45 protein-coding genes and 5 pseudogenes are annotated in these 56232 nt (G+C 70.6%); 25 read left to right on the top strand and 25 right to left on the bottom strand.

Annotated features, from left to right (window positions below; translation table 11 throughout):
• The coding region (locus M878_RS52550) for a type I polyketide synthase (RefSeq protein WP_023544493.1) at window positions 1-5621 on the top strand (5621 nt) is incomplete at its 5' end.
• A gap of 123 nt (window positions 5622-5744) precedes the next feature.
• On the opposite strand, the gene M878_RS52545 is transcribed toward M878_RS52550, so the two are convergent.
• From M878_RS52545 to M878_RS52535, 3 genes are all read right to left on the bottom strand, one after another.
• Entirely contained in the window at window positions 5745-8528 is a 2784-nt protein-coding gene (locus M878_RS52545) for an AAA family ATPase (RefSeq protein ID WP_023544492.1), read from the bottom strand.
• Window positions 8529-9704: 1176 nt separating this feature from the next.
• A complete protein-coding gene (locus tag M878_RS52540; RefSeq protein ID WP_023544491.1) occupies window positions 9705-10094 on the bottom strand; it encodes a CocE/NonD family hydrolase in 390 nt (129 codons plus the stop codon).
• Window positions 10095-10886: 792 nt separating this feature from the next.
• On the bottom strand, window positions 10887-12308 hold the full coding sequence (locus M878_RS52535; RefSeq protein WP_023544489.1) for an NAD(P)/FAD-dependent oxidoreductase: 1422 nt from the start codon (window positions 12306-12308) through the stop codon (window positions 10887-10889).
• Window positions 12309-12383: 75 nt separating this feature from the next.
• On the opposite strand from M878_RS52535, the gene M878_RS52530 reads away from it, so the two are divergent.
• Both M878_RS52530 and M878_RS52525 read left to right on the top strand, forming a co-directional pair.
• Entirely contained in the window at window positions 12384-13559 is a 1176-nt protein-coding gene (locus tag M878_RS52530) for a carboxylate-amine ligase (protein ID WP_078630163.1), read from the top strand.
• A 605-nt stretch (window positions 13560-14164) separates the two neighbouring features.
• Complete coding sequence (locus tag M878_RS52525) at window positions 14165-14833, top strand: HalD/BesD family halogenase (RefSeq protein WP_023544487.1); 669 nt, start codon at window positions 14165-14167, stop codon at window positions 14831-14833.
• A 299-nt stretch (window positions 14834-15132) separates the two neighbouring features.
• Here M878_RS52525 and M878_RS52520 read toward each other — a convergent pair whose 3' ends face one another.
• Window positions 15133-15411 carry an acyl-CoA-binding protein gene (locus M878_RS52520; protein WP_023544486.1) on the bottom strand — a complete coding sequence of 93 codons (279 nt, stop codon included), beginning with the start codon at window positions 15409-15411 and terminating at the stop codon, window positions 15133-15135.
• 340 nt (window positions 15412-15751) lie between these two features.
• Entirely contained in the window at window positions 15752-16174 is a 423-nt protein-coding gene (locus tag M878_RS52515; RefSeq protein WP_023544485.1) for a DUF3052 domain-containing protein, read from the bottom strand.
• Window positions 16175-16844: 670 nt separating this feature from the next.
• Between M878_RS52515 and M878_RS97255 the strand changes: the two genes are divergently transcribed.
• From M878_RS97255 to M878_RS96010, 3 genes and pseudogenes are all read left to right on the top strand, one after another.
• Complete coding sequence (locus tag M878_RS97255; protein ID WP_158692624.1) at window positions 16845-16991, top strand: hypothetical protein; 147 nt, start codon at window positions 16845-16847, stop codon at window positions 16989-16991.
• A 426-nt stretch (window positions 16992-17417) separates the two neighbouring features.
• A complete protein-coding gene (locus tag M878_RS52510) occupies window positions 17418-17600 on the top strand; it encodes a hypothetical protein (protein ID WP_023544483.1) in 183 nt (60 codons plus the stop codon).
• 108 nt (window positions 17601-17708) lie between these two features.
• Window positions 17709-17894: pseudogene (locus M878_RS96010) on the top strand (hypothetical protein); the annotation flags it as partial.
• A 264-nt stretch (window positions 17895-18158) separates the two neighbouring features.
• On the opposite strand, the gene M878_RS46730 reads toward M878_RS96010, so the two are convergent.
• Window positions 18159-18620 carry a pyridoxamine 5'-phosphate oxidase family protein gene (locus M878_RS46730; RefSeq protein WP_031223744.1) on the bottom strand — a complete coding sequence of 154 codons (462 nt, stop codon included), beginning with the start codon at window positions 18618-18620 and terminating at the stop codon, window positions 18159-18161.
• A gap of 218 nt (window positions 18621-18838) precedes the next feature.
• Between M878_RS46730 and M878_RS98205 the strand changes: the two genes are divergently transcribed.
• The 3 genes from M878_RS98205 (at window position 18839) to M878_RS52495 (ending at window position 20307) form a co-directional block, all read left to right on the top strand.
• Entirely contained in the window at window positions 18839-18982 is a 144-nt protein-coding gene (locus tag M878_RS98205; protein ID WP_167345791.1) for a hypothetical protein, read from the top strand.
• Between the two features lie 129 nt (window positions 18983-19111).
• A complete protein-coding gene (locus tag M878_RS52500) occupies window positions 19112-19708 on the top strand; it encodes a hypothetical protein (protein WP_023544478.1) in 597 nt (198 codons plus the stop codon).
• 170 nt (window positions 19709-19878) lie between these two features.
• Window positions 19879-20307: a hypothetical protein gene (locus tag M878_RS52495; protein ID WP_023544477.1), complete on the top strand. Its 429-nt coding sequence runs from the start codon at window positions 19879-19881 to the stop codon at window positions 20305-20307.
• A 145-nt stretch (window positions 20308-20452) separates the two neighbouring features.
• Here M878_RS52495 and M878_RS52490 read toward each other — a convergent pair whose 3' ends face one another.
• A complete protein-coding gene (locus M878_RS52490) occupies window positions 20453-22150 on the bottom strand; it encodes a DUF885 domain-containing protein (protein WP_023544476.1) in 1698 nt (565 codons plus the stop codon).
• A gap of 299 nt (window positions 22151-22449) precedes the next feature.
• Entirely contained in the window at window positions 22450-23883 is a 1434-nt protein-coding gene (locus M878_RS92070) for a lipase/acyltransferase domain-containing protein (protein ID WP_023544475.1), read from the bottom strand.
• An 87-nt stretch (window positions 23884-23970) separates the two neighbouring features.
• Here M878_RS92070 and M878_RS52485 point away from each other — a divergent pair, with 87 nt between their 5' ends.
• From M878_RS52485 to M878_RS52475, 3 genes are all read left to right on the top strand, one after another.
• The gene (locus M878_RS52485) at window positions 23971-28434 is read left to right on the top strand and encodes a hypothetical protein (RefSeq protein WP_023544474.1); all 4464 of its coding nucleotides are present in this window, start codon (window positions 23971-23973) and stop codon (window positions 28432-28434) included.
• Complete coding sequence (locus tag M878_RS52480; RefSeq protein WP_023544473.1) at window positions 28431-28862, top strand: DUF4231 domain-containing protein; 432 nt, start codon at window positions 28431-28433, stop codon at window positions 28860-28862. Before M878_RS52485 ends, M878_RS52480 begins: the two co-directional genes overlap by 4 nt.
• Before the next feature lie 246 nt (window positions 28863-29108).
• On the top strand, window positions 29109-30224 hold the full coding sequence (locus tag M878_RS52475; protein ID WP_023544472.1) for a Gfo/Idh/MocA family protein: 1116 nt from the start codon (window positions 29109-29111) through the stop codon (window positions 30222-30224).
• A 17-nt stretch (window positions 30225-30241) separates the two neighbouring features.
• Here M878_RS52475 and M878_RS98775 read toward each other — a convergent pair whose 3' ends face one another.
• Together M878_RS98775 and M878_RS000000101695 are read right to left on the bottom strand one after the other, a co-directional pair.
• Window positions 30242-30742 carry an IS110 family transposase gene (locus M878_RS98775; protein WP_023544471.1) on the bottom strand — a complete coding sequence of 167 codons (501 nt, stop codon included), beginning with the start codon at window positions 30740-30742 and terminating at the stop codon, window positions 30242-30244.
• Between the two features lie 133 nt (window positions 30743-30875).
• Window positions 30876-31124 (bottom strand): annotated as a pseudogene (locus tag M878_RS000000101695) (IS110 family transposase); the annotation flags it as partial.
• A gap of 239 nt (window positions 31125-31363) precedes the next feature.
• Here M878_RS000000101695 and M878_RS52470 point away from each other — a divergent pair.
• From M878_RS52470 to M878_RS98765, 3 genes are all read left to right on the top strand, one after another.
• Window positions 31364-32296, top strand: a complete 933-nt coding sequence (locus M878_RS52470; protein ID WP_023544470.1) for a DUF6807 domain-containing protein — start codon at window positions 31364-31366, stop codon at window positions 32294-32296.
• Complete coding sequence (locus M878_RS52465) at window positions 32290-33060, top strand: cupin domain-containing protein (RefSeq protein WP_023544469.1); 771 nt, start codon at window positions 32290-32292, stop codon at window positions 33058-33060. The genes M878_RS52470 and M878_RS52465 overlap by 7 nt, the downstream gene beginning before the upstream one ends.
• A 422-nt stretch (window positions 33061-33482) precedes the next feature.
• A complete protein-coding gene (locus tag M878_RS98765; protein WP_023544468.1) occupies window positions 33483-33959 on the top strand; it encodes a hypothetical protein in 477 nt (158 codons plus the stop codon).
• 142 nt (window positions 33960-34101) lie between these two features.
• On the opposite strand, the gene M878_RS52460 is transcribed toward M878_RS98765, so the two are convergent.
• Both M878_RS52460 and M878_RS52455 read right to left on the bottom strand, forming a co-directional pair.
• Complete coding sequence (locus M878_RS52460; RefSeq protein ID WP_023544467.1) at window positions 34102-34323, bottom strand: ferredoxin; 222 nt, start codon at window positions 34321-34323, stop codon at window positions 34102-34104.
• A gap of 8 nt (window positions 34324-34331) precedes the next feature.
• On the bottom strand, window positions 34332-35522 hold the full coding sequence (locus M878_RS52455) for a cytochrome P450 (protein ID WP_023544466.1): 1191 nt from the start codon (window positions 35520-35522) through the stop codon (window positions 34332-34334).
• 137 nt (window positions 35523-35659) lie between these two features.
• On the opposite strand from M878_RS52455, the gene M878_RS46710 reads away from it, so the two are divergent.
• Window positions 35660-36382 carry a TetR/AcrR family transcriptional regulator gene (locus M878_RS46710; protein ID WP_023544465.1) on the top strand — a complete coding sequence of 241 codons (723 nt, stop codon included), beginning with the start codon at window positions 35660-35662 and terminating at the stop codon, window positions 36380-36382.
• Between the two features lie 332 nt (window positions 36383-36714).
• Here M878_RS46710 and M878_RS52450 read toward each other — a convergent pair whose 3' ends face one another.
• The 5 genes from M878_RS52450 to M878_RS52430 all read right to left on the bottom strand — a co-directional run bounded on the left by M878_RS52450 (window position 36715) and on the right by M878_RS52430 (window position 43336).
• Complete coding sequence (locus M878_RS52450) at window positions 36715-37239, bottom strand: MFS transporter (protein ID WP_023544463.1); 525 nt, start codon at window positions 37237-37239, stop codon at window positions 36715-36717.
• Window positions 37240-37416: 177 nt separating this feature from the next.
• Complete coding sequence (locus tag M878_RS52445) at window positions 37417-38769, bottom strand: MFS transporter (RefSeq protein WP_023544462.1); 1353 nt, start codon at window positions 38767-38769, stop codon at window positions 37417-37419.
• Window positions 38766-39992, bottom strand: a complete 1227-nt coding sequence (locus tag M878_RS52440; protein ID WP_023544461.1) for a type III PLP-dependent enzyme — start codon at window positions 39990-39992, stop codon at window positions 38766-38768. The genes M878_RS52445 and M878_RS52440 overlap by 4 nt, the downstream gene beginning before the upstream one ends.
• The gene (locus tag M878_RS52435; protein WP_023544460.1) at window positions 39989-41680 is read right to left on the bottom strand and encodes an IucA/IucC family protein; all 1692 of its coding nucleotides are present in this window, start codon (window positions 41678-41680) and stop codon (window positions 39989-39991) included. The genes M878_RS52440 and M878_RS52435 overlap by 4 nt, the downstream gene beginning before the upstream one ends.
• Before the next feature lie 60 nt (window positions 41681-41740).
• Window positions 41741-43336: an IucA/IucC family protein gene (locus M878_RS52430; protein ID WP_023544459.1), complete on the bottom strand. Its 1596-nt coding sequence runs from the start codon at window positions 43334-43336 to the stop codon at window positions 41741-41743.
• Window positions 43337-43700: 364 nt separating this feature from the next.
• Here M878_RS52430 and M878_RS52425 point away from each other — a divergent pair, with 364 nt between their 5' ends.
• The 3 genes from M878_RS52425 to M878_RS52415 all read left to right on the top strand — a co-directional run bounded on the left by M878_RS52425 (window position 43701) and on the right by M878_RS52415 (window position 47514).
• A complete protein-coding gene (locus M878_RS52425; protein ID WP_023544458.1) occupies window positions 43701-44447 on the top strand; it encodes a response regulator transcription factor in 747 nt (248 codons plus the stop codon).
• Window positions 44444-45946, top strand: coding sequence for a sensor histidine kinase (locus M878_RS52420; protein ID WP_051430182.1), 1503 nt, complete (start codon window positions 44444-44446; stop codon window positions 45944-45946). The genes M878_RS52425 and M878_RS52420 overlap by 4 nt, the downstream gene beginning before the upstream one ends.
• 392 nt (window positions 45947-46338) lie before the next feature.
• On the top strand, window positions 46339-47514 hold the full coding sequence (locus M878_RS52415; RefSeq protein WP_023544456.1) for a permease: 1176 nt from the start codon (window positions 46339-46341) through the stop codon (window positions 47512-47514).
• 220 nt (window positions 47515-47734) lie between these two features.
• Here M878_RS52415 and M878_RS52410 read toward each other — a convergent pair whose 3' ends face one another.
• Window positions 47735-47932, bottom strand: coding sequence for a hypothetical protein (locus M878_RS52410; RefSeq protein WP_023544455.1), 198 nt, complete (start codon window positions 47930-47932; stop codon window positions 47735-47737).
• 204 nt (window positions 47933-48136) lie between these two features.
• Between M878_RS52410 and M878_RS000000100980 the strand changes: the two genes are divergently transcribed.
• Entirely contained in the window at window positions 48137-48262 is a 126-nt protein-coding gene (locus M878_RS000000100980; RefSeq protein WP_023544454.1) for a hypothetical protein, read from the top strand.
• 89 nt (window positions 48263-48351) lie between these two features.
• Here M878_RS000000100980 and M878_RS000000101690 read toward each other — a convergent pair.
• A pseudogene (locus M878_RS000000101690) lies at window positions 48352-48540 on the bottom strand (amidase family protein); the annotation flags it as partial.
• Between the two features lie 287 nt (window positions 48541-48827).
• Here M878_RS000000101690 and M878_RS98760 point away from each other — a divergent pair.
• Both M878_RS98760 and M878_RS98755 read left to right on the top strand, forming a co-directional pair.
• Complete coding sequence (locus M878_RS98760; protein WP_023544452.1) at window positions 48828-49187, top strand: hypothetical protein; 360 nt, start codon at window positions 48828-48830, stop codon at window positions 49185-49187.
• A 109-nt stretch (window positions 49188-49296) separates the two neighbouring features.
• Complete coding sequence (locus tag M878_RS98755) at window positions 49297-50262, top strand: hypothetical protein (RefSeq protein WP_209445487.1); 966 nt, start codon at window positions 49297-49299, stop codon at window positions 50260-50262.
• A 236-nt stretch (window positions 50263-50498) separates the two neighbouring features.
• Here M878_RS98755 and M878_RS52395 read toward each other — a convergent pair whose 3' ends face one another.
• Complete coding sequence (locus M878_RS52395) at window positions 50499-50783, bottom strand: hypothetical protein (RefSeq protein ID WP_031223725.1); 285 nt, start codon at window positions 50781-50783, stop codon at window positions 50499-50501.
• A gap of 56 nt (window positions 50784-50839) precedes the next feature.
• A pseudogene (locus M878_RS93470) lies at window positions 50840-51356 on the bottom strand (LuxR C-terminal-related transcriptional regulator); the annotation flags it as partial.
• Between M878_RS93470 and M878_RS93465 the strand changes: the two are divergent.
• A complete protein-coding gene (locus M878_RS93465; protein WP_023544448.1) occupies window positions 51353-51538 on the top strand; it encodes a hypothetical protein in 186 nt (61 codons plus the stop codon). The pseudogene M878_RS93470 and the gene M878_RS93465 sit on opposite strands and share 4 nt — an antisense overlap.
• Entirely contained in the window at window positions 51531-52673 is a 1143-nt protein-coding gene (locus M878_RS93460) for an FAD-dependent oxidoreductase (protein ID WP_023544447.1), read from the top strand. The genes M878_RS93465 and M878_RS93460 overlap by 8 nt, the downstream gene beginning before the upstream one ends.
• A 327-nt stretch (window positions 52674-53000) precedes the next feature.
• Here the strand turns inward: M878_RS93460 and M878_RS93455 are convergent, their stop codons facing one another.
• Complete coding sequence (locus tag M878_RS93455) at window positions 53001-53510, bottom strand: alcohol dehydrogenase catalytic domain-containing protein (protein ID WP_023544446.1); 510 nt, start codon at window positions 53508-53510, stop codon at window positions 53001-53003.
• Entirely contained in the window at window positions 53503-53943 is a 441-nt protein-coding gene (locus M878_RS52370) for a tautomerase family protein (RefSeq protein WP_023544445.1), read from the bottom strand. Before M878_RS52370 ends, M878_RS93455 begins: the two co-directional genes overlap by 8 nt.
• 123 nt (window positions 53944-54066) lie before the next feature.
• Here M878_RS52370 and M878_RS52365 point away from each other — a divergent pair, with 123 nt between their 5' ends.
• Window positions 54067-54657 carry a TetR/AcrR family transcriptional regulator gene (locus tag M878_RS52365; protein ID WP_023544444.1) on the top strand — a complete coding sequence of 197 codons (591 nt, stop codon included), beginning with the start codon at window positions 54067-54069 and terminating at the stop codon, window positions 54655-54657.
• Window positions 54658-54791: 134 nt separating this feature from the next.
• Here the strand turns inward: M878_RS52365 and M878_RS93450 are convergent.
• A pseudogene (locus M878_RS93450) lies at window positions 54792-55288 on the bottom strand (YceI family protein); the annotation flags it as partial.
• Window positions 55289-55469: 181 nt separating this feature from the next.
• Window positions 55470-56232: maleylacetate reductase (locus M878_RS52360; RefSeq protein WP_023544443.1), on the bottom strand; the 763-nt coding region annotated here is incomplete at its 5' end.

Genomic DNA, 56232 nt, shown 5'->3' with positions numbered 1-56232 from the left:
GGCTGGCCGCCCTCGGGCCCGCCGAACGCGACGCGGCTCTCCTGGAGTTGGTCCGCACCCACGTGGCCGCCGTGCTCGGGCACGGCAGCGACATGACGCTCGATATGCGCCGCTCGTTCCGCGAGTCCGGCTTCGACTCGCTGACCGCGGTGGAACTGCGCAACCGCCTCGGCGACGCCGTCGGCCTGCGGCTGCCCGCCACGCTCGTCTTCGACTACCCCGACGCGGGCGCGCTCGTGGGCCACCTGAGGACGGAACTCTTCGGCGCACAGGTCGAGGCCGTCACCGAGGCGGCTGTGCGGGAAGCGGACGAGCCGGTCGCCATCGTCGCCATGGCCTGCCGCTACCCCGGCGGCGTCAGCACACCCGAGGACCTGTGGCGACTGCTCGCCGACGGCGGCGACGGCATCGGCGCCTTCCCCGCCGACCGCGGCTGGGACCTGGACGGCCTGTACGACCCCGAGCCCGGCAAGGCCGGCCACTGCAGCACCCGGGCGGGCGGATTCCTGTACGACGCCGCCGACTTCGACCCCGACTTCTTCGGCATCGGCCCGCGTGAGGCCCTGGCCATGGACCCGCAGCAGCGGCTGCTGCTGGAGACCTCCTGGGAGGCGCTGGAGCGGGCCGGTATCGACCCGCACTCCCTGCGCGGCAGCCGTACCGGTGTCTTCGCGGGCGTCATGTACCACGACTACGGCAGCCGACTGCGGCACGTCCCCGAGTCCGTGCGCGACTACCTGGGCAACGGCAGCCTCGGCAGCGTGGCCTCCGGCCGGGTCGCCTACGCCCTCGGTCTGGAGGGCCCGACGCTCACCGTCGACACCGCGTGCTCGTCGTCCCTGGTGGCGGTGCACCTGGCCGCACAGGCGCTGCGGCAGGGCGAGTGCGGCCTGGCGCTGGCCGGCGGTGTGTCCGTGATGTCGACCGTCGACACGTTCGTGGACTTCAGCAGGCAGCGCAACCTCGCCGCCGACGGCCACGCCAAATCCTTCGCCGACGGCGCGGACGGCACCGCCCTGTCCGAGGGCGCCGGCCTGCTCGTCCTGGAGCGGTTGTCGGACGCGCGGGCCAACGGACACCCGGTGCTGGCCGTGGTCCGCGGCTCCGCCGTCAACCAGGACGGTGCCTCCAACGGGCTCACGGCGCCCAACGGTCCCGCACAGCAGCGGGTGATCCGGCAGGCGCTGGCGGCGGCACGCCTGGAGGCCGCCGACGTGGACGCGGTGGAGGCGCACGGGACGGGTACGACGCTGGGTGACCCGATCGAGGCGCAGGCGCTGCTGGCCACCTACGGCCAAGAGCGCTCCGCGGACACCCCGTTGTGGCTGGGCTCGATCAAGTCCAACATCGGGCACACCCAGGCCGCCGCCGGTGTCGCCGGCGTCATCAAGATGGTCATGGCGATGCGCAACGGCGTCCTGCCGAAGACCCTCCACGTCGACGCGCCGTCCACGAAGGTCGACTGGGACGCCGGAAGCGTGCGCCTGCTGACCGAAGACCGGGACTGGCCGGCGACGGACCGCCCGCGCCGCGCCGGTGTGTCGTCCTTCGGGATCAGCGGTACCAACGTGCACACGATCATCGAGGAGGCACCGGCCGACGAGACCGTCACCGACACGGAACCGGCCCCGGCCCCGATCCTGCCGCTCGTGCTCTCCGGCGCCACCCCCGAGGCACTGGCCGCCCAGGCCGCACGGCTGCGTCAGGTGGCCGACCAGGCCCTGCCCGACCTCGCCCGCTCCCTGGCCACCGGCCGCGCCGCCCTCACTCACCGGGGCGCGGTGCTGGCCCGCGACCGGGACGAACTCCTCGCCGCACTCACCGCGTTGGCCGACGGTACCGCCTCCGACACCGTGGTCCGGGGCCGCCCCGCCGACGGCAAGACCGCCTTCCTCTTCACAGGCCAGGGCGCCCAGCGTGCGGGCATGGGCCGCGCTCTGTGCGCCGCTCACCCCGCCTTCCGCACGGCGCTGGACGAGGTCTGCCAGGCGCTCGACGCCCACCTCGACCGCCCGCTGCGGGACGTGATGTGGGCCGAGCCCGGCACCGGGGAAGCCGCCCTCCTCGACCACACCGTGTATACCCAGAGCGCCCTGTTCGCCGTGGAGACGGCCCTGTACCGGCTGCTGGAGTCCCACGGCGTCCGCCCGGACTGGCTGGCCGGGCACTCCATCGGGGAACTGACCGCCGCGCATGTCGCCGGCGTCTGGGACCTGGCGGACGCCGCCCGGCTGGTCGCCGCGCGCGGTCGGCTGATGCAGGCGCTGCCCGCCGGGGGCGCGATGCTGGCCGTCGACGCCACCGAGGACGAGGTGCTTCCCTACCTCGGTCCTGAGGTGTCCGTCGCCGCCGTCAACGGGCCCCGTGCCGTCGTCGTCTCCGGCACCGAGGCCGCCGTAGAGGCTGTGGCCGAGGCCTTCTCAGGCCGGCGCACCAAGCGGCTGCGGGTCAGTCACGCCTTCCACTCCCCGCTGATGGACCCGATGCTGGCGCAGTTCGAGAAGACCGCCCGCGAACTGCGGTACGCACCACCCGCGATCCCGGTCGTGTCCAACGTGACCGGAGCGCGCGCCGGCGAGGACGAGCTGTGCGACCCCGGGTACTGGGTACGGCACGTCCGCGAGGCGGTCCGCTTCGGCGACGGTGTCCGCACGCTGGAGGCCGACGGAGTACGCACCTTCCTCGAACTCGGCCCCGGCGCCGTCCTGTCGGCCATGGGCGCCCACGCAGTCGCAGACGCCGAGCGGTCGGCGTTCGTCCCGGCCCTCCGTCGCGACCGCGACGAGGAACAGACCTTCGCGGCCCTCCTCGGCACCGCCCACGTGCGCGGTCTGACCGTCGACTGGGAGCGGGTTTTCGCCGCTACGGGTGCCCGCCGCACCGACCTGCCGACCTACGCCTTCCAGCGGCAGCGGCTGTGGCTGGACGACGCGCCCGGCGCGGCCACCGACGCGGGCGGGCTGGGCCAGGTGCCGGCCGGGCACCCGATGCTCGGCGCCGCGATCGAGCTGGCCGGCGACGACCGGGTGGCCCTGACCGGCCGTCTGTCCCTGGACACCCACCCCTGGCTCGCCGACCACGCCGTGGCGGGCGTCGTCCTCGTCCCGGGCAGTGCCTTCGTCGAGCTGGCCGTCCAGGCCGGCGACCGCACCCACTGCCCGCAGGTGGCGGAACTCACCCTGGAACGGCCCCTGGTCCTGCCCGAGCACGGCGCCGTCCACCTCCAGGTGGCCGCCGCGGCCCCCGACGCCGACGGCCGCCGGGAACTGACCGTGCACGCCCGCCCGGAGGGCACGGACGGCGAGTGGACCCGGCACGCCACCGGTGTCCTCGCCCCGCGCACCACACCGGAACCGGCCGCCGAGACCGCCTGGCCGCCCGCGGGGGCTGTACCGGTGGACGTCACCGGCACCTACGCCCACCTGGCCGAACAGGGCTACCGCTACGGCCCGTTGTTCCGCTGCCTGCGCGGCGCCTGGCGGCACGGCGAGGAGGTCTGCGCCGAACTCGCCCTGCCCGACGCCGACGCGGCCGACGGCTTCGGACTGCACCCGGCGCTGCTCGACTCCACGCTGCACGCCATCGACCTGCTCGACGGCCAGGACCCGACCGTGATGACCCTGCCCTTCTCCTGGGAAGGAGTCACCCTTTACGCGACCGGCGCCACGGCGGTCCGGCTGCGGCTCACCCCGCACGGCACCGACCACATGACCCTGCGCCTGTACGACGGCACGGGGGCGCCCGTGGCCGAGGTGACCTCGCTGCGGATCCGCCAGGTGACCGCCGGGCAGCTGAACGCGGACACGCCCGCCCCCGGCGACCTGTTCCGCGTGCGGTGGACGCCGCTGCCGGTGAGTGCCGACGGCCCCGCGCCCCGCACCCTCGCCGTGACCGCCGACGGTGGCTCCGGCGCCGATCTGCCGACGCTGGCCCGCGAGACCGCCGTACAGGCACTGGCCTCCCTGCGGCGGCACCTCTCCGACACACCGACCGAGCCGCTGGTGGTCCTGACCCGGTCGGCCGTCGCCGTCGCCGCCGACGGTGCGCCCGACCCGGCGCAGGCCGTGATCTGGGGCATGGTCCGGGCTGCCGCCGTCGAGCACCCCGGCCGGTTCGTGCTCGTCGACACCGACGACGACCCCGCCTCGGCCGCCGCCCTCCCGGCAGCCGTCGCCACCGGCGCACCCGAACTCGCCCTGCGCACCGGCACGGTGTACCTGCCCGAACTGGCCAGGACCGGCGAGGAGACGCCGGCCGGTGCGCCCGCCCTGGACCCGCAGGGCACCGTCCTCGTCACCGGCGGCACCGGCAGCCTCGGCCGGCTGCTCGCCCGGCACCTGGTGACCCGGCACGGCGTACGCCATCTGCTGCTGGCCGGGCGCACCGGGCGGCTGCCCGAGCCCGGTGCCCTGGACGACCTGGCCGCCCTGGGCGCGACCGTGACCGTGGCCGCCTGTGACGTCACCGACCGGGCCGCGCTCGCCGCACTGCTCGCGTCCGTGCCCGCTGAGCACCCGCTGACCGCCGTGGTGCACGCCGCGGGTGTCCTGGACGACGGGCTGCTCACCGACCTCACCCCCGAGCGGCTGACGGCGGTCATGCGGCCCAAGACCGACGCCGCCTGGCATCTGCACGAGCTGACACGCGACCTCGGCCTCGCCGCGTTCGTCCTGTTCTCCTCCGCCGCCGGCACCCTGGGCGCGGCGGGCCAGGCCAACTACGCCGCCGGGAACGCCTTCCTGGACGCCCTGGCCGCGCGGCGCCGTACCGAGGGGCTCCCGGCCCTCTCGCTCGGCTGGGGACTGTGGGACACGGGCGAGGGCATGGCGGCCGGGCTCGGCGAGACCGGGCTGCGCCGGCTGGCCCGCGACGGCATCCTGCCGCTGCCCGCCGACCGGGCCCTGGCCCTGTTCGACCGGGCGCTCACGGCCGACGACACCCCGGCCGCGGACCGGGCCCTGCTCCTACCGCTCCGTGTCCAGGCCACCGACGACGCCCCCGCCCTCGTACGAGGCCTCGCCCCGACGGCCGTACGACGCACCGCACTGGCGGCCACCGAGGCGCCGGCGTCCGCCGAGGCGCTGCCGCGGCGGCTGGCCCGGCTGAGCGGCGCCGACGCGCAGAAGCTGCTGGTGGAGACGGTGTGCGGGCATGTCGCCGACGTCCTCGGCCATGGCTCCGGCAGCGCCGTCGACCCCGAGCGCTCCCTCGGCGACCTCGGCGTGGACTCGATGGCGGCGCTGGAACTGCGCAACCGGCTCAGCGCCGACACCGGCCTGCGGCTGTCCACGACCCTCACCTTCGACTACCCGACCTCCGAGGCCCTCGCCCGGCACCTCTTCGAGGAACTGGGCGGAGACACTTCCGGAGAACTGGTCGACGTCGAGGCCGAAGTGGTCCGCCTGGAGGCCGTGTTGGGCGAAGCGCTGGACTCGGCCGTGTGCGACGAGGAGCAGCGGGCTCGGGTGGCCGCACGGCTGCGTGCCCTCAGCGCACGCTGGGACGGCACGGGGCAGTGGCAGGACAACGGCACCGTGAGCAAGGGCGACAAGGGGCTGGAGACGGCCACGGCCGACGAACTCTTCGGCATCCTCGACGGCGAACTCGGCAGTCTCAGCTGAGATCTGCGCCCGCGGACGACGGAACGCGGCCCCACCGGACGGACTCACCGGTGGGGCCGCGCTGCGCTTCGTGCACGAAGAGAGGGAGCGCTCTCAAGACGGGCACGAAGAAAGGCGGCGTTGTCAGCCCGTGGACGAGTGGGTGCTGGCCCAGCGGTCCGAGAGCTTCGGTATGCGGTGCTCCAGCATCTTCGACGGCAGCTCCGAACGGCTGGCCACCTGCAGCTTGCGGTAGACCCGGGTGAGGTGCTGCTCCACCGTGCTGATGGTGACGTGGAGACGGCCGCTGATCTCGCGGTTGGTGTACCCGAGCGCGGCCAGCCCGGCGACCCGGCACTCCGCGTCGCTGAGGATGGCGGGACCGTCCTCGGACTCGGCACTCTCGGGCCGTACCGGATCCTCCAGCAGATGTGCGTCGACCGGCGACTCGATGCGGCAGGCCTCGGCCTCCTGCGCCGCCTTACGCGCCACCAGCCTGGCCCGGGCGTACTCGCCCAGCTCGTAGTGCGCGGCGGACAGGTCGGCGTAGGCCTGCGCCAGCGCGTACCGGTCCCCGCAGGTCTTGAGCAGGTCGATCGACTCGCGCAGCAGCGAGGCCCGGCGGTGCGGCTTGCAGGTCGCGGCCAGCAGGCGCAGCGCCATGGCCCGGGCCCGGGAGCTGTGGCCGCCGGGCAGCCGCAGCTGCTCCTCGGCCCACTCCCGAGCCGTACGGGCCTTGCCGATCCGCAGGTTGGCCAGGGCCAGGTCGGACCGCCAGGGGATGCCCTTCTGGAGACTGGGGTTGCCCTCGCGCAGGAGCCGTCCGCAGGTCTCGAAGTCGTTGAGCGCGGCGAAGGGCCGGTCGGTGGCGAGGTAGTGGTGCCCGCGGGCGCGCAGGTACTGGATGCCGAACACGGTGCGGAACATCGGCTCGGGCACATCGTGGCCGAGCAGTTCCTCGGCCTCGGCGTAGCAGCCCATGGCCGTGTACGCGGCGATCGCCGTCGACAGCGGGAGGCCGATGAGCACCCCCCAGCTCTGGGCGCTCAGGATGCCGAGAGCGGTGAGCGCGCCCTGCGACGCGGCGGTCACGTCCCCCTGGAGCAGGGCGATTTCCGCCCGGATGCTGCCGAGCAGGGCCTGCCACGTGGTCGCGCGGCGGTCCACGGCACACTCCAGCAGCGCGTCACAGGCCTCGGCGGCGAGCGCCGGCCGGTCCGCGTGGGCGATCGCCAGTAGCGACATCGCGACCAACTCCAGGTTGAGATGGTCCAGTTGGTGCCCCTGGAGAGCCTGGGCGACGGCCGCCGCCGAATCGTCGGTCGCCTCGCCGCCGATGAGCGCGGCGACCCGGGCGCCCAGTCCGCTGGTGTCCGCGTACACATGGCGGCGGCGAGAGTCGAGGCCGGCGACCGGGGCGCCCTTGCCGGGGAGCGCCACGCCGTAGAACCACTGCCGTACGAACTCCACCTCGGCGACGATCTGGGCGTCGGTGGGCGACTGCGCGTGGACGAGGCTGGCGACGGCCTGGGCGGCCAGCTCGGTGTCGCCCCGCCACAGCATGTAGCGCAGGACGGTGGCGGTGTCCCGCATGCTCAGGCCGCCGTCCAGCGCGTCCTTGCGCAGCGGTTCCAGATGCGGACCGGCGGCCGCCGGGTTGGTGCGCCATTCCGCGCGGGCCAGTGCCACCGACAGGGCGTGGCGCTCGCGGTCGTCGGCGCAGTCGCGCAGGACCAGACCGAGGTAGTCGGTGCAGCGCTCCACATCGTCCGCGGCGAGCGCCTGTTCCGCGGCGGCGCGCAGGATTCCCGCACCCCAGCCCTCCGGGACGAGATCCGCGGCGTGGAGGTGCCGCGCCACCTGTACGGCGGGTACGCCGGAGCGGTACAGCAGGTGGGCGATCCGGCCGTGCAGCTCGGTGCGCTCGGCGGCGGCCATGTCCTCCAGGACGGCCGCCGCGGCGGTCGGGTGCCGGAAGGTGTGAGAGTCCAGCAGCCCCGAGGAGTTGAGGGCGTCGACGGCCTCCTGGGTGCCGGCCGCGGTGGTGCCGGTCAGCTCTCCGACGGCGACGGTCCCCGCCAGGCTGCCGAGCGCGGCCAGGACGCGGGCCACTCGGACATGGCTCGCTTCACCGCGGTGCAGCAGCGACAGCACGGCCTGGCGGTAGGCGGCGCCGGCGACGGGCCGGCCGATCTCGGGTCCGAAGCGCGTACTGTCGTCCAACAGGGCGTGCACCAGCAGGGGGTTGCCCGCGGTGGCCCGGTGGTAGGCGCCGCGGAGGGTGCCCGGCAGGGCGTGTCCGGCCTGGGCGGCGAGCAGTTCGCCGACGCTCGCCTCCGACAGCGGCGCCAGCCGTACCCGTCGGTGCGGCTGGCGCAGAAGTTCCGTGTGCGCGGGCGAGCGTATGTCGCTGAAGTGGCCCGACGTGGCGCACACCACGAGCAGGTGCCGGGAGCGGCTGCGGCGCAGCAGGCGGACGATCGTCTGGAACGAGGCCCGGTCCATGGCGTGGGCGTCGTCCACGGCGATGACCAGAGGGCGCTCGTCGGCCAGGCGCAGAAGGGCATCGGCCGCCCGTTCTCCGGCGGGCGCGTGCCCGAGACGGTGCCCGGACGGCCAGGAACGGTGGCTTTCCGCCGGGGAGTTCATTACGGGCGGGGCCTGCTGGGGTACTCCGCACTCCGCCTCGGCGTTGCGCAGTAATTGCCCGACGAGGCTCATCGGACGATCCTGCTCCGCCGAGCATGTCGTACCGGTCAGTATGCGTGCATCGGTGCTGTTCAGCGTGGTGAGGAATTCATGCACCAGGTGGGTCTTGCCCGATCCGGGGCCGCCTGTGACGATCACGAGTCGGCCGTGCCCCCGCGCGCTGTCGGTGAACGCCTCGCCCAGGACCTGTAGTTCCCTCGAACGACCGAAGAGTTGCATCGTGAGTCCCCCCTAGATTGTTTTTCCGAGTGACGTCATGCCCCGTTTCCCACGTCACGAGGCGGCGGCGCGCGGCGGTCCGTGGGAAAGTCTGTGAGGGCGGCGGCACTGCCACAAAGGCGGCTCGCCGGACTTTTCCCGGGCCTGGCGAGCGGCATCTGACAGAATGGGAAACGGAAGCGGAACCGGCTGGTCAGGCCCGTCCGGGCGTGCCTCGGGTGAGGATGTGTCACCACACCGCCACGTCGACGCCCACGACGATCTCCGTGTGTCTGCCGGTGTTCCCCACCGCACCGTGAAAGACGCGTCGCATCCTGTGGTCCCCTGTTTTGTCAGTACCTGCGGACGGTCGCAATGCCCGTCCGCATTGCCGTGCGATGCTGCCGACGCTCACCGTCGATACAACCGTGGACGGTTGGAAATCCATGGACCGAATGGTTTCGGTCAAATTCTGGCTGGCTTTGTCTCGGTCGCCCACGGCTTCGCTGGTCGAGTGCCAAATCAAGATTTAGATGCTCATAGCAGAATGAGACGCTATCTGTCTAGGCCAACGTTGTCAACTGCCGTCTTGTGCTGCCTCTTGCCTACGCTTCGCATGGTCCGGCGGGACGTCCTTTTACAGTCTGTTGATTTACCGGATGGTTAAGGAAAGGAACCGGGCATGACCAATCGTGACTTCGGTCACGGGAAAGCGCTTCCGCTGCCCGTTCGGGCAACGCGCATTGCCCTGGGGGCCTCTGACTCTCAGCGCCCCGTCAGGAATGCCGTCACCGACGCCCACTGACGTGAGTCGCAGCTGTGGGCGCCATGAACCACGCCATGTTCGGCCCGCCTGACCTGCCTGAAGCCGGTGCTCGGCCGCCGGTGGTTCGTCGAACGCGGCGGCGCGGCATGCCGACACACGAATTTTTCCCATCGCGGGGGAACTGAAGTGGAACCGCACGACACTTGGCGCCGCGCGCCACGGTTCGGCATGACGGATCCACGCATCAAGTGACCGCCAGGCTGGACGCCCCCGCCCCGGAGGCGGGCGCCGCCATGCGCGAGCACCCGGCGCGCCTCGTTGACGGACAGCACGGTGGCTCAGCCGAGCGCGGCGTCCAGCGACAGCGCGCCGCCGGAGGAGTGCCAGGGCGGCCGGTACAGGCCCGCCGACGTCACCGCGCGCGATGGCCTTCAGTCCGGGCGCCCAGGGCGCGGCGGCAAGCCACCGCACCATGCCGACGCAGGAGGCCCCCAGCAGCCGACGTTTCCGTCCCACCACTCCTGCGAGTCCGGCCAGGCCACCGTGTCGGCGCCGTCCGCCGCGTCGTGCAGATGCGGCACGAAGACGCCGGCCGAGGCGAAGGTGCCGCGGCAGTCCTGGAGGCCGACCGCATAGCCGGCGCGCAGCAGCGCGGACAGAGTCGGCGAGCTGGGCCCCAGACCTCCCGTCTCCTTGTCGTCGGGCGTGCGCACGAGCAGTGCGGGCACCGGCTCGTCCGTCTCCGGCCCCAGGATGCCGGTCGAGAACTCCGTGCCGTCCTTCATGAGCACCGGCACATCGAACAGGGCCTCGTATTCCATCGCTCACCTGCCTGTTACGTCGCCATGGACCTTGATCGCGCCGTCAGACTGGGCGAGAACGCGCTGCCGAGCGGCGGGCAACACCCGCCACTCGGCGGGCTCCGCGGCCCCTGGGGACAAGGCCCGCCATGATGCGCCTTTGTGTTCGGAACCCGTCCCGCGGTGTGTCCGTAGAAAGGCCGTGGAACGCGAAGACCGTGACAGGCCCGCGCGGTGCGTGCGGGCGCCAGGCATGTGGTGAGGGGCAGACAGAGCGATGAGGAACGGTGTGTACCGGAGCGTGGTGGCCGTACTGGGATCGGGCTTGACGGTGGCTCTCGCGGCGTGCGGAGCGGGGGCCGGGGGAGGGGGCGGCGACTCCGTGAACCGGGCCAAGTCACCGTCCTCGTCCGCCGTTTCCTCAGCCTCCTCGACGAAACCGTCCGTCTCTCCTTCGGGCCTAGGGTCCGCAGCTGCGTGAGCAGTGTCGGCGGATCATGAGCACTGTCCGATCAGATCCGGGCGATCATGAGCAGTAGACGGTTGGTGTTGATCTCCGCCGAGACGCTGAAGTCGATGTCCCGGAAGGCTTCGGGGACTTGAAAGTTCATGGGCAAGTCGACGCTGCAGGTGACGGAGCGGCTTGAAGCACGGGCCAGCTGATACGCCGAAACGCTCCCAGGCCCACCTTCTCGCCGTGGCCAGCGGCGATCAGCAGGGCGATGATCAGCCGTACCCCGCAGGGCGGGCAGTTTCGCCGCCGGGTGTTCCTCCTGCGTGTACCTGTGCGGCGGAGACGCCTGAGCCCTCTGATCAGGCGTGGTCGGTGGCGTGGAGGCGGGGATGGGGGTGGAGGTTGAGGTAGAGGCCGGCGGTGGCGTGTGCGGGGGTGGTGGGCAGGGGTAGCAGGTGGCTTGTTCCGTGGCCTGCGAGTCCTTGCGGGGGTTGGCCGTTGGCGGGTGGGCGCACGGTGCGAAGGAAGGTGTCAACGGGGTCGTCGGTCTGGCTGTCGTGGAGGTCTTCGGCGCCGCTGATGATGTTGAGGAAGCTTTCGTGCAGGCGTAAGGGGGCTTGGTCGCGGATGCTGAGCTGCTGTGCGGTGCGGAAGTAGCTGTCGCGGCCGGCGTGGATGCGGTAGAAGGCGCTGACCAGGATGAGGAGCCGTTCGTAGGCGTGCTGGTAGGCAGTCTGGTAGAAGGCGCGGGCGGCGTCTTCGTCGACGTCACCGCAGAGCACGCTGCTGATGGAGGCGGCGGCGAGCAGGCCGCTGTACATGGCCAGGTGCACGCCGGTGGACAGCAGGGGGTCCAGGAAGCAGGCGGCGTCGCCGGCGAGGAACCAGCCCGGCCCGCTGAACGCTTCGCTGACGTAGGAGTAGTCGCTCTCGGTTTTCAGCGGCGCCACCTGGCGGGCGTTGGTGAGCATGCCGGCCAGTAGAGGGCAGCGGGCGATCGCTTCGTCGTAGAGGGTCTGCAGTGAGCCGCCTGCTTCCTGCCTGGCGTGAGCGAAGGAGCGTTTGTCGGTGACCAGGCCGACGCTGAGGGTGCCGTCGTGCAGCGGGATGGCCCACAGCCATCCGTCATCCGGCAGTGAGAACACCCCGATCGCGCCGCAGGGGGCGGCGGTAAGTGGTGCGGCGCCACGCCAGTAGCTCCAGGTGGCGACGTTGCGGAAGGCGTCGTGGACGCGTCTGGTGTGCAGGTGCCCGGCGGCGAGGAGGCCCGCGCGGCCGGAGGCGTCGACGAGGTAGCGGAAGCGGAGGCGCCCTGCGGTTCCGTCTCGGCCGGCCCAGCTGGCTTCCACAGCCCGGTGGGTCCGGCCGGCCTCGCCGCCAGCCTCGAAGGTGACCCGCCTCGCGCGGGCCTCTTCTCGCACGTCCGCACCCTGCGTGCGGGCATGCTCGAGCAGCAGATGGTCGAACTGGGAACGGATGACCTGGAAGCTGTAGGCCGCCGGTCTGCCCGGTTCATCGAAGCCCAGCGACCATTCCTGGCCGCCCCAGCCGTAGAACGCCCCCGTCTTACGGATGAACCCGTGCGCCTCGACCACCTCGCGCGCCCCCATTACGTCCAGCACGGGCAGCAGGGAGGGCAGCAGTGACTCCCCGATGTGGTAGCGCGGGAACCGTTCCCTTTCCAGCACCCGCACTTGATGGCCCTGGCGGGCCAGGAGGGCCGCGGCGGTCGCGCCTGCCGGACCGCCTCCGACCACCAGGACGTCGGTCGCTTCACGCATGCGGTGCTCCTCAACCTTCGGCAACCAGCGATTCCACCCCACCGGTCGAGCACTTTCTGAGACAGTGCCATCACTATGAGCAGTGAACATCACGGTGGGGCGGCCCCGACAGACGCCCTAGCGCCCACCCGCACCCTTGGATCAAGCCACGCTCAGGCCCCGCTTACTGTGGGCATCGAGGAGGAGCTCCTCTTGGTCGATCCCCTCACGCGCACTCTCAGCCCTCAGGGACCCGAGGTGGTGAGCGAGGCGGCCGGTGAACTCGGTGACCGGGCCGGCACCGAGCTGACCCGTTATCAGGTCGAATTACGCACCGATCCGCACACCTGCCTGAAGGAAGCTGCCGACCAGATCCGTTCCACGAGAACGGTGGCCGCCCGCGCCGCTGCGCGCCTCGGCTTGCGCGTCGCCTCGACCGGCACCCCGGTGCTCGGCCAGACGGCCCCTGTCCCGATCACACCCGGCGCCCGCTATGCCCACAGCGCCGCGCACTTCCGCGCTTTGGACGACGAGCAGACCGCGTGCGCCTGCCACATCCATGTCGGCCTGCCCGACCCCCGTGACGCCGTGTACGCCAGCAACCACCTGCGGCCCTGGCTGCCGACCCTGATCGCCTTCAGCGCGAACTCCCCGTTCCGGGACGGTCAGGACACCGGCTACGCGAGCTGGCGCACCACTACCTGGGGGCGCTGGCCCGTCGCCGGCCCACCCCCGTACTTCGAATCACCCGCCCACTTCAACGACCTCGTCGACACCCTCCTCAACACTGAGGCACTCATCGACCGCGGCGGCCTGTACTGGGACATCCGCCCCTCCCACCACCTGCCCACCCTCGAAGTCCGCGTCGCCGACGCCGCCCTGACGCCCGACGACACCCTGATGCTCGCCGCCGTCGTCCGCGCTCTGACTGCCACCGCCCTCAGCTTTGTCCAAGCCGGAGAACCGGCCCCGCGCCCGGCACCGGAAGTCCTGCGTGCAGCCTGCTGGCGCGCGGCACGAGACGGACTGGTCGGCACTGGCATCGACCCACTCACCGGCCACCTGGTCGCCCAGACCACGCTCGTCGAAAGGCTGCTGCACACGATCGCCCCAGCACTGCGGCAGCACGACGACCTCGACCGCGTACGCAAGCAGTGGCAGCGCCTGCGCGGTGAAGGGACCGGTGCTGACCGCCAGCGCGCCGCCTACCGGCAACGCTCCAGCACGCACGACGTCGTCGACTACATTACCTCCGCCACCTGCCCCCATTAGGGCAGCGGTGATATGGGCCCCAGCGTCCTTGGGCCCGACATCGAACAAACCCCAGCCGCTCCGCCCGGCCCGGCGGGGGCGCGGAGCCCGCAGGCGCCTGCCGGGCAACCCGCGAGCACAGGCCAGGCATAGGAAATGCGCTTCGCCGGAGGTACCGGAGGACACCTTTCCTCAGAGCGAGGCACCCAACTGCTGCGCGGTGCGGGCCCCGATCCGACTGAGCCTTACCGCGGCTTCCACGCCCCGTGGACAGCCCGCTGCCCATGCTGCAACAGCGTCGTACGTGTGCGGCTCTCGGCGGTTACCCAGGGCCGAGGAGGGTGTCCGGTCCGCCGATGGAAGGACTCGCGCATCTCTGACCGCGTGAGAACAGCGCACCGGGCCCGGGACACCAGCGCCCGCCACTCGTTCTTGTGCGCCTGCACCGCCATTCGAGTCCGAGGTTGGCGAGCTTCTGAAGCTTGCCGGCGGTGAGCTTGGCGCGCCTGCTCTTTATGTTGCTCAAAAGCCGGGGACGGTGGATCGCGGAGGTGGTGATCCGTAGGGATCCGGCCTGCTGATGGCGCTGTGCCGTAATGATCGTGCGGACGGGGTAGAGGCGTGGCGTGCTGACCCTGCCTGCATCAGACGACGTCCTCGCCTCCGGCTTCACCGACGACGGCTACCTGCCCCTGCCCGGCCTGCTGTCCGCCACGCTGCTGGCAAGGCTGCGCGCTGAACTGCAGCGGTTGGCCGCCCTCGCCGTCCGCCGGGACTTCGCCATGGCCTGCATGAACAACTCGCCTCGGCACCTCACCGTGGTCGGCGGAGAGGCCATCGCGCAGCACTCGACGCTCATTCCCGCCCTGTACCGGGAGCCGGCTCTGCTCGCCTTCCTCAGCCGCGTCACCGGCCTGGACATCACGACCGTGCGCGAGCCGGTCGAACGCCACGTCCTCAACGTCCTGCACCGGCCAGGCGACACCCATGGCGCCCACACCGATGACTATCCGCTGGCACTCGTCCTCTTCCTGCGTGCCCCCGCGTATCACCGCGACGGCGGCTTACTCGAATACACCCCACGCGCCAGCACCCTCGACGCCCTCAATACCTGCTCGGCACGTCGGGCCCATCACCGCAGCGGCGACGCCCACCTCCTGCGCAGTGACACCACCGCCCACCGTGTCACCCCTCTACGCCGCACCGGCCTGCAGCGCGTGGTGCTCAACATGGCCTACACCACTCCCGGGCGGCAAAATGCCGTCACCGACTCGGCCACCCTGCTGTACGGCTGAAGCTTTGCGCAGGTGACGGTCGGTATCCAGAGGAGCGGAGTTCGACCGTCGTCCGAGAGCTCTGCAGTGTTGGGCACGTGGAGCGGGGTGGGCGGCGCCCCTCGCCCTGCGGCGCTCTCTTAGCGCCGACGAGGGACCGCTCCGTCTCTCCACCTGACGCGACCGTCATCCTTCTCACCGAAGCCACCCGACCTACCAAGCCCCCGGAAACCGGGGACCGGGCCAAGGCGAGTGTGGCGACCAGGTCGATCGTCCCTCGCCTTCGGGGCGACAAAGGTGGCGCGAACGTGTACCGAACGTCAGCTGTGGCTGGAGATCGTCGCCTTGGCAATCTGGATGTACCTCTCCTGGGCTTGTTCCTTCGACATCCCCCGCAACTCGTTCCACGCGTTCCACTTCGCCTTCCCGGTGAGGTCGAACATGCCAGGCGCGTCGGTATCGTTGTCACCCTTAGTCGCCTGCTTGTAGTGCGCATACAGCGCCAGGAGCGTGTCGTTATCCGGCTTCGAAGTAAGCTGCTTGATCTTCTCGCCCAGCGTGACGAACTCTTCGTTCCCGGTCGACGTGGCATCCGACATGTCTGATCCTCCTGTTACGACTGAGTCGAACTCGATAGTCTCGACGGCCTACCCCATGATCAACGACGCGCCTCCGTGGGCGGGTCTTCTGTGAGCGGACCTAGCCCAGACGGCCCCACCGCCGTCAACGGCCCCAGGCGCCCTCACGCCCGATGCGCCGGGATAAAAAGCAGGCGCTGACCTGCCTGAACGGGCGGCTGCCTCTGGATGGTTGATGTGCTTTAGGTGCTGGTCAGCGGGTGATCGTGACCCGGTGGGGGAAGGGGACGTTAGCTCCGAGGGTTCGAGTGACAAGGCTCGTCGTACAGGCCCTGACGCCGGGCTGTTGAACCTCCTACCCTTATCGCTGCTTTGCGGGTGTCTTGGGCTGCGTTAGCTTGGTTCCAGTCCAGGTTCCAAGGCTGACAGGGGTAGTTGAGGTGAGGCCCGCGGGCGTCGCCGACTCGGCGATCCCTGACGGATCTACGTGGCCTGGCTGGCCCGTCTTCGGGGTGAGAACCCAGACCACGCCGTCGTCGGCGAGGGGGGTGATGACGTTCAAGAGCTCGTCAACTAGGTCACCGTCGCCGTCTCGCCACCAGAGCAGAACGACGTCAACCACGTCGTCGGTCTCCTCGTCCAGAAGCTCACTGCCGATGGCTTCCTCAATTGCGGCGCGGAGTGCGTCGTCCGTATCCTCATCCCAGCCCAGCTCCTGGACCACCATGTCATTTGTGATGCCGAGCTTTTGGGCATAATTCTGCGCATCCGCAGCAGCCACCATGCCTGCTTTCTCCTTTCACCCAGCCCTTTTTTCGTGGGCAGGACGGCACCGCCCCAGCCCACATAGAGCGGGAACGACGCTCCCAATCGGTCCGTGTTCGCAGCCAGGGCTGCTCGCCGCCATGAGGCAGCAGAACCCCCTGTCAGCTTCCCCCAGCCTTTGCTGACAGGGGCGGGGCACGCGATCTGAGTCGTCCATTCGGATGACGCGTGGTCGATCCATCGGACAGGCCCTAGGTATGGACCTGGCCGAACGGCGAACGCCCGGCCCTCAAGGTCTGATCGGCCGGCGCCTCGCGCCACGCCCCCGTGTTCGCGCGGCAGAACTGGGCCGACGTCACCGTCCGCTACCAGGTAGAGGTCGCCCTGAAGGGAACTAGGCCAGAGCTGACGATGTGCCATGTCACGTGGCCGTGGCGACCTGGCCACGTCGGCTGCGGTCGAGCAGATCCTGGTGGTAGGCGGCCAGGCCGCCGTCCCGGAGTGTCAACGGCCAGTGAGACGTCCCCGTGGGCGGTCATGGGATATCCCCGCTGGTGGGAGGCTTGGAGGGCTCTGGTCCACTTCGTGTGGTCGGGTACGCAGGGTGACTGTTGATCTTCGCGTTATGGCGGTTGAGTTCGCCCGAAAATCGTCCGGCTGGATGGTGGTGTGGCCAACAGTCCTTCGCCGTGAACGAAGTGCTGCCGCAGTTGGACGAGCTGCTGTTCTCCTCGGTCGAGGGTTTGTTGGTGGAATCGGTTGAGGTGACCGACACGGTCGTCAGGATCGAGGCCCGTACGACCGCAGGGCAGATGGCCTGTCGGGGATGCGGATGATGGTCGGGGCGAATACATGGCTCCTACCGGCGATTCCCTCGTGATCTGCCGACGGCGGGCAAGTTCGTCGTGGTGTCGTTGCGAGTGCGGCGGGTTCGTCTGCGAGGAGGAATCCTGCGAACCGCGCCTCACCAAGCGTGACGCCGAAAGACGTCACCAAACCGCCGACTGCGCATCAACCGTCAGCAGCCCCGCGCCGCCGCCCTGCGCACGTCGGCAACACAGCAGGTCGAAGGCCCGCCGTTTGCTAACGAATCCGCGGACCCTAGATCCGGCTCCCGGCTCGTCTCCCCTTCCCCGCCCGATGCGGCGTCCGGCGCCGGGCAGGCCGCTGACGGCACCGACGTCGGTGCCTGTTACGACGGCCGCTGCCGGATCCTCGTCACGAAGGAACCGACGCGCATTCCGGTCGAAGGCAGGTTCGGGGTGGGTTCGCTGGAGGTCACGAGCATCACTGCGAGCTCGGTCGTCGTACAGGCTTCGGGCGACGGTACGTTCCTGTCCACGTCGGTGGGCGAAGGCGGCACCGGCAGCCTGAACGGGCTGAGCTTCCGGGTGACGGAAGTCCGCGACGGGCAGGCCGTACTCGACTTCTTCCCGAAGAAGTAGCCTGCCGGCGGGGGGAGACCGGTCCCGGCCTCGCACGGCCGGCGGGCCCTGGGCCCCAGCCACCCCCTCGGCATGGGCACCGTACTGACTGCCACCGACACCCGGTGGTCCCCCGCCCACTTCTATGCCGCCAACGGCTGGGGAGCAACCGCCCAGCTGGGCGCCCTCTTCAGCTACTGGCTCCTCGCCAGCGGCATCACCACCTACCGCAGCGCCCGCCGGGTGCCAAAGCCCACGACGCAGTCGCAGGACGGGGTTGTCCGCGAGTTACGGATGCAACGGTCCATGCCCTAGGGTGCATCGCTCTGCCCCGGCGCGATCTTCGCGCCGACCCACCACAACCACGGGGATGCGGCTCCAAGAGGTCGAGGTCGACCGGCGGCGGCTCCTCCTTCCGCCACAACTACGGCGACTCGTCCTCAGGAACGAAGAAGATGCCCTGGTGGCAGGCGATCCTGTTCCTGCTAGGCCTGGCCTGCCTGGCCGTCTGGGGCATCGTCAAGCTCGCACGCGAGGTCCGGAAGGCTCTCGGCGTCTAGCACGAGCGGGCCAGGCCCGCTATTCCAGCCAAGTGCCGTCGCGCATGATAAGCCTGCCGCGCAGTTCCGGCTCGCCGCGCCAGGCGCGCACGGTCTTCGGCACCACACGGATGTACAGGAAGGGCCCCTCCTCCGTACGCGGGTCCCACCCGAACTTGCCGGCGAAGGCTTCCGCTGCTTCCCCGGGCACCTCCGTGTCCGGGAAACACTCCGCCGCACCCTGGAGGAGCACCACATCGAAGGTGTCCGGCAGCCCCAGGTGCACGCGCGGCTCCTCACGGACGTTCCGCGCGGTCACGGAGGTGGCACCGGTGCACATCCACACCGCTCGCCCGTCCCACAAGAACCACAGGGGCACCTGATGCGGCCCATGATCGGGGTGAGCCGTCGACACCCATACATCCCTCTCGGCAGCAAGCCGCTCCAGCGTGTCGCGCCTGCGTTCCACAGCCTGCCGACGCACGATCCCGGTGTTCTCCATGAGTACCGACCCTAGCCACCATGATCGAAGCGCACATGGGGCACGGGACCTAGTCCCTGGGACGTATAAACCTCTCAGCCCGTACCTCACGGACAGAGTCACTCGACCGGCCCACATCCCCGCCGTCTCGGCGTGCCAATTACCCCCATTCGGCGCAAGCTGGAAGCGGACCGATTGCCGTTGCCGTTCCCGTGGTCACTGTCGTGCCGGGAGGCATCATGGTTGTGCTAGCCCTGCTCGTGCCGGTGATGCTGCTGCTCGTACTGTTCGCCATGGACCTCTATGAGGATCTCCTGTTCCCCCCGTCCTCCGCACGCCGGACGGAGCAGGACCCGCCCGACGTCGACTACCCCGGCACCTGACCTCGGCGACGGGGGAGCCCCAGGGGCCGTCAGAACCCCCGTCACCCTCCGGTACGATCCTCCACTCTCCGGCGTGATCTTCGCGCGCGCCAGCAGAAGGCGGACCAGACCCACCCGAAGACTGGGTCCATGCCTTCGCCCACCTTCACCGCCCGCTTCCTGCAGCGCACCGCCGTCGTCCTGGCCATGGTGGCCGCCACCGCACTGCCCACGACGACCACGGCGGCACCCGCGTACTGCGCGGACTCCTGCGGCGGCTCCGTCGTCGTAGCCCCGCTGTCCACGGCGCCACCCAGCACGGGACCGTGCACGAGTCCCGAACCCGTGGTGTGCCAGATCCGCCGTGACACCCCCGAAGAACGGGAAGAGGCGCGCGAGATCCGCATGCGCTACCACGCCCTGATCGGCGCGATGGACCGCGTGCGCTGCGCGATGCGCGCCGCGGGCCGCAGCCCCGAGGAGATCGCCCGGCGGCTCGTGGACATGCGCAACGACGCCAAGGAGATCACCCGGGCCGGTATGACGCCCGAAGAGGTCCGGCTGCTGGAAGAGCGCAACCTGGCCAAGTACGGCAACCCGCTCGGTCCGACCGCCGACCAGCTCCACGCCAAGTACGGCTCCTGGGAGAAGGTCGCCGATGCCGCGACCCGCACCAGCCGGGCCGTCGACAGCGAACTCGGCCTGGAATACCGCCCCTGCCCCTGCGAACTGACCCCTGCGGCCTGACCCCGCCAACGACCGGCGGCCGTCACGCGAGGGCTGTTACAAGACAGCGACAAAGCGCCGATGAACGCCTGGGTCCCTTGTGACGTCACTTCTAATGACTACGCCAATCAACATGTAGTGCGCTATCAGCGCAAAAACCCGACCTACCCATAGAAAAGGACATATCTGTGATGGTCTCGAAGCGACGCTCCCTGCGCATAGCCGTCGTCGGCGCCCTCGGCGCGGCCTCCGTCGCCCTCGCGGGCACCGCCATGGCCGCCACCCCTGCCGCGCAAGCCGCGTCCCCCGTCGCCGTTGCACACAAGGCCCAGGCCGTGAAGGCCGCCAAGGCCGGCATCACCGCCACCCCGTCGGCGTCCTCGGTCCGCGCCTGGCAGCTGTTCCGGGTGACGGGCAAGACCACCGGCATCAAGGCGGGCACGAAGGTGACCCTGCAGCAGAAGCAGCACGGCAAGTGGGTCAGCCTGCCCGCGTCCGCTCCCGTCCTGCGCAACGGTTCCTACTCGCTCGGCGTCAAGCTCGGCCTGAAGGGCAAGAACGACCTGCGCATCGTCAGCGGCAAGACGGCCTCACCGGTCTTCAACGTGACGGTCCGCTGACCCGCACCGCCTCGCGCGACGAGTTCAGCCGACCCCGCCGAACCGAGCGGGGACCGACTGGACTCGTCGTGCCACTTCGCAGTCCAACTGGGCGACATGGGCCGCCCGTTGGGAGCGATGAACAATTCCAGGCCGGAACCGCCGTTCACAGTGAGGCGAGGCTGTCGGCCAGGTCGGCCAGGCCGAGGGAGCCCTGGGCGAGTGCGTTCATGTGCCAGGTTCGGAGGTCGAAACCGACGCCGAGGCGGCGGCGGGAGGCCTCACGGCCCTGCAGCCAGGCGCGTTCGCCGAGCTTGTAACCGATGGCCTGGCCGGGCCAGCCGAGGTAGCGGTCGATCTCGCTGGTGCGGCGGGCGGTGTCGCTGCCGTGATGGGCGGCCATGAACGCGGTGGCGAGGTGCGGGGTCCAGCGTTCGCCCGGGTGGAAGCCCGAGTTGGCGGGAATGGCGAGTTCGAGATGCATGCCGATGTCGACGATCACACGGATGATCCGGAGCATCTGCTTGTCCAGATAGCCCAGGCGGCGCGCGGGGTCGGTGAGGAAGCCCAGTTCGTCCATCAGACGCTCGGCGTACAGGGCCCAGCCTTCCTTGTCGGCGCTGACCGCGCCGAGGGTGATCTGGTAGTGGCTGAGGTGCCCTGCGGCGGCGGTCCACCGAGCGGTCTGCAGATGATGACCGGGGACGCCCTCGTGGTACCAGGTGCTGACCATCTCCCAGGTGGGAAAGGTCTGTTGGCCCAGCGTGGGCAGGTACGTGCGCCCGGGGCGGCTGAAGTCGAGGCTGGGGCCCGTGTAGTAGGGGGCGCCCGAGCTGCCCGGGGGCGCGATCCTCGTCTCGACCCGGCGCAGCGGGCCGGAGATGTCGAAGTGGGTGCCGTCGAGAGCGTCGATCGCCTCGTCGATGATCTCCTGGAGCCAGGCTCGGATGTTCTCCTCACCCGTGATGGCATGGCCATGTCGGTTCAGGTGGTCCATGGTCTCCCGGACACTGGCTCCCGGAAGGATCCGGCCGGCCTCGGCCTGCATCTCGGCGGCCGTCCGGTGGAACTCCTCCCAGGCCCAGGAGTAGGCCTCGGCCGGGTCCGGGCTCGTGCCGTTGGCCCAGCGGGCCGAGCGCAGATACCGCTCCCGGCCGACGGCGTCCGGGGTGCCTTGCACGGCGGGCAGGTAGCGGCCGCGCAGCCAGTCGGCGAAGTCTGCCACCGCGGCCGTCGCCCGGTCCGCGGCTGCGTCCAGCTCGGGCCTGAGCCGATCCGGAGCGTCGGCCACGAACGTGGCGAACCAGCTCGCGCCGCTGCCGTCCTGCCCGGTCCAGGCGGAGAGCTGACCGATGACGGCCCGGGCCTGCCGGGGCGCGCACAGCAGCCCGCGGACGAGGCCCTCGCCCAGGGTCGCCCGGTAGCCGTCCAGCGCGCCGGGCACATTGCGCAGCCGCCCGGCGACGGCCGCCCAGTTCTCGTCGGTGCCGGTGGGCATCAGGGTGAAGATGCCGCGCACCTGGTGGAGGGGCGAACTGACGTTGCGCAGCTCGCGGAAGTGGTCTCCCGCCTCGTACAGGGCGAGATGCGCGGTCAGCCTCTCCCGCAGCAGCCGGGCGCAGTTCCGCTCGGCGCCCTCGAACTCCGCGCCGTTCTTCTCAGCGTCGCGTTCCATGACGTCGAGCGCGGACAGCGTGCGGCGGGCCGGCTCGGCGAGCGCCTCGAAGCCCTCCGGAGACAGATCCGGCTGCCGGTCGTCCTCGGGGCGGAGGCCAAGTCGGGTCGAGACCATGGGGTCGAGGGCGGCGACCTGCGCGACGTACTCGTCGGCGATCCGGCGCGGGGTGCTCGGCGTCTCGGGCATGGCCTTCATGCTGGCGTACGGCCGCCGACGGTGTCAGCAGTGCCTTCAACGGGGCTTCCTGAATTCGGCCAGAGATGTTTCTCCCATCCTCCATAGCGTGGCTTCGGAGGGCCGTCAGGGAGCGCGCTGGGACTGACGAGTCCCGTGGGGGGAGGAGGCCTGCAGAGAGAGTACGTCGATCAGGGCCGTAACAGCCTGTTGTGCCAACTGCGGGCCGGCGCGGAGAGCTTCAGGGCGCGCACGTCTCCCCGGCCAAGATCCGCGTGCTCCCGCACGCGCTACTCGCGTATGGCCCAGGATCAGCAGGACGCCACCACGATGAGGTCGTCCACCCGGCTCGCGGGGGACTCCTTCGTCGTCTCGACGGTGATATGCCAGATGCCGGGCGGCAGGGTGAGATCGGCCGTGTAGTTTCCCGTGCCGTCGGGGCGGAGGGGGAGGGGGCGGCCGTAGGGGGTTCCGTCGACGTGCTGCAGGTGGGCGTCGAGGGTGAGGTCGGGGCTGTCCGTGTGGACCTGGAGGGGCACGGTCTGTTCGGCCGGCACCACGGGATCCACATGGAGGGACAGTGAGCGGGCCGGCGCCAGCGTCGCCCTGGTGGGAGCTGCGGCGATCTTTCGCTTGAGGATGCGCAACAACTCCTCGTGCCTGGTCAGGCCGACATGTGTCGCCGGATAGAACATAGCGGGGGAATCGTCCTCCCAGTGTGGAGGGACGCTGCTGAAGCGTGGCACCGTTCCGTCTCCGCCGAAGTCGAAGCCGCGCTGTCGGTGCGTGAAGCGTAGCCCCGGCGGGTCGATCACCATGCTCTGCTCCGTCGGCTGCCCGCTTCCCGCGAACACATGCACCAGCCTGTCCCCCGGTTCGCCTTCCTTCCTTCTGATCGCGGTATGGAAATCGGCTGAGTGTTCCACGGCCTGACGGCTGAGGCCAGGGACGTGGCAGTCCAGCAGACGGATGGCATCGGCGCGGCCGTCGTCTCCCGAGCCGTCGTCGGCGCCTGTGCTGCCCACGTCCTTCGCCTCGGTGACGCAGCGGTAGGCCGGGAGGAGTTCCGCGATCGAGGGGAAGGTCTCCGCAACGGAGCGCAGCCGCTCACCGAACCGGCCCGCCCACGGCGGCAACAGATGACCGGTCAGGACGCGCACCGCTTTCACCGAACCGACGTACGGCGTGCCGATGGTGTACGCCCGCCTGGTCATTTCCGTCCCGCCGAGGACGTACAGGAAGTACCGGCCTATCAGGCCGCCCATGGAGTGGCAGACGAGTTGGAGCTGTGCGTCGGGACCGCCACCCTCGCGGCGCCACTCATGCAGTCGCCGTTTCGCCCGGTCCATGAGCAGGCGCGCGTTGTACTGGTTCGACAGCCTCCAGTCGTAGGGGAAGATCATCAGCTGGCGCACGGGATTCTTGAGGCACCGGCGCAGAGACTTCAGCAGCGCCGGGTATCCGGCTCCTGCCCAGAAGCCCGGCCAGACCTGTGAGCCCGGCATCAACGACTCGGGCTGGAGGGCGTAGCGCGCCGGCGGCGGTCCGTCGCCGAGACCGGGCGGGAGCCTGAGGGTTTCCAGGGTCTCGCAGAAGTCGCCCAGGACATGCGCCGCCATGGCGAACGAGGCGTTCCACGCCTCCCGGCCGTTCGGCGTGAGCAACACACTCCCGAGAATGCCCGGCACCACCACGACGAGATCATGCTCCTGAAGGGGAGTCTCCTCCTGACGCTGTGTGAACACGACACCGCCTCAGCTGCCGTGACGGGGTGACCGTCGAATCCGCGGGATGACCTGGCGACGCAGGCTCGATACGACCAAGATAGAGGTGTGCGCAACACAGCGGGGGACGAATGGGGAACCGTCCTGGACATCGTCGTGGACGAGTATGAGTCCCCGTCCTTGGGGAAGTTGGAACATCTGCGCAGCCACGTGGACGCGGTGGCCGACCTGTTGGTCGCCGGCGGATTCCGCCGCCACCCCGGCAGCAGAAGGCGACCGGAGGACCTGCGCCTGCGCCAGATCCAGGACCTCTTCGCGGACCTGGGCCTCCCCTCCGGCACCGAGCGGCTGCTGGTCTACTGGGCCGGGCACGGCCGTCGGCTGGAGCACAGCGGCTTCTTCCTGATGTGCTCGGACTCCGGCAAGGACAACGGGCTGATCACCGTGGGCGATGCGATGTCGCCCGCCTATCTGGGATCGCTGTTGGCGGTGTGCGGTGCTCGCGAAATCGTCCTCGTCATGGACGCGTGCAGTTCGGGAGGCGGCGCCGGTGAGGCGTGCGAGGCGTTCAGCAAGGTGCTGGACGATCGGCGGATGGCGAGGCCGCCCAAGCTGGTGGTCCTGTGCTCGGTGGCCTCCGGCGAGCGTGCCGAAGAGCTCGCTCTGAGCGAGGCCATGCGGACACTCCTGCAGGACCCGGACGACAACGTGACGATGCGGGGGTGGGGGCCACGTGACCGGTCGATCACGATCGATGAAATGATCACGGCGCTGAATGCCCAGCTCGGTTCCCGTCAGCGCCTCGCAAAGCGGTGGACCGACGTTTTCTCCACCCCCTTCTTCCCCAACCCGCGCTACGACCCGGAACTCCCGGACACCGATCTCGAAAGCCGCCGCGCCCGGCCGGTCCTGCTGCCGGCCGACGTCCGCGAGCACTTCATGCTCAAGTTCCAGGGCATCGACGCCGTCGGCGACGAGGGCTACTTCTTCCAGGGGCGCACCGACGCCCTGCGGCGCGTCGTGACGTGGCTGCGCACGGAGGACTCGGGCATGTTCGTCGTCACCGGACCGCCGGGCAGCGGCAAGTCGGCGTTGCTCGGGCGACTGGCCGTGCTGTCCGACGCGTCGTACCACAAGGACGTCCACGTGGCCGCCCCGGAGGTGGTCGACGGCGCGGAGCTCGGCACGCTGCCCGACATCGGCGCCATCGACGTGGGCATCCACGCACGCGGCAAGGACGTACTGGACTGTGTCCAGGCGTTGGAGAAGGCCCTGGGACTGGAACCCCCTCGCGGTGGCTGGCGTGGACCGGAGCAACTCGTCTCCGCCGTCGGCCGGACCAACCGCAGGTACACCGTGCTCGTCGACGCGCTGGACGAGGCGCGGCCGGAGGCGGTGGGCGCCATCGCCGGACGTCTGCTGCGTCCGCTCGCCGACCAGAGCGGGGTCAAGGTCCTCGTCGGCACGCGGGGCCGCGCCGTCGAGGCGAGGGATTCCGCCGCCCGCGACCTGCTCGGTATTCTGGCCCCGGAACGGCGGCTCGATCTCGATCAGGACACCGCCGCCACCGAGGACATCGAGGCGTACGCCTACAAGCGCCTCACCGACCTGAAGGGCTCCCGGTACGAGCTCGCCGACACCGAACGCACCCGGCAGGCGGCCCAGCGCGTCGCTCAGGAGAGCGAGTCGGTGTTCCTGATGGCCCGGCTGTTCACCCGGGCGCTGGCCGACCGGAACGAGATCCTGGACCTGGACGGCCCCGAGGCGCGCGAGATCTTCCGCAGCCGTGACGTGGCCGAGGTCTTCGCGGCCGACCTCGCCCGGTACGGCACCCTGCGGCAGCAGGTCACCGACCTGCTCGCCCCGCTCGCCTGGGCGCTGGGCCCCGGCCTGCCCAAGCGTACGATCTGGGCCACCGCGGCAACGGCGCTCACCGGCGGAGCGCGCACCTATACCGAGGACGACGTGGCCTGGGTCATTGCCAACGCCGGCGCCCACCTGATCGAGTCCGGCGAGGAGGGCCAGAGCGTCTACCGGCTCTACCACCAGGCGTACGCCGACTACCTGCGCCAGGCCGTCGCCACGGCGGACCGCGCACCCGTCTTCCTCTACGAGGCAGTTCTGGGCACGGTGCCCCGCACCGACGGGCAGTGGGACTGGGCCCGTGCCACCCCGTACGCACTCAAGCATCTGCCTGTCTACGCCCTGGCCGCCGGTCGGCTCGAACACCTCGTCCAGGACACCGGAATCCTCCCGTACGCGGACCCGACCCGGATGATGGGCGTCCTCAACACGCCCGAGCAACAACGCCGTTCCCTGCCGCGGTTGTATCTGCGGGTCTGGGACGAGCTGCGGAACCTGACACCCGAGGACCGAGCGGCCCTGCTGCAGCTGCGGGCCGGCATCGACGAACCGGACGCGCTGCCCCAGCTGAGGACAGAAGCGCAACTGGGCTGGCGGGTCCGGTGGGGCAACGGCCGGAGAACGAACTTTCACGGCGTGCTCGTCGGAGGCCCGACCAGCGCGGTGGGCGCCGTCGCGATCGACCTCGACCCGGACGGCACACTCACCGTGGCCGCCGGCGACGAGCAGGGTGCGGTCCATCTGTGGGACGGCGCCTCGGGCGCACTGCTGCACACGCTGCCCACCGGACATGCGCCGGTGACGGCGGTGGAACTCACCCGCGCCAGAGGGCGGCTCCTGCTCGCCGCCACCTCGGACTACGAAGTCCACCTGTGGGACGTCGGCGAAGGCCTGCCGGTGGTTGCACCCTGCTCTCACCGCCGGAAGGTGACGGCCATGGCCTTCGGCACCACCGCGGACGGCGAACCGCTGCTCGCGACGAGCGCCCGGGACGGCCGTATCCGCCTCTGGGACACCGACCGCGGCCAACCACGGCAGACCTGGTCCGGCGGCGGTCTCGGCACGCGCGCGCTGGCCCTCACCTCCCTGCCGGGGATCGGCGACGTGCTCGTGGCCGCCTGTACCACGGGCGCGGTCAGAACCTGGAACATCGCGCCGTCGGCAGATGTCCGCGTTCCGCGACTGTGGTGGCGCAAGTGGCCCGGCGAGCTGAAGGCCCGCTACGGCATGGCCCTTTCGGAACTCGACGGACGTGGCGTCGTGGTGGGCCGCGCTGGGCTCTTCGCCGACGGAGTGCGCTGCCTGGATCTGCGAACCGGGGCACCGGTCGGCGACGAGGACGGAACCGGTGACGAAGGGTTCACGCCCAGAGACATCGGTTTCACCCCCGAGTCCCTCGGTGGTGTCAAGGGTGATCCGGCGGCCTTTGTGACCGGTGGACCGGAGGGAGGGGTCCGGCTCAGACGAGGGCGCGGCTCCGCCGGCGGCTGGACCGGTCACTCCGGCGATGTCCGGGCCGTGGCGGGGGTGCGGAATCACAGCGGTGACACCTTCGTCGTCAGCGGAAGCCAGGACGGAACCGTACGGCTGTGGAACACAGCTGTGTCGACCGCCGACGACCATCCACAGCGCGGCCAGACCCACGGGGACGCCCTTACCAGCTCGGACCTCGTCGCGCTGCCCGACGGCCGGCTGCTGCTGGCCACCGGCACCGCGGACGGCACGGTCTGGATCTGGGACGGGAGGACGGGACGGCGGATCGCCCGATGCGTGGTCCACGTGGAAACCGATTACATACCTGTCGAGAAACCGATGGAGGGCTTCCAAGTCCAGGCCGTCCGCAGCGTCAGGTCGGGTCATGAACAAAGCGTCACCGCGGTCTCCTGGGTACCTGCGGGCGGCGAGCGCCACGCAACCCTGGTCTCGGCCAGTGAGGAGGGATCCGTCCAGTTCTGGAGCACGGAGGGCGCCCCGCTGATCAGACACAAGGGCAGCGGACCGGTGGCCGCACTGACGGCGACCGCCCTCGACGAGGACGGTGACGACGGACTCATCGCGGTCGGCCGCCCCCACACCATCGCTCTGCATGACAGCGAAGGTGACCGGTTGCGCGCCCGGTTCGGCTCCCGGGTCCGGCTGATGCGCGGCCATCGCCGCGCCATCGGCGCCGTGGCCTTCGCCCCGCAGCCCGACGGGACGACATGGCTGGCGAGCGGTGACAAGGGCGGAAAGATCACACTCTGGGCACACCCCTCCGGCAGGCCGGTCGGACAGCTGCGCGGCCCCGGTGACGGCAGCAAGGCCCACCGGGGCCCCGTGCACAGCCTCGCCTCCGTCCTCGGCCCCGAGGGTTCGATGCTGGTCAGCGCAGACGCGGACGTCGTACGCGTATGGGACCTGACGTCCCGGTCGATCCGGGCCGAGTTCGGCCGCGAGCCGGTCCGTGGAGTGGCTGCGGTGGCCACCGCCGACGGGCGGATCCTGGTCGCCGTACCCACCGCCGACCGCACCGTGGAGATCTGGGACGCGCAGGCCGAGGCGCGGCTCGGAGCCGTCCGCGGATTTCCTCAGCCGGTGACGACCGTGAGCATGCTGCGCGACCGGCACGACTCCGACACCGTGCTTCTCGCCGTGGGCCACGGGCGAGTCGTGCACATCGTGGAACTGCTGGAGTTCTCCGACCGTCGGCGCTGGAAGGGCACACCATGACCGCTACGGCCCAGGAACCGTCCCGCTCCTCTTCCGACGGGCTCCAGGGGCTGCCGCCGGTGCTCCAACGCGAGCTGCGCCGGGAGCTGCGCCGCTGGAGGGTGGGCACGAACGCGTACGGCGGTACGTACTACGGCCTGCGCATCGTTCTGATCGCGACCAGCGCCATCGTGGCCGCCGACCAGAACCTGGGCCAGGCGAAGGGAAGCTGGCTGCTGTCCTGGGTACCGGCCCTGTCCCTGATCGTCGCGATCACCACGGCGATCGACACCTGGCTCAAACCACAGCAGAAATGGCGCGGCTTCATGGAGTCGCGCGACGCCCTGGCCGACCTCCTGGTCCAGGCGGAGGGCGGACTGCCCGCCGAAGAGGTGCGGTCCCGGTTCCTGAAACTGCGCCAGCGGCACCGGGAGCGGAACATCTTCTGAGGACGGCGCGCGACCGCCGTACTGAGAAGCCCAGTGGCGGTCCCGCCGTCCCGACATGGCGCTGATCGCCGTCCCCAGCAGGGTGCCGACCCTTCCTCACCACCCTCGCACCAGCGAATCCCCTGCACAGGGGTTGTCCTGACAATCCCTCCGCCCTTAGGGTCGCCTCGTATGGAGCAAGCGCTTTCTCCGGGTGTGTGTGCACCTGCGTTCGCACTCCGTCTGCCGAGCCCTCAGGAGCGCCGCATGTCCCTGCCCCCACCTCGCCGCCGCGTCGCCGTCATCGGCACCGGCGCCATCGCCACCGGCAGCCATCTCCCCGCGCTCAGAGTCCATGCCGAGCGCGTCGAACTCGTCGCCGCCGTCGATGTGGACGAGCGCAGACTGGACGCGTTCCGGGGCCAAGCGGGAGCGCGGGTCACCGGGTTCGCCTCGACCGAGGCCATGCTCGACGCCGTGCGCCCCGACTTGGTCCTCATCGGCACCCCGCCCGCGCTGCACCGTGAGCAGACCGTGGCCGCGCTCAAGGCGGGCGCCTGGGTGCTGTGCGAGAAGCCGCTGTGTCTGTCGCTCGCCGAGTACGACGACATCGCCGCCGCCGAGGAAGCCTCCGGCGGCTACGCCTCGGTGGTCTTCCAGCACCGCTACGGCTCCGGTGCCGTACACGCCCGGGACCTGATCGCACGCGGTGAACTGGGCGCCCCGCTGGTGGCGCACTGCCAGACCACCTGGCACCGGGACGTCGGCTACTACGCCGTACCGTGGCGCGGTCGCTGGGCGACCGAGGGCGGCGGGCCCACCATGGGGCACGGCATCCACCAGTACGACCTGCTGCTGCACCTGCTGGGGGAGTGGGAGGAAGTGCGAGCCATGGCGGCCCGGCTGGTCCACGACGTCGAGAGCGAGGACGTCTCCACCGCCCTGGTCCGCTTCCGCGGCGGCGCGCTCGCCACCGTCGTCAACAGCGTCCTGTCCCCGCACGAGGTCAGCCGTATCCGTGTCGACTGCGCCGATGCCACGCTGGAACTGACCCACCTGTACGGGCACGGCAACGAGGACTGGGTCTACACCCCCGCACCGCACGTCTCTCCCGAGCGTGCAGCGGTCTGGCGTGCCGCAGCTGCAGACGTGCCCAGCTCGCACATCGCCCAACTGGACGCCGTCCTCGACGCGTTCGACTGCGGCGAGCGCCCCCCGGGCAGTGGGCCCGACGCGCGCGCGACCCTGGAGTTCGCCGCCGCCCTGTACAAGGCGGCGTTCACCGGACAGCCGGTGCGGGCGGGTGAGATCGCCCCCGGCGACCCCTACTACGCGGCCATGCACGGCGACCACCCCGACTGGGCTCCCAAGGAGCGCGCATGAGTTTCCTGAGTCAACCTCTATGCCACCAGAGGGGCGTTGGCAGTCGTGTTGATCTTGCTGTTGGCTTGATGGATGGCGGGGTCGTAGCAGGCGCCGTTGCGCCAGCAGGCCCACATCACGCGCAGCCAGGCGCGTGCCAGGATGCGGATGGCATGCGGGTGTCGCTTCTTGCGGGCCTGGGCGTCGTTGTAGATTTTGGCGGCCCAGTCGCTGCCGTGTCGGCTGTTGTCGGCGAAGGTCGTCAGCGCGAGACGCGCTCTGCGGTTGGTCGCGAAGCGGAAGGAGACCGTGCGGGCCTTGCCCGAGGCGCGGGTGACCGGGACGACGCCGGCTTCGGCGATGAGCTGTTCGCAGGTCTGGGCGCGTTCCAGGATCGGGCCGATCTCGCCGATGATCTGCCCGAGGCTGACCTTGCCGATGCGCGGCATGGTGGCGAAGAGCGGCGCGTAGGGGTGCGTCTTGGTGGCTGTGGTGATGGCCTTGTCCAGCGCGCGGATGGTGGCGCGTATGCCCTGCACGAGCTGGACCTGGACGCGGACGAGTTGTTCGACGACGGTGTCGCTGAGGCGGGAGGCGGCCTTCGGGGCGGAGCGCAGGCGTTCGATCAGGACGCTGCCGGGCTTCTTCCCGGAGTACCCGTGGCGCTTGCGCGTTGAAGGCGTTGGGGTGGACCGGCACGACGGGGTGGCCGGCGGCGAGCAGTCGGTCGACGGCCAGACCGCGGCTCGTCTCGATGGCCACGGGCAGATCCGCCGGGTCTGCGTGCTTGCGCAGCCGGGTCAGGGTCTTGGCGAACCCTTCCTCGGTGTGGGCGAGTTCCCACCGGTCGATGCGCTTGCCGGTGGCGTCCATGACGGTCACGTCATGGGTCTCGGTCGCCCAGTCCCATCCGATGAACACGTGCGTCGTACTCCAAGGCGGTTCGAGGAGCACCTGCCCGGTGGTGAGGTCGTCTGCCGGGAGCTCATTAATCGGCCCTCTGCGGGGCGTGTCCCTGAAGCCGATCAGACGGCCTCGGCCCGGCGGGGCTGGCGGAACTCATGCAGGCCGTCGAGCGGCTCGCACCCATGGCCATGCACCCACCGGGACCGAGAGGTCACAACCCTACTCGTGAGGGCTGCAGAAGGGATGGTCCTCTAATGAGCATCCGAGTCAGCCACGTCCACGGTGAGCATCTCGCGGTCGAGGCGCCGAACGGCACCGAGATCCTCCGCTACGTCTACCGCCCCGACCCGGACGCCTTCGAGGCCCGCAAGCCCTACGCCCACCCCGTGCGCACCCTCGCGGGGAGCACGGTGACCGGATACCGGCCGAGCGACCACCGCTGGCACAAGGGCCTGCAGATGACGGCCAGTCATCTGTCCGGGCAGAACTTCTGGGGCGGCAACTGCTATGTGCACGGCGAGGGTTACCTCCGGCTGCCCGACCGGGTCGGCTCGATGCGCCACGACGGCTTCACGGACCTCACCGTCACCGGCGAACGCCTCGGCCTCACCGAGGAGTTGACCTGGGTCGAGAACGGCGGCCGGGAATGGGCCCGCGAGACGCGCGGACTCGCCGTGCACTCGGTGGACGAGGAAGCCGGCGCCTGGACCCTGGACTGGTCCATCCGTCTCACCAACATCCATGATGACCCCCTGCTGTTCGGCTCGCCCACCACCGCGGGCCGCGAGATGGCCGGCTACACCGGGCTGCAGTGGCGCGGGCCGCGTGACTTCACCGGCGGCGCGGTGTTCACGCCCGACTCCGAACCAGGTGTCGCTGCCATGAAGGTGATGGGCAGTCAGGGGCCATGGCTGGCCTTCACCACCGAACACGATGACACCGACGCACACTCCACACTCGTGTTCGCACACGCCCCGGAGAACCTGGACGAGTCGTCCGCGATCCACCCCTCGCACTGGTTCGTGCGCTCCGAGCCGATCCCGACCGTCGCGTTCTCCTGGGCCTTCTTCGAGGAGTTCGCCCTGCCGCCGGGGGAGAGCTTCGGCTACCGCTACCGGGTCGTGATCGCCGACGGCGCCTGGGACCGCGACCGTGTCAGCCATCACCTGGAAGGTCTGACGTGGTGAGCGAAGCGCAGTCGGCGGCACTTCGTTCGCTGCCGGGTGCCGTGGGACTTTCCCACCTGAGCGCGTACGAGTGGGAGGCCGCCGACGGCGTCTGCGGAGGGAGTCCGCATCTGCATCTGGTGTGCACCGAGGCGTACGTCGTCACCGGCGGGCAGGGCGCGGTGCAGACCCTGAGCCCCGACGGTTACCGGTACATGCCGCTGCGATCCGGGTCCCTCGCCTGGTTCACGCCAGGCACAGTGCACCGCATGGTCCAGGGCGGCGGTCTCCGCATCACCGTGCTCATGCAGAACAGCGGCCTGCCCGAGGCCGGGGACGCCGTGTTCACCTTCCCACCCGAAGTGCTCGCCGACCCCGAGCGGTACGCCGCTGCCGCCACCCTCCCGAGGGGCACCGGCCCGGACACCGAGGCCGCCGCCCGGCGCCGCCGGGACCTGGCCGTCGAGGGCTATCTCACCCTGCGCGAGGCCCTGATCGCCGGGGACGGCGGCCCGTACCGCGCCTTCCAGCAGGCCGCCGCCCGCCTGGTCCGCGCCCGGGTGCCCGCCTGGCGCGAGCTGTGGCGGGCCGGCGCCCTCGCCACCGCCGAACGCACCGGCGCCCAACTCGACGCCCTGGAGTCCGGCGAGCCCGCCTACCTCGCCGAAGCGACCGCGTACCAGAGCGAGCCGTGCCGCCTCGGCGGCTTCGGAATGTGCGGCCGCCGCGACGAGTACGCCCTGCCCGGGACGACGCTGCCGTACGACGGCAAGCCGACGGACTAGAAGCCACCCGGCACCGGCGATCAGGAAGAGGTGACCTCGGCATGCCCGGACACAGGACAAAGGGATTCCGCTCGACGGCCGCCGCACTCGCCCTGTGCGCGGTGCTGGCCGGGTGCGGCGGATCCTGCGCGGTGCACCGCGCCGGTCACCTGCTTCCAGTGAGCGACCTGCTCGCCGGTGAAGAGCCCCGGAACGTCGTGCCCTCCGACCGCGTCACAGCTGACCCACACTCCCTCGGAGATGATCAGGCCGGCCTACGCCCGCTGAGCGTGGTCCCCGGCGTGCCACGGCCTTCATCGAGCCCGCGGCAGCCGCCGTGGCCGGCCTCTTCCTCGGCCGTCTGACACCACGGCGCACCGTCTTCGTCGGCGGTGCGGGTGTGCTGCCGGGAACCACACTGATCGAGGCCGGAGTGGCCGCGGGTGCGCTCCCTGCTGTGGGTGGGAGGCATCATCGGCGGTGTGGGCTTCGGCGCTTCGTTCTCCGGGACCTTCCGCGCCGTCGCGCCGCTCGCACAGTCCCACGAGCGGGCAGCACTCTTCGCGTCCATCCATGTGGTCGCATACCCGAGCTTCGGAGTGCCGACGATCATCGCGGGACTCCTGATCGCCCCGATCGGCCTGCTGCACACCGTGCTCGGCTACGGCGTTGCCATCAGGAGCCTGCCGGGGGAGCTGCGACACTTATGCGAGCTGATCACGGCGGAAGGGGGCATGGCCATGGTGCGCGGGCGGTTCTCCGGCCACGGACAGCCCGTCCCGTGGATCGCCGCCGACTTCCTGCGCCTGGAGGACGGCGTCATGGTGGACCACTGGGACGCGATCGAGGACGAGGCGTCCCGGGAGCAGTCGGTGAGCGGTCTGCCGATGTACGGCGACGACTTCCCCGAACGGCGCTGACGCGGTTCGCTCTTAGGCCGGCCCGGCCACCGAACCGATCAACTCCCTTGAGTCATGGGCGTTCGCGGGCGCCCCCACTGGGGTTCGACAGCCTCATCAGGAACACGCCCGCCCTGCAGCCGTAGCCGGATGCGCGGCAGGTTCACTCGCGGGGTCCGATCTCCCTTCCGTCCGCGTCCCGCACGGTGATGGCCAGCATCGGGCAGATGCCGGCGGCCTCCAGAGCGCGGTCGTCGTTCTCGGCGATGTGCTCGTTCACGGGGTGCGCGTGGTCGTCGTCGAGCGCGAACAGGTCCGGTGCGGTCCCGGCGCACATACCGGAGCCGATACAGCGGTCCGAAGCGATGTGCAACTGCCAGCTCATGGGCCACCTCACCAGCCCACCGGCATGACCCGGGGGCCGCGTACCAGCATCTCGGTCTTCCAGGTGATGTCGCCGGCGACGTGCAGCCGGGGGAAGCGGGTCACCAGTGCGCCGATGGCCTCCTGGAGTTCGAGGCGGGCCAGGGGAGCCCCGAGGCAGTGGTGGACGCCGTGGCCGAAGCCCAGATGGGCGTTGCCGCTTCGGGAGATGTCGAGCGTGCCGGCCGCGGTGAAGCGCAGCGCGTCACGGTTGGCCGCGCCGATGGCGACCAGCACCGGCTCCCCGGCCCGCACCAGCGTGCCTCCCACCTCGATGTCTTCCTTGGCGTAGCGGGGCTGACCGGCCCCGCTGCCCAGGGGCACGAAGCGCAGCAGTTCCTCGATCGCGCCGGTGATGAGCGCGGGCTCGGCGCGCAGGCGGGACAGCGCCTGTGGATGGTCGAGCAGGGTGAGCACGAAGTTGGGGATCTGAGTGGCGGTGGTCTCGTGGCCGGCGACGAGGACACCGACGCACAGGTCGACCAGTTCCAGCTCGGACAGCCGGTCCTCGTGATCGCGGGCCTCGATCAGCGCCGTCATCAGATCGTCCCGGGGCTGCTGGCGGTGCGCGTTGATCAGCTGGGCCATGTACGCGCGCAGCTCTTCGCGATTGCGGTCGAACTCCTCGGCGGTCAGCGAGCTGGTGGACAGCGCCGCGTCGCTCCAGACGCGGAACCTCGGACGGTCCTCCTCCGGTACGCCGAGCAGTCGGCAGATCACCGCGACCGGAATGGGCAGGGCATAGCCGTCGACCAGGTCGACCGGCGGACCCGCCGCTTCCATCTCATCCAGCAGAGTGGACGTCAGCTCCCTGATCTGCGGGCGGAGTTTCTCGACCTGGCGGACGGTGAAGGCCTTCGCGACCAGCGAGCGCAGCCGGGTGTGGTCGGGCGGATCCATGCTGAGAATCCCGCCGTCCCGCTGAGCCGCGGAGCTGCGCGGCTCGTCGTGCTCGCGGCCCAGGGCCCGGCTGAAGCGCTGGTCGCCGAGGACCAGCCGGGCGTCCGCGTAACGGGTGGCGAGCCAGGCCGGCTCCCCGTACGGGAGCTGGACACGCAGCAGTCCCGGGGTGTCACGGGCTCGTTCGTACGCCTCGGACAGGGCGAGATCCAGGCTGGAGTTGAAGGGATAGGCGAGGGGGGTGTGGTCGGGTGCCGTCACTGCTGTCTCCCTTGTGTAAGCACTCGCTTACAAAGCTAGGAGGCGTTCACCGGACGGTCAACGACGCTAATCGGTCGTTACTCTGACGGCTCCTCGGCAAGCGCGAGGGGGCTCATTGGCGAACGAAGGAGCAGAGGGTGGACACCAGCGAGCACACGCGGTACCAGGACCGTCCCGCAGGCGTGCCTGCGAACGAGCGGCCGGGCGGCGCTCCCGCAGACGACCGGCCCGGCGGCGCGCCTGCGAGCGGGGACTCTTCGCACCGCCCGCGTGACGCCCAGGGAACCCGCACGCGCATCCTCCACGCGGCCGGCGCGGTCTTCGCCGAGCGCGGGTACGAGGCGGCCACCGTCCGCGACATCGCCGGACGCGCCGGCGTGAACCAGGCGCTCATATTCCGCTATTTCGGCTCCAAGCAAGCCCTGCTGACCGAGGTCATGGCGCAGGGAGGCAAGGAGCAGCTGAACAACACGCCCCCGGACCGCCTGTTCGAGACCGCACTGCGCGGTGTCCTGGAGGGAGGCGGCGAACCCGAATCGGACCGATTGCTGGCAGTATACCTGCGCTCCATCGGCAGTGCCGACGCCGCCCCGGACACCGTCCGCGCGCTGGGGGAAGAGTACGCTGCCGCGCTCGCCGCCCTCTCCCCGGCCGACGACAGCACGCTGCGCGCCCAGCTCGCCATGGCCTGGTTGCTCGGCATCGGCCTGATGCGGGTCGTGGTCGCCCAGGAACCTCTGGCGAGCGCGGAACCGGACGAGATCTGCGGCCACGTGCTGACGGCGCTCGAAGGGCTTCTGGGCGAGGGGAAGGCGCATGGGGGAGGAGTGGTGGATCAACGACCCGGCGAGAGGCCGTAGCCCATGCCGCCCATGGACGAGGCGTCACCCGGAGCCCGGAGCCACCGGCGCGTCGGCGGCGCGACCTTTCCCACCGCGGGTGAGGGTGTGTCGTACCAGGAGAAGCATGAGCAGAACGAACCGCTGTGAAGGATCCCAAATGATCAAGCCTTGCCGGACTGTCCGGATGGTGGCTGTCACGCTCGTCGCCGTCGGCGCCCTCGGGGTAGGCGCGGCTCACACGTCCGCAGCTACTGCGCGGCTCGCGCCCCCGCCCACTGGCGGTGCCTCTGACGAGTCGCCTCTCGGTGGAGTCTTGGACAGCCCTGGGAGCCCCCTCGGTTTGGGCCCGCTCAACGTCGCAGTTCCCGCAGTGGGCGTGTTGTAGGGCGCACCGCAGGGGGCCGGGGTAGCTCGCGGAGCGTCTCGGTGCTGTGGCCGGCGTGGACGAACGCGGGGCGGCCGGCCAGCAGCCCGAAGACCGTCTCGGGGACGAGCAGGGCGAGCAGGAGGAGCGGCAGCCCCCAGGTGCCGGTGAAGGCGTGGAGGAGGCCGATGACCAGCGATCCGGCCCCGGCTATGAGGTAGCCACCGGTCTGGGCCATGCCGGACAGCCGGGCCGCGACCTGAGGCGTGGGTGAACGCAGCCCGAGCAGGGTGAAGGCGAGCGGGAAGGCGCTGCCGGTGGCGAGGCCGAGGGCGCAGATCCACACCCAGCCGAGGTGCGGTGCGAGCAGCAACCCAAGGAGCGCGGCGGCCTTCGTCGCGGCGACGGCCGCGACCAGCGGGCGCTGGGTCGCCAGCCGGGCGGCGAGCACGGGGCCGGCGGTGTCGGTCAAGGGCACGGCGAGGGAGGCGAAGACGCCGAGGCACAGCACGGGAGGTTCAGTGCGAGGAGTACCAGGCCGGCAAGGGCTCACAGCCTGGCCGTACGATGACGAACGGGTGAGGTTTTCACTGATTCCCCCGGAAATGCCTTCGGGGTACGGGGCGTTGGGGCGGTGGGCGTTCAGGCGAGGGCCGGGGTCGACGCCGACCGGAGCGGAACTCGGCGCTCATCGGTCGCTGGTCGTGGCGTTGCCCGATGATGCGAGGCGCGTGTCGTGCGGGTCGGCTGGTGAGGGACCGGCGCGGCCGCTCAGGCTGCTGATCCGCGCCTGGCGTCGGCTTCGCGCGGTGACCCATCCCGAGACGGCGAGTGCCGAGAGCGCAGAGAGCAGGCCGCCCAGGATCAGGCTGGCGCGGGTGCCGAAGGCGTCGGAGACCAGGCCGACGAGGGGAGCGCCGACGGGTGTGCCACCGAGGAGGACGAGGAAGTAGACGGACAGCACGCGGCCGCGCAGGTGCGGGTCGGCATGCAGTTGGGTCAGGGCGTTGGCGGTGGTGGTGACGGTGACCGCGGCGTAGCCGCTCGGGGTCAGCAGCGCTATGAAGGTGCCGTAGCCGGGCATCAGGCCCAGCGCGGTTTCCAGTGCTCCGAAGACGGCCGTCGCCGTGACGAGGCGGCGGACGGTGGGCAGTTGCCCGCCGTGGGCCGTGCGGATCGCGCCGATGAGGCCGCCCGCGGCGTAGGCGGCCGAGAGGTAGCCGAAGGCGGCGGTGCCGGAGTGGAAGACCTTGATCGCCACAAGGGAGATCGTGACCTGGAAGTTGAACCCGCAGGTGCCGACGACGGCGATGAGAGCGATCGGCAGCAGCAGTTCCGGGGTGGCGGTGATGTGCCGGAACGCTTCGGTCAGCCACGGACCGCCGCGCTGAGCCCGGTTGTGCTCGCGCGCTGTGCCGGCCGGGACGGTGCTCAAGCCGTACAGGACCGCCAGATAGGAGAGCGCGTTGATCAGGAAGACCGGGCCGGTGCCCATGGCGGCGACGGTCAGGCCCGCCGCTGCCGGGCCGAGGATGCGGGCGACGTTGAACTGGGCGGAGTTCAGGCTCACCGCGGCGGGCACCCGGTCCCGGCTGACCAGTTCGGAGATGAACGCGTTGCGTGCGGGGCTGTCCACAGCGGTGGCGGTGCCGAGCGCGAGGGCGAGGGCGTACACGGACCACAGGTTCACCGCGCCCGTGACGGTCAGCAGCCCCAGCAGCAGCGACTGCACCGCCATGCCCGTCTGTGTGATCAGCAGCAGCCGGCGCTTGGGGAACCGGTCGGCGAGGACGCCCCCGGTCAGGCCGAACAGCGTCTGGGGCAGGAACTGCAGCGCGGTGACCATCCCGACCGCGCTGCCGCTGTTTCCGCTGAGGTGGAGGACCAGCAGATCCTGGGCGGCGCGCTGCATCCAGGTGCCGATGTTGGAGGTCAACTGGCCGATCAGATAGCGCCGGAAGGGCTGGACGGTGAGCGTGTCGAGCGCCGTCCCCGGAGCCCCGCCGCCGCTCCGTCCGCCGGTTCGGTGGTCCGTGCTCATACCGTCCGGCCGACGTAGGTGTGGGCGTCGTAGGTGTGCGTGAGGGGTGTGCCTGCGTCGTCGACATGGTGGAAGGCCGGATGAGGGTGCATGAGGAACTCGTGGTGGGAGATGTTCCAGGCGTAGGCACCGGCCATGGCGAACGCGATCCGGTCGCCCACCCGCAGCCGGGCGACCGTGGCGTGGCGGGCCAGGACGTCCTTGGGCGTGCACAGCTGGCCGACCAGTGTCACCGGCTCGTCGCGGGCCTCCGGCCGGTCCCACGGCTGGTGCCAGGAATCGTCGGGGATGATCTCGAAAGGCTGGTCGTGCTGTTTCGCGGCGGGGGTGCGCAGATGGTGGGTGCCGCCGCGCAGGACGGCGAACGCCTCGCCGCGGCTGAACTTCACGTCCAGGACCTGGGTGACGTACCAGCCGCAGTAGGCGGTGACCGAGCGGCCCGGTTCGATCCACAGCGTCAGGCCGGGGTGGCGCTCCAGCGTCCTGCGCAGTCCGGCACCGAAGGCCGGCCAGTCGAAGACATCGCCGGGGTCGGCATAGCCGACGCTCATGCCGCCGCCGATGTTGACCTCGGACAGCGTGATCCCTCGTTGGTGCGCCCAGCGGACCGCCCAGCCCATGACCTGGTCGACCAGGGCCAGATGGGCGCGCGCGTCGAGGCCGCTGGCCAGGTGGGCGTGCAGCCCGCGCAGCCGGATACGGCCGTCGGCGGCGATGATGCGCAGGCAGTGGTCCAGCTGGGCGGGGTCCAGACCGAACGGGCTGGGTCCGCCGCCCATGGCCAGCGCGACCGAGCGGACCGCCACGGGTACGTTGACACGCAGGAGCACATCGGCGGTGCGGTCGCCCAGCACGGTCGTCAGCGTGCGCAGCTCGTGCTCGCTCTCGATGTGCAGGCGTTCCACCCCGGCGTCCAGGGCCTGGACCAGTTCGCCCACGGTCTTGCCGGGGCCGCCGAAGGCGATCGGCGCGTCGGGGAAGAGGCCGCGGATGTGCCGGATCTCGCCCCCGGAGGCCACTTCGAACCCGTCGACGTGCTCGGTGAGGGCGCGCAGCAGGCGGGGGTCGGAGTTGGCCTTCGCCGCGTACAGCAACCGCGCGCGCCGCGGCAGCGCGGCCCGGATGGTGCGGACGTGTGCGCGCAGGCCGGGCAAGTCGTAGATGTAGGCGGGCAGTTCGTCGTCGGTGAGGTGGTGTACGTGGTGCAGCAGGGCGGCTCTCACAGGGGCACCTCACGGGGGAATCCCGCGCCGAGCGGGCTGGTCAGGGGGACGTAGGTGGCGTGCCGGTCTGCTTCGCGGGCCCAGCGCAGCAGGAGGTTGGCCTTCGCGGGCAGCGGTACCCCGGAGAGCAGGGCGCGCAGGCGAGGCGGCCCGCCGGTACGGCCGGCACAGGCTTCGAGCCGGTCGCGGACCAGGCCCCACAGCGCCGGCTCGCGTGCCGGATCGAGGTCGGCGAGGGCGCCGAGCACCTCGGCGACATGGTTGACCAGCAGGCAGTAGGCGACCCGGTTCCAGCCGCGTTCGGCATCGTAGGTGAGGGGGCCGCGGACGTCCTCGGGGAGGGCGGCGAGCGCGTGTGCGTGGTGGCGGGGCAGCAGCTTGGTGCCCTCCAGGTCGCGGAAGAGTATCTGCACGGGTGCGCCGTCGGCGTCGACTCCGACGACGACGTTCTGCAGGTGCGGTTCCAGTACGACCCCGTGCTCGAAGTAGGCGGCCAGCACCGGCGGCAGCAGCAGCCGCAGATAGGCGTCCCACCAGGCCAGTACGTCCCCGTCCCCGCGGGCCACCAAGTGGGTGACGTGGGCGGCACTGGTGGGGTACTCGTCCGCGACCGCGGCGGCGAGCAGGGGCGTCACTCCGGGGCGCAGATGGGTGCGCAGCCCGGAGCGTACGACGACGCCGAACCCCTCCAGCAGTTCGGTGTCGCCGTCCGTGGCGAGCGTGCGGTACCCGGGCTCGGCGAGCAGCGCGCATCCCGGGAAACGTGCGGCGAGCCGGGCCATGACGGGCTGGAGCAGGCGGTTCAGGGCGACGGCGCCGGTCAGCTCGTAACGGGCGTGTTTTCGGACACAGTTGGTGAGGCGGACGTTCAGGCTGAACTTCAGGAACGTGTCCGCGTCGGGCTGATAGAGCGTGCGCACCGACGCCGTGGGCACCCACTCGGGCCCGCTCACCCCGATGTCCACGACCTCCCCCGCGGCCAGCGCCGCACGCAGCCGCTCGTGCCGGCTCAGCAGCCGGAACTGCCAGGGGTGCACCGGCAGTGCCACGAACTCCGGGTCGGCCGGCGGGCACAGCGCGTCGAGTTCGCTCAGGTCGCCCTCCTGCCGCACCAGGTGCCGGCGTACGGCCAGGTGCCGCAGGCGGAAACGGGCGCCGGTCTCCGGCCCGTACGCCAGCCAGTCCGCCGGGTCACCGGTGCGCGCCTTGGGCGTGGGATGGAAGCGATGGCCGAAGACCAGGGACTGTTCCGACGTCAGATAGATGTCCTGCTCAGGCATCCCGTGGGCGCGGTGTTCCAGGGCGGTGCGGATGGTCTCTCGGCTGTCGGCCACCTGGTCCAGGAACTCACCGTTCGCCACGCCGGTGCGCAGCTGCAGCTCGTCCTGGACATGGCCGGCCAGCTCGCGCCAGTCCACGGTGACCCAGGCGCTGTCGCCGTCGAGCCGTTCGACGGGGCCTTGGAAGCGGTGTGCCCCGATCATCGAGACACGGCGCAGTCTCGCCCGCAGCAACAGGCCGCGGCGGGGCAGGCGCAGCAGGAGGTGACCGCGGTCGACGGTCACCTGGTGCTCGGGGGCGCAGACCTCGCGGATCAGACAGTTGAGCAGGGTGTGAGCGGTGACGGCGTCGGCGGTGTGCGCTCCGGTGGTGGCGCGGGCGTCGGGGGTGGAAGTGGGGAGGGGCATGCGCAAGCTCCAGTGCGTCGTCATGGGTGCGTCAGTCGTCGGTCGCGTGGCCCGTGGACGTCAGCGGTGCCGAGCCAGGGGGTTGGGCACGGCGGTCCACTGCGCCTTGCCTGAGTCCTCTGCCAGACGCATCGCGACCGTCGCCTTCAGCGGCAGGGTGTCGCCGAAGAAGGCCGCGGCGTCTCCGGTGTCGGGCAGCTCGGCGTACACGCGGCGCCCGGCCCGGGCCACCGTCTCCCACAGCGCCGCGGGATCGACCGCCCGGGTCCGGGCGAGGACGTCGACCAGCTCGCTGAACACCCCGCTGAGCAGTCCGCCGAACAGCTTGGTGCGCAGGGCGTCGATGTCGTCGCCGGCGCGCGTGCCGGCCAGCGGAGGCACACCGCACCCCCAGGCGGCGAGCCTGCGGGGACTGATCCGCACCCCGTCCAGGTCCCGGTACAGCACCCGCACCGGCCGGCCGCCCCGCAGAGCGACGAGTGTGTTCTGGCCGTGTGCCTCCAGCGCCACCCCCAGGGACAGCAGCGTCAGAGTGGGCGGCAGGACGAGTTCTGCGAAGTCCGCCAGCCAGCGCACGGGATCGCCCGCCACCACGGCCGCGCCGGTGGCGTGCACGGCCGTCAGCGGTACGGCGATCTCTCCGGCGTCCAGGTGGGAATCGGTGGATTCCCTGATCATCGCCGCCACGCTCGCACACGCCTGCCCGGCCACCCGCACGGTTCCCCCGCCGAGCTCGCGCAGGATTTGCAGGCCGTCGCTGTACCCGGCCTTGTCGACGACCGCCGAGACCAGCTCGGACAGCGGTGGTCCGTCGGCCACCTCCACGGGCGAGATGGTGCGCCGGTAGTTGGTGACCTGGACGTCGAGCGCGGTCTTGATGTGACGGCCCGGGAGGCCGGCCACGGGTGCGAGGGTGCGCAACGACAGCAGCGGACGGGCCGGGATCGTACGCCGGATCGTGGTGAGGCCGGGGTGGCGTACGAGGACGTGGTCCCGCTGCCAGGGGTGGACCGGGAGCAGGTGCGTGTCGCCGTCCCTGAGCTCCTCGGGCCAGGCGGCGGTGCCCTGCCAGCGGTCGGCGGGGACGGGCAGCAGCGCCAGCTGGACCACCGGGCGGTGCTCGGGCGCGTAGGCGAGCACCTCGGCGACGGACATGCCCGTACGAGTACGGCAGCACGGGTGCTGAGGGTGGCCGTCGACCACCGCCTGTTCGGCATCGACCGCGTCACGCGGCGGAACGAACCCCCCGGCGTTCGCCGCGCGGGCGAGGGCGAGGTTCACGACGCTGTTGTCCAGCTCCGCCGCGAGCCGCTGCGCGGCTGCCGTTCGCAGCCCCAACTGGGCGAGCAGATCAGCCGGTTCACGGATCGGGCCGTCGGGCCCGGCCACGCTGAAATCCCCGGGCACGTCGGCACAACGCTGGGTACATGTGCCGGCCGCGGCCAGTCGCACCCCGTGATGGAGCGTCACGACCAGTGTCTCCGCTGTTTGCTGCCGGGCGGTGACGCCAGGAAGTGGCTCGCGTGCGAAGGCGCCCCAGAGCCGTCCGAGCACGGTGGCCCGCGCTCCCGGCAACGCGTCCAGGAAAGGCTCCACGAGATCCGGACGCACCCGGCGCAGTTCGGAGAACGTCGAGTCGAGGGATTGGGTCGGCATGGCGCAATTCCCGGGTGTCGGTGGGATTTCCTGTCTCGCACCCTAGGCGACCTCGGTTAAAGGAAAATCCAGCGCCAATAAAGGTGATGCCGCACGCGGCGCCGAGCCTGATTCCGGGAAACGGGGCATTTCCCGGATCGGGGCCCAGGAGCGCCCGGAGGAGAACGGCACCGTATGTCGTCAGCTCGAACTCCCAGGTGGCAGCTGACTCGCCCCTCCACCCCTTAACCATCTCCTAACCGCACCCTGTCAATACGCTGTAGGCCTCCCGTAATCCATACAGCAAGCCGAAAAATCACCGGGACGAGGGAATATCCCGGCGATTGCCGCGCACGACCCGGCCGCCTTTTGTGAGCCTGTCGGCATGCACGTCTTGCTGATCGAGGACGACGACCGGGTGGCCGAACCGCTGGTGGAGGGGCTGAGCCGCTTCGGGTTCACCGTGGAACACGCGCGGACCGGCGCCGAGGGCCTGTCCGCGACAGAACCGGCGATGGTGTTGCTGGACCTGGGGCTGCCCGACATGGACGGCATCGACGTCTGCCGGGCGCTGCGCGCTCGTTCGTCGGTGCCGATCATCATGATCACCGCTCGAGACTCCGAGGTCGACCGGGTGCTCGGTCTGGAGCTGGGCGCGGACGACTATGTGTCGAAGCCGTTCGGGGTCCGGGAGTTGGTGGCGCGGATCAGAGCCGTCACCCGCCGGGCCCGGACCGCGTCCCCCGATGGCGGCGGCTCCGGCACGGAGCCTTCCGGAGGAAGCCGTGCCGATGGCTGTGGTGCCCAGCGGATCGGCCCCCTGAGCATCGACCGCCGCACCCGGCAGGTGCGGCTGCACGAGGTTCCGATCGCCCTGGCGCCCAAGGAGTTCGACCTGCTGGTCTGCCTCGCCGAGGATCCCGGAGCCGTCTGCTCCCGCCAGCAGATTCTCGACACGGTCTGGGAGCCGGACTACTTCGGCCCGACGAAGACACTCGATGTGCACATCGCCGCGCTGCGCCGCAAACTCGGTGACCCCTCCTGGATCGAGAACATCCGCGGCATCGGATTCCGCCTGGACCCGCCCGCCGGCTGCGCGGTACGGCCGGATCCGTGGCACGGCCTCCGGTGACCCGCCGCCTGCTGCTCAGCTATCTCAGCCTTATGCTGCTGGTCCTGCTCGCCCTCGAAGTGCCGTTCGGCTTCGTCTATGCCCGAAGCGAGCTGAGCCGCTTTTCCCATACGGCGGAACTGGGCGCGGTGACCCTCGCCGGGGTATGCGAGGAGAGACTCGAGCACGGGCTGGTGTCGGACCTGCCGGGCCTGGCCCGCGGCTACGCGCGGCGCACGGGCAGCAGCGTCGTCGTGACCGACCGCAACGGCATCGTCCTCACCGACACCGTCGACGCCTCGGCCGCGGGAAGGAACCTCTCTGCCGCACCGGACATCGCCACCGCGCTGCACGAGGGACCCGCCACCGGGATCAGCGACGACCTCGTGCCGGGCCGGAAGGTCCTGTTCGCGACCGTCCCCGGCACGTCGAACGATGGCGTGCCCTGCGTCGTACGGTCGCTGTACCCCCTGACTCCCCTCGCGCAGCGGGTCCAGGCCACCTGGGTGGTGCTCGCCCTCGTCGCGCTGGGCGCGCTCGCCGTGGCCGCCCTGATCGGGTTCGCCTTCGCCCGCTGGATCACCCGGCCGCTGCGGGACCTGGAACGGGCCACCGCGCAACTCGCCGACGGCAGCCTCACCCAGCCGCCCGCGCCTGACCGCGGGCCGCCGGAGCTGCGCCGGCTCGTCGCCTCCTTCACGCACACCGCGAACCGCTTGCAACACCTGCTCCATGCCCAGGAGGCCTTCGCCTCCGAGGCATCGCACCAGTTGAAGACCCCGCTGACCTCGCTGCGCCTGCGGCTGGAGAACTTCGAGCCGCACCTCGCGCCCCGCGCGCAGGCGAGCCTGAACGAAGCGATCGGCGAGGTGGGACGGCTCAGCCGGATGGTCCAGGGACTGCTCGCGCTCGCCCGGCTGGAGAACGCGGCCATCACACCGGAGACCGTCGACCTGGACGCCGTCGTCGCCGACCGCGCGGCCATCTGGACCGCGTTCGCCGGCGATCAGCGCGTCGGCATCACCGTGGCCGGGCCGAGGGCCGGCACGGTGTGGGCGGTCGCGGGCGCACTGGAGCAGATCATCGACAACCTCCTCTCCAACGCGCTGCGCGTGTCCCCTCCCGGCACCACCATCACCCTGGCGACCGTCACCGCACCGGCCGACGGCGGCCGTACGACGGCGCTGGTCGAACTGCATGTGATCGATGAGGGGCCCGGCATGAGCGAGGCGGACCGTGCCCGCGCCTTCGACCGCTTCTGGCGGGCCTCGGACGCCCACCACGACGGCACGGGCCTCGGCCTGCCCATGGTCCAGCGGCTCACCCACGCGAGCGGCGGCGAGGTCACGCTGGAGGCCGCTCCTGACGGAGGACTGGACGCCGTGGTCCGACTGCGGCCCGCACAGCCCGCCCGCACCCGGACCCTGGCGACGGCCCACCGCAGGATCCCTCCGTTGCTCGGCCATGGTGCGACCGGAAGCCGGACGGCCGCGGAAACGGTGTCACGCCAGGACCTATGACCGGTGTGGGCGGGCCGGCCGTCCCCGCCGTCGAAGTCCCAGCGGCTCACGCTGACCGACGCACCCGGTGGCGCGGTCCGCGGCGGGGGACCGGCGTCGAGGCGCATCTGCATCGGGTACCAGCCCCGGGGCCAGTGCAAGTGGCGTACGAGGCGGCGGGGAGAGGGTGGCCCAGGGAGATGATGCCGAACAGATCGCGCATCTCGCGTTCGAACCGGCCTGCGGGGAAGGGGAGATGGGCGGCGTCGGCAGTTCTGGAGAGTTTGCCGCCGGGAAACCGTTCCAGCGGGAACACGGGCCCCGTGGCTGCAGACTGGTGGCCGGCAGGAGGGCCCCCGGACATGGGTGTGTCCGTCGGCCGTACGCCGCACCTTGGAGGGAAGGCTTCACAGATGCACGCCGTATTGCACGCACTGTCGATCGCCGGGTCCATGACCTGGGAGATCACCTGGGCCCTGATCCTGGGCTTCGCCCTGTCCGCCGTGGTTCAGGCCGTGGTCCGCAAGTCCACCGTCGTCGCCCTGCTCGGCGACGACCGGCCCCGCACCCTCGCCGTGTCCGCGGGCCTGGGCGTGGCGTCCTCTTCGTGCTCCTACGCCGCGGTGGCGCTGGCCCGCTCGCTGTTCCGCAAGGGCGCGAACTTCACCGCCTCGATGGCTTTCGAGATCGCCTCCACCAACCTCGTCGTCGAACTCGGTGTCATCCTGGCGCTGCTGATGGGCTGGCAGTTCACCGCCGCCGAGTTCGTCGGCGGTCCCGTCATGATCGTCATGCTGGCCGTCCTCTTCCGGCTGTTCCTGCGCGCGGGGCTCCTGCGCCAGGCGCGCGAACAGGCGGAACGGGGCCTTGCCGGGTCGATGGAGGGCCACGCCGCGATGGACATGTCCGTGCAGCGTGACGGCTCCTTCGCCGGCCGGCTGTTCTCCGGAGAAGGCTTCACCGCCACCAGCCATGTGTTCGTCATGGAGTGGGCGGCGATCCTGCGCGATCTGGTCGCCGGCCTGCTCATCGCCGGCGCGATCGCCGCCTGGGTCCCGGACTCGTTCTGGCGCGGCTTCTTCTTCGAGGGCCACCCGCTCGCCACCAAGCTGTGGGGGCCCGTCGTCGGCCCGTTGGTGGCGATGGCCTCGTTCGTGTGCTCCATCGGCAACGTGCCGCTGGCGGTGGTGCTGTGGAAGGGCGGCATCAGCTTCGGCGGCGTGGTCGCGTTCATCTTCGCCGACCTGCTGATCCTGCCGATCATCAACATCTACCGGAAGTACTACGGCGCGAGGATGGCCGCCTTCCTCCTGGGCACCTTCTACCTGGCGATGGTCATCGCGGGATACATCGTGGAGTTCGCCTTCGGCACCCTCGGCCTGATCCCTGACCAGGCCGACGCCAAGGTCCCCATGGAGGGAGTCAGCTGGAACTACACCACGTGGCTCAACATCGCCTTCCTCGTCCTCGCCGCCGTGTTCCTGGTGCGGTTCCTGCGCACCGGGGGGCCGGCCATGCTGCGGATGATGGGCGGCTCACCTGAAATGGGCCATGACCGCGGTGACCACATGCAGCACGGACACCACTGAATGTCAGCTGGGCGATGCCGCCGGCGCGTAGTGTCCCGAGGGCAGCCGGTACGAGGCGGTGCCGTCCGTGAAGTCCAGGTACCGGACGCCCTGGACGCGGGGCGGAGGGGCCCTGCCTCCGCGGACGGCGGGCGGATTGGCGGCGGGAACGGACAGGGGCGCCGTGCTGTTGGCGAGGACCGTCGCCCGCTAGGTGAGTGTGTCCGGTGCTCGGGAGTCCTCAGTGCCGGAGCTTCTCGGCCGCGGCGAACAGCGCACAAGCAAGCATGACGAGAATGAAGCTCACGACGGCGTCGTAGCCGTCGAAGAACGACAGCCGCTGCACCAGACCCACCTGCCAGTGGGTGAATTCCTGCACCAGGCCCAACACACCTTGCACCAGAGCCACAAACCCGGCTGCTTCCAGCACCTTCTTCATGCACCCGATCCTCGTCCCAGGTGCGTCCACGCCTTGTCGGCCGTGCGTCGAGACCTCACCACCTAAAGTGCGCGTCCTGACCGCGGCAAGCATTCCAAAGTCGATTCCGCCGCATCTTCGGTCTCAGGACACCGGCACCAGCCTGGCCGGCCCCTTGATCTCCGGCGTGCGCCGCGCGGCGCGGGCGCCGGCCGGGACCAGGGCGTGTCCGGCGGATCACAGCCCCTGTGGCACTCGGAACCGTACGGGCTCGGACTGGAGATGGCCTGCGTGGTGGGCGCCGACGGCACGAAGCCGGGAGACTCGCAGAAGCTCGTGACGGTGCTGTGAAAGACGTACGCCCTCCTGTAGAAGCGCGTGGCCACCGCCCGGTCTGCGGGAGATGCCCAGCGCCTCGGTCGCGGTGAAGGGAAGGCGCCGAACTCGGAGGTGGTCGTCTTGCCCAGCAGGACGAACCCCGCGTCCACGAACCGTCGCACCACCGCTTCCGACGCCGCGGCCGGCGCCCGCGTGGCGCCGGCGGAGCCGTGGGAGGTGGGCCAACCGGCCACGTCGAGCAGGTCTTTGATCGGCAGCGGGACACTGTGGAACGGCGGAAGGTCGTCCACCGCGAGGCTCGCGCCACGGCGTCGGCCGCGGCGGACGCGGCCTTGCGGACGTGGTCGTCGGCCCGGTGGCAGAAGGCGTTCAGCCGCTCGAGACAGCAGTCCACCACCTCGACCGGACTCACCTCCTTTCGGCGTATGGCAGCGGCGAGTTCGACGGCGGGCGTGAACGGGTCGATCGGCGAGCGCATCACAAGCGGTCCCATCTGGTCCGGGGTGCTGTCGGTGGCAGCCAGTGTCGTGGCGCCCGCGACGACCCGTCTTGGACGAATGTTCCGTGCCCTGGCGGCATGAGTTCCGCCGAGCCGGCTCGTGACGCCGCGGCGGTGTGGGACATCGCCACCCCGCCGCGCCCCGGTCGGCTGCGGGTCAGCACGGCCGGATTCCGGGCTCGAACCACGGACCCCGTCGACCTGAACGTCGTCCCGAACCCGGCGGTCACGGTGGCCGTCCACCTCGGTGACGCACTCCTCGCCGTCGACGACGCCAACGGCCGGCCGCACCACGGCAGTGTGGTCGTCGGGCTCGCGTCCCGGGGCGTCCGAGGGTACGGCCGGGACATGGAGTGCCTGCAGGTACGGCTGTCACCGGCCGTGGCGCACGCGGAGTTGGGCGCCTCTTGGGAGCTGGGCGGCCCCAGGAGCAACTAGGCGCTGCCGGGTCATGGGACGACCGGTTCGCCATCCCGGAGGCCGCCCTGGCCCGACGGCACGAGGCGGGCCGAGCGGTCGATCCGGAGATCGCCTTCGTGTGGGGGAGATGCTGACGAACCCGGGAGGTGCCCGGGTCGAGCGGCTGGCAGCCGAGGTCGGATGGAGCCGTAAGCGTCTGTGGTCCCGGTTCCGAACCCAGACCGGCCTCAGCCCCAAGCACGCGGCGCAGCTTGTGCGTTTGGATGTCAGGGCGTTCGCCGGCGTGACGCCCACGGCCGTTGCGGACGGCGGGAAGTTCGGTGACGGCGGAGTTCTCGACCTGATAAAGACGGTCGGTCGCCAAGTCGTTGAGGATGTCGACTGCTTTGTGGGTCTCGTAGTCGAGCAATTCTCGGAAGACCGTCACGTCGTGGTTCACCTTGGCTTCGATGAACTCGATAGGGCCGAGAATACGATTTTCATCCTGGGTCAGGTTGAAGAGTTCGCACAGTACGGCAACGGAACCGGCGCTCTTCGCCGGGGGCGCCAACTCCGCTCGTATCGCTGTGAACCGACACGGCATATGGAGAGCGCACGATCCCACATCATCACAAATCAGGCATTTATGCTCACACCGCGTCGCCATTCCGGCTTCGCATCAACAGGAAAGGGTCGAATCATGCGCAAGTTTCAACGCGCTGCGGTCGTAGCCGCTGCGGTCGCGGGGCTGTCCGCCCTGGGCGCCGGCGTCAGCTTCGCCGGTGGCTATGGCGCCCCTCCGCAGGTCACCGCCGTCGCCAACTCTCAAGCCACCGCAGTGGCCGTGGGGGGCGGCACCGCGGTAGCCAACTCGCAGGCCACCGCCGTGGCCGTCGGTGCCCCATACGCGCAACCGCACTATGCCCCGCAACCGGCTCCTTACGGAGGGGGGCAGTACGGCGATGATTGCGGACCGGGTCAGTATGGCGCTGATTACGGCCAGGGGCAGGACGGTCAGGGGCAGTACGGTCAGGACCAGTACGGACAGGGGCAGTACGGCGGGGGCCAGTACGGCGGGGGCCAGTACGGAGGCGGGCAGTACGGCGGTCGGTGAATTCATGCGCTACAGCGCCCGCCAGGGTCCTGCCCGCGCGTGGTAACCGCACGCGCATGCGGGTTTTGTCGGTGCCGAGGTCCCTGCGTGTGTGATGTCACCAGGTACGTAGCCTCACGCGTGCCGGCGTCGGGGGCGCTGTAGTGCCCCCGACGCCGACCGACTCCCCCATCCGCCCAGGGCTCTTCGCGCCAGTGGCGCGTTCCCTGGGCGAATGCCGGTGAGCCGAGATCCGCCTACTTGAAGGCGCTGTTGTTGCAGCCCATGGTCGAGCCGATGTGGGTGTCCTGTGCGCCGGGGTCGCCCTCGCCGCCGAGTGCGTTGCCCAGCACGCCGTTGAGGATCCCGACCTCGCCGAGGACGTCGAGATTCAGGTCGTGGGACCTGCAGTTGGAGCTCTGCAGGACCTCGTTGCCCTTGTGCTCGCCGCCCTGGCCGCCGGCGTGTGCGGTGCCCGCCGTCAGAAGGCCGGCGCTACCGAGCGCAGCGACCATGACGGCAACTTTGCGAAGCTTGTTCATGTCAACTCCGATGGAAGTGGGGTGGATGCGTTCAGTGACGGATCAACTCCTTGCAGTTACCGAAGATTATGTGAAATGCCTCTAAAGTGGACGGTGGCGCGCCGATTTCTCGATCTCTTGGTACGCGAAGTGCCCTGAAATCGCATTAGATGTGAATCGGAAGAGTGACTGAACCGTCCCCGGCCGCTGTCGCTCGGCGGCAGGACCGGCTTCAGGAAGACGTTGCCGAAGTCTTGTGGACCGCGCGTTCGGTGACGAACAGGTCCTTGGCGATGGTTGTGTTGTCGTGGCCCTCCGTCATGAGCTTCAGCAGCTCCCGCTCACGCGGGGTCAGCGCGTCCAGGGGCGAGTCGCGGAGACGGGTGAGGAGTTCGGTGGCGACCTCCGGGTCCAGGGCGGTGTCGCCGGCCGCGACCCGCTCCAGGGCGTCGAGAACTCGTCCACCCGCCCGACCCGGTCCTTGAGCAGGTAGCCGATCCCGCCGGTCCCGCCTGTCAGCAACTCGGTGGCGTACGACTCCTCGACGTGCTGCGAGAGAACCGGCACCGGCAGGCCGGGGAGCTGCTTGTGTGCGCAATCTGATCACACACACCTATGCCCAGCTGGAGCGCGCCCTTGCCGCGGGGGCGGCTCCGCTCCAGCCCTCCTGGGAGCAGACGGCCCTCGCCTTGACCGACGCGATCTGCAGCCTGCTGCGCGCACCCGTCACCACCCAGGTCCGACCCGTCACTCCTGATCGCACCGGAAGTGTTTGACCAGCGGGACGACGACGGCATCGTCATCCTGCTCGACGCCGAGCCGCTCGCGGACCAGCATGCCGCGGTACGCGAGGCCGCGAGCGTCTCCCCGGCCGCCGGGCTCAGCACAGTCGAAGCCCTGCGCCGCAAGGGCTACCAGGGCACACTGACCGCACTGGGCACCGAGCGCACCAAACTGCGCAGCGAGCTCCAACTGGCCTTCCTGGAAGCCGAGTTCGTGCTCGGGGATCCGGCGGACTCGCTGGAGTCCGCCACACGCACCGTCCGTACCGCCTCCGGGCGCCGCCTGAGCGCGGATGCCGTCGTCGTGGCCACAGGGGTACGGCCCCGGGAACTTCCAGGCCAGGCCGGGCCGGCGGGCGTCCATGTGCTGCGTACTGTGGACGACGCGGTGGCGCTGCGGGCGGACTTGCGGGCGGGCGCGCGTGTGGTGGTGGTCGGGGACGGTGTGCGCGGCGCCGAGATCGCCGCAACCGCGCGGACCATGGGCGCGGACGTCACCCTCGCCGGCCCCGGACGCGCGGCGATGGCCGCACAACTGGGTCCCCGCGTCGCGGGGCTGCTCGCCGACCTGCACACCGAGCACGGAGTTCGGCTCCGGCTCGGCACGACGGTGGGCAGGCTGACGGTTCATCAACATGCCGTATGGTCGGCCGGCAGCGGCCCGGTGCTCGACAACGGAGTGGTGTGCGACGCCACCAGCCGTGCCGCTGAAGGTATATACGCCGTCGGCGACGTGTCCCGCTGGCACCATGACGCCATGGGCTCCCTGCTGAGACTGGAGATCCGCACCAACGCCACCGAACAGGCAGGTGTCGCCGCCGCCAACATCCTCGGCGCACAGCAGTCGTACACTCCGATCTCATACGTCCGGACCGACCAGTTCGACGCCAGGATCCAGGTGTACGGGGTGCCGCCCGCCGATGCCGAGGTGTGCGTCGTGGAGGGCGACGAGGGCGACCGACGGTTCGTCGCCCTCCACCGCCAGGGCGGCCGGGTGAGGCGTCGGGGAGATGCTCCCAGTCGAAGACGTGGGAGACGACGCGGGCGGGGTCGACGCGGCCGGAGCGTGCCAGGTCGAGGGCATCGGGGATATGGCCCCGGACGTTGTCCCGGGCGATGCGCAGCGTGACACCGGTGAGGTACATGTCGAGCAGCGGCAGCTCGCCGGGGCGGAAGTGGTTGCCCTCCGGCACGAGTGACTTGACAGCCAGGGCGAGCTGGTCGACGCGACCGGTGGCCTCGACGGCGATGTCGAATCCCTGCCGGACTGGCTCCAGCGTCTCGGCGGTGGCGGCGCCGTATCCGCGGAAGATCGCGCGGTGCTCCGGGTCCGGGTCGACGTACAGGACCTCGGACGCGCCGAGGGCGCGGGCGATGTCGCACACGTACAACCCGATGCTGCCGCGTGCGACGACCAGGACACGGGCCCCGGGTCTGGCCCTCAGGTGCGGGGCGATCAGGCGCCAGGACAGGGACCAGTTGTCACTGGCCGAGGCCATGACGACCGGGTCGAGGCCGGCAGGAGGACGAGCATGGCGTCCGCCCAGGGCACGCGGACCAGGTCGGAGAAGAGCCCGCCCCAACTGCCGCCGATGGGTGCGCCGTACATGGCCATGTGCGGTACGGCCGTGCAGTGCGCGGTCAGTCCGGCACGGCAGTTCTCACAGGTGCCGCAGTTGATGGACCAGGGCACGACCACCAGGTCGCCGGGGGCCACGGTGGTGACGGCGTCGCCGGTCTCCGTGACCCGGGCCACGCACTCGTGGCTGAGGGCGAAGGGCGGGTCCATGCTGTATTGAATATGCGGCTGCCGCTGCGTCGCGTGTCCGGCCAGGATCGCGGTGTCAACATCACACGAGGTGGCGGCGACCGGGGCGACGATCGCCTCTTCGTCGGACCGCAGCCGGGGGTCGGGTGCCTCGCGCCATTCGACGGTGTCACGGGCGACGTAGGTCAGTTCACGCATCGGCCCGCTGTCCCTTCTGCTCCTTCGCGAGCGCGACCAGGTCGGCGTGACGGATGACGGAGCCGCCGGCGCCCCAGGTGCCGTCGGGCTGCTCATGCACCAGCACCCACACCCGCAGGGCGTCGTCCGCCGGGAGGCCGGCGGCTGCGAGGACGGCCTTGGTGACGTCCTCGACCAGACCGGCTTTGCGGCGCTCGGACAGTGCGCCCTGGGGCACCGTCACCTCCACGAGGAAGCGGGGCACGTCGTCCTCGGCCGTGGTCTGAGTCCCTTCCGGCAGCTCGACGAGATAGCTCCAGGCCTGTGCGCGGAAGAACGCGGTGTCGGGCGCTCCCTCCCAGCGCAGCAGTACGGCGGCCAGGGCGCGCTGGATGTTTTGGCGGCCATCGGCGGTCAGGGCGCCGGACGGGACGGTGAGCCGGATCATCGGCATGACGGAGTCTCCCCTTGTGCTCTGCGCATGGTCACGGTCGGGATGGGCAGGTCTATAACAGTCGTTATAGGCGGAGGTCACGCTAGACTATGACGAGCGTTATAGCCAGAGGGGAATAGGGACGTGGCCAAGCCCGGCGCGACATCGCGCGAGCGCATCCTGGTCGGTGCCGCCGACATGATCAGCAGGCGCGGCCTGAACGCGACCAGCATCCGGGAGCTGGCCAAGCACGCCAAGGCGCCGCTCGGCTCGACCTACCACTTCTTCCCCGAGGGCAAGCAACAGTTGGCCACCGAGGCGGTGCGGCACGCCGGAGAAGCGGTCGCCCGCATCCTGCGCACGGAACTGGACGCGGGCCCGGTCGCCGGACTGCGCGCCTTCCTGGCCCTGTGGCGAGGCATCGTCGTCGACAGCGACTTCCGGGCCGGCTGTCCCGTCCTGGCCGTCTCCGTCGAGGAGCCCCCCTCCGACGAGATCCCGCCGGCCCTGGTCGCCGCCGCCGAGGCGTTCGAGGGCTGGGAGCGGCTGCTGACCGACGCGCTGACGGCGCACGGTGCCGATCCCGACCGGGCGCCCGGACTCGCTGCCCTCGTCGTGGCCTCGGTCGAGGGCGCCATCGCCATGTGCCGGGCCAAGCGCAGCATGGAGCCGTTGGACCAGGTCGCACAGCAACTCGAAACGCTGATCACCGGCGCCCTGGAACGTCCGGCCTGACGGCCCGGGCCACGCCTCGGCCGACGCGGCCAAGCAGCCATCCCTGACCTCATCGCGGACTTCCTGGCGCCGGTCGCCGTCGCCGAGTCGGCCGCCGGCAGTCGGTGCCCCGACGCGTCGCCGACTCGGGCCTGCTCCGGAGGCGTCGGCGTGTCGTGCGTCCGGTACATCGCCTGTACTTCCGGTTCGAGCTGGACCGTCGGGCCCACCACCGCGACCCCGCGGGCCGGCGTCGAGCGCCAGTTCAGGGTGTGGTCCTCTGCTGACGGAACCCTGGAGCGACCAGTTGCTGCCGCCCCGGTGGGCGAAGCGCGTGCTCGCGAAGTCGATGTACGGGAAACGCTCGACGTCGAGGAAGTCGGCCGAACGCAGGTGGTTGTCGCAGCAGACTGTACGGGCCGGGCGGCAGCGCCGCGAGGAAGTGGCCGTACGGGTCGGTCGTGCCGCGGGCCATGACGCGGTGCGTGTCCAGCGCAGTGACCGTGACGTCCGCGGCCGCCATGGGCGAGCCCATCGGGTCGACGACCTCGCGGCCCACCGCGCCCGCGCCGGGCCGGAGGGGGAGCGAAAGGCCCGCAGCCTCGGCCGAGGCGCCCTTGAGCCGCCGGCGCCGGAGCAGTGCGCGAGCCATTATGCTCGCCCTTCCTCACGGTTGGCGCAGCCGGCCCGCCGCCTTTCGCCGCGCGTGCGAACAGCGGTCGAGGGCATGCCGGAACAGCCGCGCCTGCATACGGTCACACCCCCTGTTCGATCTTGTGGCAGACCGCCTGGGCACGGTGTCTCCATACGAGACAGTCGCTCCTGGTCGGAGGTCAGGGCGAGACGGTGGGTTCCCGTCCCTCGTACGCCGCCAGGAGGACCGCGAGGACACCCTCCGCCGTGACCGGGCGTGGATTGGCGTACGGCTCTCCTGTCACCTGCTCCGCCGCCAACGTCAAGTCCCCTTCCTTGAAGCCGAGTTCGGCGAGTGAGCGCGGTGCGCCCAGGTGAACCGACAGATCCCGCAGGGCGCGCGGGGCGTCCTTTGTGTCCAGCGCCCGGTGCAGGGAGGCGAGCGCCTGGGGCACCGCGGGCGCGTTGTACGCGAGGGCGTACGGAAGCACCACCGTGTGTGTCTCCGCGTGCGGCAGTCCGAACGTGCCGCCGAGCACATGGCACAGCTTGTGATGCAGTCCCATGGTCGTCGCGCCAAGGCATGTTCCGCACAGCCACGCCCCGTACAGAGCCCGGCCGCGCGCGTCGAGGTCGTCGGGCTCGGCGGCCAGCCGCGGCAGCGCCCCCGCCATGGCGCGGACGCCCGCTTCCGCCATCAGCGAGACCAGCGGCGAGGTGTCCGGGGCGTACAGCGCCTCGACGGCGTGCGCCAGCGCGTTGATGCCACTGGTCACGGAGAGCGGCACCGGGAGGGTGAGGGTCAGTTCGGGGTCGTAGACGACGCCGCGGGGCTGGACCACCGGGTCGCTTCCGGTGCGCTTGACCCCGTGTTCCGTCAGGCCCCAGACCGGGGTCATCTCGGAACCCGCGTACGTGGTCGGCACGGCGATCAGCGGCAGGCCCGTGCGCAGCGCGATCGCC

The sequence above is a fragment of the Streptomyces roseochromogenus subsp. oscitans DS 12.976 genome, assembly GCF_000497445.1.
GTDB classification, from domain to species: domain Bacteria; phylum Actinomycetota; class Actinomycetes; order Streptomycetales; family Streptomycetaceae; genus Streptomyces; species Streptomyces oscitans.
This window is presented reverse-complemented; position numbering and strand designations above follow the sequence as displayed.

Bases quoted from the DNA above. Each gene is read 5' to 3' on its own strand.
- M878_RS52545 (WP_023544492.1), bottom strand. From the start codon at position 8,528: ATGCAACTCTTCGGTCGTTCGAGGGAACTACAGGTCCTGGGCGAGGCG.
- M878_RS52540 (WP_023544491.1), bottom strand. From the start codon at position 10,094: ATGGAATACGAGGCCCTGTTCGATGTGCCGGTGCTCATGAAGGACGGC.
- M878_RS52535 (WP_023544489.1), bottom strand. From the start codon at position 12,308: ATGCGTGAAGCGACCGACGTCCTGGTGGTCGGAGGCGGTCCGGCAGGC.
- M878_RS52530 (WP_078630163.1), top strand. From the start codon at position 12,384: ATGAGCAGTGAACATCACGGTGGGGCGGCCCCGACAGACGCCCTAGCG.
- M878_RS52520 (WP_023544486.1), bottom strand. From the start codon at position 15,411: ATGTCGGATGCCACGTCGACCGGGAACGAAGAGTTCGTCACGCTGGGC.
- M878_RS52515 (WP_023544485.1), bottom strand. From the start codon at position 16,174: ATGGTGGCTGCTGCGGATGCGCAGAATTATGCCCAAAAGCTCGGCATC.
- M878_RS46730 (WP_031223744.1), bottom strand. From the start codon at position 18,620: ATGGAGAACACCGGGATCGTGCGTCGGCAGGCTGTGGAACGCAGGCGC.
- M878_RS98205 (WP_167345791.1), top strand. From the start codon at position 18,839: ATGGTTGTGCTAGCCCTGCTCGTGCCGGTGATGCTGCTGCTCGTACTG.
- M878_RS52500 (WP_023544478.1), top strand. From the start codon at position 19,112: ATGCCTTCGCCCACCTTCACCGCCCGCTTCCTGCAGCGCACCGCCGTC.
- M878_RS52495 (WP_023544477.1), top strand. From the start codon at position 19,879: ATGGTCTCGAAGCGACGCTCCCTGCGCATAGCCGTCGTCGGCGCCCTC.
- M878_RS52490 (WP_023544476.1), bottom strand. From the start codon at position 22,150: ATGCCCGAGACGCCGAGCACCCCGCGCCGGATCGCCGACGAGTACGTC.
- M878_RS52480 (WP_023544473.1), top strand. From the start codon at position 28,431: ATGACCGCTACGGCCCAGGAACCGTCCCGCTCCTCTTCCGACGGGCTC.
- M878_RS52475 (WP_023544472.1), top strand. From the start codon at position 29,109: ATGTCCCTGCCCCCACCTCGCCGCCGCGTCGCCGTCATCGGCACCGGC.
- M878_RS52470 (WP_023544470.1), top strand. From the start codon at position 31,364: ATGAGCATCCGAGTCAGCCACGTCCACGGTGAGCATCTCGCGGTCGAG.
- M878_RS52460 (WP_023544467.1), bottom strand. From the start codon at position 34,323: ATGAGCTGGCAGTTGCACATCGCTTCGGACCGCTGTATCGGCTCCGGT.
- M878_RS52445 (WP_023544462.1), bottom strand. From the start codon at position 38,769: ATGAGCACGGACCACCGAACCGGCGGACGGAGCGGCGGCGGGGCTCCG.
- M878_RS52435 (WP_023544460.1), bottom strand. From the start codon at position 41,680: ATGCCCCTCCCCACTTCCACCCCCGACGCCCGCGCCACCACCGGAGCG.
- M878_RS52430 (WP_023544459.1), bottom strand. From the start codon at position 43,336: ATGCCGACCCAATCCCTCGACTCGACGTTCTCCGAACTGCGCCGGGTG.
- M878_RS52425 (WP_023544458.1), top strand. From the start codon at position 43,701: ATGCACGTCTTGCTGATCGAGGACGACGACCGGGTGGCCGAACCGCTG.
- M878_RS52415 (WP_023544456.1), top strand. From the start codon at position 46,339: ATGCACGCCGTATTGCACGCACTGTCGATCGCCGGGTCCATGACCTGG.
- M878_RS52410 (WP_023544455.1), bottom strand. From the start codon at position 47,932: ATGAAGAAGGTGCTGGAAGCAGCCGGGTTTGTGGCTCTGGTGCAAGGT.
- M878_RS98760 (WP_023544452.1), top strand. From the start codon at position 48,828: ATGAGTTCCGCCGAGCCGGCTCGTGACGCCGCGGCGGTGTGGGACATC.
- M878_RS98755 (WP_209445487.1), top strand. From the start codon at position 49,297: ATGCTGACGAACCCGGGAGGTGCCCGGGTCGAGCGGCTGGCAGCCGAG.
- M878_RS52395 (WP_031223725.1), bottom strand. From the start codon at position 50,783: ATGAACAAGCTTCGCAAAGTTGCCGTCATGGTCGCTGCGCTCGGTAGC.
- M878_RS93455 (WP_023544446.1), bottom strand. From the start codon at position 53,510: ATGCGTGAACTGACCTACGTCGCCCGTGACACCGTCGAATGGCGCGAG.
- M878_RS52370 (WP_023544445.1), bottom strand. From the start codon at position 53,943: ATGCCGATGATCCGGCTCACCGTCCCGTCCGGCGCCCTGACCGCCGAT.